The following is a 57,671-nucleotide window of genomic DNA, read 5'->3' as shown; positions in this document are numbered from 1 at the left end:
GCTGACAGCCAGCGGGTCAGATAGCCGGCGACGATCGGCAGCACCAGCAACGGTGCCGAGAGGGCGATCAGCAGCCAGCCGGCGGCGATCGCGCTCATGCCCTCGACCCCGACGAAACGGATCGGCAGCAGGATCAGCAGCACCACGAAGGAGTAGGCGGGGGCGGCTGCCAGCAGTTGGACGCCGACAAAACGTGGGTAGCGGAACAGGCTCAGGTCGAGCATGGGTTGGGCCACGCGCTTTTCGATCACCACGAAGGCGACGAAGGACAGCAGCGCCATCGTGAACAGGCCCAGCACCAGTGGGTGGGTCCAACTGCTCTCCGGCACTTCAAGAACCGCGAAGGTGAAGATCCCCAGCGCCCAGGTGAAGGTGATTGCGCCGGGCCAGTCGATACCGGCTGCGTCGGGATTACGTGATTCCGGCATGTAGCGGCCGGCCAGCACCAGGGAAATCACGGCCAGTACGGTGATCAGCAGGAAGATCAGGTGCCAGTCGAAGGCTTCGATGATCGTGCCGGCCACCACGGGGCCGAAGGATAAACCGATGCCGAAGCTGGTTCCGACGAAGCTGAAGGCACGCAGGCGGCCCGGGCCGTCGAACACCTGGGCCAGGGCCGACATGCCGCCGGAGAAGGCCAGCGCGGCAGCCACGCCCTGGGCGCCGCGCAGCATGTCGAACAGCACCAGGTTGGGGGCGAGCGGCAGGATCGCGGCGAGGAGGGCGAAGGCGCTGACCCCGCCGATGAAGACCTTTTTCCGGCCGTAGCTGTCAGCCAACGTACCGGCCAGCATCAGGCAACTGCCGAAAGTCAGCATGAAGGCATTGGTGACCCAGCTCAGAGCCATGGGCGAGCCACCGAAGGACTGGCCGATCGCTGGGAGGGCGACTGCCGGTGCGGTGAAGTTGAAAGGCAGGGTGATGGCGGTGATACACACCGCCAGCAGGATCAGGCGTTGCCGTAGCGCGTGGGTGGACATGAGGTGAGATCCTTGGTTCGGGTCGGTAAAGGCACCCGGGTTGCAGGTAACTACGTCGACCGTTCGGTGGTTTACCGAGGTCGACAGAACATGCAAGGATGATAAGGAGCGTGTAATCGAGTTAAAAACGGTAAGAATTCCGCCCATAGCGGAATAAAACGATCGAATAGGAGAGGCTGGTGGACCGACTCAGTGGCTTGATGTCTTTCATCCGCACGGCAGAGCTGGGTAGTTTCGTGGCGGCCGGCCGGGCGCTGGGGTTGTCGGCGTCCGCGGTGGGCAAGGGGGTGACCCGGCTGGAACAACGGTTGGGCGTCCGGCTGTTCCAGCGCTCGACCCGCAGTCTCAGCCTGACCGACGAGGGCCGGGTGTTCCAGGAGCGTTGCCGACGTATCCTCGATGACCTGGACGACGCCCAGTCGACGTTGTCGCAGTCCACGGAAATCCCGCGCGGGCGCCTGCGCGTGAGCATGCCGGCGGCCAGTTACCACCTGTTCCAGACAGTGCTGATCGCATTCATGGACGCCTATCCCGATATCGAACTGGACCTGGATTTCAGTGACAAGCTGGTGGACGTGATCGAGGAAGGGGTGGATGTGGTCATCCGCAGCGGCGAGTTGCCGGATTCACGCCTGATGCATCGCCCGTTGCCCGGCGTGCAGCCGGTGCTGTGCGCGGCCTCGTCTTATCTGGACCGGCATGGCGTGCCGCAAACCCCGGCTGACCTGGACGGCCACCTGGCGGTACGCTTTCGCTACTTCAAGAACGGCAAGCTGCTGGATTTCCCGCTGCTGCGCGAGGAGGGCGCGCGCGAACCACGCACCCGCACGGTGATGGTCAGCAATAACATGGAAATGGTGCGGGCAGCGCTGCTCAAGGGCTTCGGCCTGGGCACCATTCCTGACTTCCTGGCGCGCGAAGCCCTGGCCGACGGCTCGCTGCACTGCCTGTTGCATGGCTATCTGATTCCACCGGACACGTTGAGCATCGTCTGGCCGTCGAGCCGCCAGTTGTCGCGCAAGATCCGTGTGTTCGTCGATTTCATGTGCGAACGACTGGAGCAGGAGGCCACGCTGATGCGCCAGACTCTGGCGCAGGACTGTCTGTATTCGCGCAGGCATGAGAATTCATCGGCACGCTAGGGCTTCACACCCTGGCAGGCCATCGCTTTATCCATTGCAAACCAAGGAGTATCGAGCATGAGTGATTCATCGGATTACCAGCCGCCCAAGGTCTGGACCTGGGATACCGAGAATGGTGGCAAGTTCGCCAACATCAATCGGCCGATCGCCGGCGCGACCCATGACAAAGAGCTGCCGGTCGGCCGTCATCCGCTGCAGTTGTACTCCCTGGCCACGCCCAACGGGCAGAAGGTCACGATCCTGCTGGAAGAGCTGCTGGCGCTCGGGCACCAGGGGGCCGAATACGATGCCTGGCTGATCCGCATCGGCGAGGGCGAACAGTTCGGCAGCGGTTTCGTCGGCGTGAATCCGAACTCCAAGATCCCGGCACTGCTCGACCGTAGCGGGGCCAAGCCGATCCGTGTGTTCGAGTCCGGGGCGATCCTGCAGTACCTGGCGGAGAAGTTCGGTGCGTTCCTGCCCACCGAACCGGCTGCGCGTGCCGAGTGCCTGTCCTGGCTGTTCTGGCAGATGGGCAGCGCGCCGTACCTGGGCGGTGGTTTCGGGCATTTCTACGCCTATGCACCGACGAAGATCGAATACGCGATCAACCGCTTCGCCATGGAAACCAAGCGCCAGCTCGACGTGCTGGAACGGCAGTTGGCGGTCACCGAGTACATTGCCGGCAATGAGTACACCATCGCCGATATCGCCATCTGGCCCTGGTATGGTGGCCTGGTGAAGGGGCGGCTCTACGAGGCGGCAGAGTTCCTGTCGGTACACGAGTATCCGAACGTGCAGCGTTGGGCCGATGCCATCGATGCTCGTCCCGCGGTACAGCGGGGGCGGATGGTCAACCGTGTGTCCGGGGAGCTGTCCAGCCAACTGCGCGAGCGGCATGACGCCGCGGACTTCGATAGCCGTACCGAAGACAAGCTGGCCGCCACCCGGGCATAACCTGCGGCTGGGGGAGAACCCCTTGCTCGCCCATGTGGGCGAGCAAGGGGTCAAGCCGCCTGGGTTGGCCCAAGGCGAAAAGGTGGATTAACGCTGGCAAAGAGCAAGGATATGTTCGGCAGCGCTCCGTATGTACGGAAGTGCCACACCGACTGCAACGATCCCCAACTGCCATTGGATGAGTTTATTTTTCGAGTGGAGGCCCTGGATAGCGGCTTCCAACCGAGCACTTCTTTCGTCGACGAATTCGGACGCCTCAACCTCGGGAAGATCGGGACCTTTCCTGTCGGTTGCGCTGCCAGCACCGTCGACGCTTTTCTCTTTCGACCGCCGAAGTTCGTCGAACTGGTCGTTGAGGGAGGTGTTTAAAGCGGTGATCTGCTCGCCCAGCCGTTCAAGCTGGGTCTGCAACCCGCTGTTCTGTACCTGGAGTGTGGTTCGCAGGTTGCCAAGGGTGCCACGAAACTCGCTCCCGACATCCGTGATCGACTGCTTCAGGTGTTTCTCGATGCCTTTGAGGTCTGAGGTGAAAGCCGCCAGTAACTCATGCAGCGATGCTTTTACGTCCATGGTGTCTCCTTTTCATGCGCGAGCGACGGAGACACCGCCTGACGGCAGGGCTCTCCGTCAGGGGGGGATGTGGTGTATTCGGTCGGCGAGGGTATCGACGACTGTTCGCGCTGCCGAATACTGAGCGAACTTCAGGCGATCAATACGCCTAGGCGTACCGTGGCCTCAAAGATCGTGACCACGTGGGCAGGTGCTGTCGACGACAGCGAACCAGAGCAGATGATTGCGCTCGCGCGGCGGGGTGGGCTAGTCGGTGATTTCCTCGCCTCGGCTGGGAAAGGGCCACCCGGTTTGTCCGTTACCGCTGGCTTGCGCGGGACCTGCGGGATATGTCCGCCAACGCCGTTCAGCCAGCCCCGACAAGCCCGGCGGGGGCCTCTTCATTGGCCGGGCCTGGCGCGCCCGAAAGGATTTTTTCCACGTACTGCGCCGGTGTACTGCCCAGCAGACTGCGGAACATGTAGATGAAGGCGCTGGAGCTGCGGTAGCCGAGGGCCTGGGCCACTTCGTTGATCGAAACGCCCTGTACCAGGCGGCAGATGGCTTCGTCGACCCGCACCTGCAGGCGCCAGTGGTGGAAGGTCACGCCGGTTTCTTCCTTCATCCGTCGGGCCAGGGTACGCGAGCTGGCGCCGATGCGTTCGCCCCATTCCTCGAGGGTGTCGTTGTTGTCCGGGTTTTGCAGGATGGCATCGCAGACCCGCCGCAGGCGCCGGTCGAGTGGCATGGGCAGGCTGTTGTTCTGGCGCGATGCTTCGGCCAGCAGGTGCAGCAACAATCCCGAGGCCTGCTGGCGCGGTTCCTCGGCCAGGCTCGGGTTGTCGTTGAGCATCAGGATCAGCTCGCGCATCAGCGGCGTCACGGTCAGCACGCAGCATTCGTCCCAGCGCCAGGGCACTGCGTGCGGGTCGAGATAGACCGAGCGCATGGAGATTTCCCCGACCATCTGCACTTCGTGAGTGACCCCGGCCGGTATCCACAGCGCACGCATCGGTGCGAGGGTCCAGGCACCGGTTTCGGTGCTGACGCGCATCAAACCCTTGGGCGAGTACATCAGTTGGATACGGGTGTGGGAATGGGGCTGCTGCCTGGCGCCGGACGCATAGTCGTAGGCCCGCACGACCAGCGCTGGAGCGTCCTCGGGAAACTCGCGGTGCTGGTTCATGGCCGCTTTTTGTGCGGATGGCCCATGAGCGGCAGAAATGCGCCAATTCTGTCCTTTCATCGATACAAGTTGTCCTGAAGCTCAGTAAACAGACTGGCAAAATTAATGCAAACCAATCGCATTTACAATAACTTGGGCCAACAACCTTCATGAGCAGAAGTATGACTGAACGCTTTGCGCATCTTTCCCTGGCGACCGACCGGAGCCCCCGCCTGCCGGCGTTCAGGCTGTTCCTGCTGGCCCCGCTGGCCCTGGCCGTGGCGGTCGGGCAGGCCCAGGCTGCGCCCCAGACAGTCCTGCCGCAGACCAGTGTCGTCGGCGACCAGCTTACACAGGAAGCCGCCACGACTGAAGGCTCGGACAGCTACAAGCCATCTCTGGTGACGGTCGGCAAGGTGTCGGCGGCGCCCAGGGATGTACCGGCCTCGGTGACGGTGATCACTCGCCAGCGCATGGACGACCAGGCCATGACCAGCGTCGACGAGGCCCTGCGCAACACGCCCGGGATCACGGCGGTGACCTACGGCGATGGCACCAGCTACTTCCAGTCCCGCGGTTATGCCGCCGAAGTGCAATTCGACGGCCTGCCGGCGAACAACGGCCTGCAGTACCTGCCGCAGTTCGACCTGGCACTCTACGACCGGGTCGAGGTGCTGCGCGGCCCGGCCGGATTGCTGCAAGGCTTCGGCAACCCGGGCGGCACGGTCAACCTGGTGCGCAAGCGCCCGCAGGACGTGTTCAGCCTCAGCGGATCGGTCTCGGCCGGTTCATGGGACAACTACCGCACCGCCTGGGACGTCACCGGGCCGCTGACCGACAGTGGCAACATCCGTGGCCGACTCGGCTTCAGCGGCCAGGACCAGCGTGGCTTCCAGGATGACGGCAAGACCGGGCAGGGCCTGATCTATGGCTCGCTGGCCTTCGACCTTGATCCGGATACCGAACTGACTGTCGGCATGGCCCAGCAGAAGATCAACCTCAATGGCCTGGACTATGGGCTGTCGACCTTCAGCAACGGCAGCTTCGTCGATGGCAAGCGCTCGGGCTTCTACGGCACCGACTGGAGTTACGCCGACACCGACATGACCGAGATCTATGCCGACCTGGTGCATCACTTCGCTAACGGCTGGCAGAACCGCACGGCCATCAACTACCGGACCTCGGAGATCAGCTCCAAGTACGGCTATATCAATGGCCCGGTCAACCTCGATCGTACGGCCGACTACTGGCTGCAGCATCAGCAGGACCGTTACCGCTGGGTCGGTGTCGACTCTTACGTCAACGGCCCGTTCGAACTGTTCGGGCGCACCCATGAACTGATGCTCGGGGTCAACTACGCCGAGAGCCACCAGCACAGCCTGTCGGGCGGGACCAGTGGCGGGGTGGTCGACATCGACAACATCGAGGTGGCCAACCGCGATATTCCGTACCGTTCCGGTACCACTTCCGATACCAGCCAGTATGGTGTCTACGGCCAGGTGACCTTCAAGCCGCTGGACGACCTGTCGCTGATTCTGGGCGGTCGCCAGAACCACTACGAAAGCTCGCGCCAGAGCCTGCTGCCGTCGAACGGCGCAACAGTCAACGACCCCGACCAGAACAAGTTCACCCCCTATGCCGGGGTGGTCTACAGCCTCAATTCCTGGTTGTCGGCCTACGGCAGCTACTCGGACATCTTCACCCCGTCGCAGGCGTTCCAGACCACGGCCAGCGGTTCGGTGCTCAAGCCGCGGACCGGGCACCAGGCCGAGGTCGGCCTGAAGGGCGAGTTCCTTGACGGCCGGCTGGGTGCAACGCTGGCGGTGTTCCAGATCGACGACCAGAACCGGCCGGTCGCCGACGACGCCAACCCCGGGCGCTGGCTGGCCCAGGGCAAGGCACGCAGCCGTGGCTTCGAGGCGGAGGTCACCGGCAAGGTCCTGCCGAACTGGGACGTGCAGGCTGGCTACACCTACCTGCAGACCAACCTGCTGGGAGCGGCGGCGGCCGGCTCCAATGGCATCCAGGACCCGGAAGAGCCCAAGCACCTGCTCAAGCTCTGGAACACCTACCACTTCGAGGACGGCCTGCTGAACAACTGGCGTGTCGGCGGGGGTATCCGCGCCCAGAGCAAGACCACGCGTAACGAGGTCAGCTACCAGGGCGGTTACGCAGTGCTCGATGGCCTGGTCGGCTACAAGGTCAACGACAACCTCGACCTGGCGCTGAACATGAACAACCTGCTCGACCGTACCTACTACGCCCGGGTGCCGGCCAGCTACTACGGCCTGTACGGCGATCCACGCAACGCGACCCTGACCCTGCGAGTGAAATACTGACCGCCCATGACTTCGACCCGAACCTCCGATCCATCCACCCCCGTCCAGCTCCACTGGCCGGGATCCGGCGGGACGCCGTTCGCCTTGCTGCTGGGCCTGCTGCGGGGGGCGCGCCGGCTGTTGCTGGTCGCGGCGGCGGCGAGCCTGGTTGCCGGTTTTGGCAGCGCCGCGCTGGTCGCATTGATCAACCAGTCGCTGTCGGCCCGGGGTGATGAACTGGGTGAATTGGGCTTGCACTTCATGCTGGTCGGCATCGGCGTGCTGGCCTTGCGCCTGCTTTCACAGACGCTGTTCATGTACCTGGGGCAGCGGGCTAAGGCCAGTGTGCGCTTGCGCACCATCGGTCATATCGCCGACGCGTCCTACGCCCATCTGGAACGTTATGGCGGTGGGCGGCCGCTGGCGGTGCTCACCGGTGACCTGGACACGCTGGTGGTGCTGTTCATCAACCTGCCGACGATCATGATGCAGAGCACGGTCATCATCGGCTGCCTGGCTTACCTGGGCTGGCTGTCCTGGCAGATCCTGCTGTTCGCGCTGCTTGCCGTGGCGGTTGGCGCGGCGGGTTTCCTGTTGGTCAACAGCCGGGCACTGGAGCACCTGCGCGGCTCCCGCCAGCGCGAGGACGACCTGATCCAGCAGTTTCGCGCGCTGTTCGATGGGGCCAAGGAGCTCAAGCTGCATCGGGCCCGGCGCCAGGCCTTCGTCAACGACACGCTGGCGCCGCACATCGAGTCGGTGCGGGTGCAACGTACCCTGGGCTACGTGCTGTTCAGCGCCGCCTCGAGCTGGGGCAACCTGGTGTTGTTCGCCTTCATCGGCCTGACCCTGTTCGTGCTGGCGCGCAGCTACGGGGTCGACCAGCAGGTGATGTCCGGCTACGCGATGATCTTCCTGTACATGATCCTGCCGATCGAAGGGCTGTTGGCGGCGTTGCCGACAGTGGGTTCAGCGCGTATCGCGCTGGAGCGCATTGCCCGGCTGGAGGAGCAGTTGCCGCTCGAGGTCGCGGGTGAGCAGGGCGCCGCCGCCGGCTTCCAGCGCATCGAGTTGCGGGGCCTGACGCACCGGTATTTCCGTGAGAAGGAAAACAGCTACTTCATGCTCGGCCCGATCGACCTGGCGTTCGTGCCGGGACAGGTCAGTTATCTGATTGGTGGCAACGGCAGTGGCAAGACCACGCTCGCCAAGCTGCTGGTGGGGTTGTACGAGGGCGAGGGCGGCGGTGTGCTGCTCGACGGCCAGCCGGTCGGGGCGGGCAATCGTGACGCCTATCGCCAGCGTTTTTCCACGGTGTTCAGTGACTTCTTCCTGTTCGATACGCTGCTGGGGGTGATGCCGCCCCATCTGGAGCCCCAGGCTCGGCGGCTGCTCAAGGAGCTGCAACTGGAGCACAAGGTGAGCATCGAGAACGGCGCTTTCACCACGCTGAACCTGTCCCAGGGCCAGCGCAAGCGCCTGGCGTTGCTGGTGGCGCTGCTCGAAGACCGGGCGTTCTATGTGTTCGATGAGTGGGCGGCCGACCAGGACCCGGCGTTCAAGGAGGTGTTCTACCGAACCCTGTTGCCGGACCTCAAGGCCCGGGGCAAGGCGGTGCTGGTGATTACCCATGATGATCGCTACTTCGCCCTGGCCGACCGTTGCATCAAGCTCGACAGCGGCCAGGTGGTCGCCGATATCCCCGGTACCGTCAGCCCAGAGGAGCTGTCCGTTCGATGAACATGATTGAACCAGGCGTCGCCGCACCCGCTGGCAGCGACGAGCTGTACCGGTTGCAGGGTGTCAGTGTGCGGGTCGGCTCGCGCACCCTGTTGCAGCCGATGGACCTCTCGCTTCGGCAGGGGCGGATCTATGGGCTGATCGGCCACAACGGCTCGGGCAAGTCGACGCTGCTCAAGCTGCTGGCCCGCCAGCACCCGGCCAGTGCCGGGCTGCTGCAGTTGGGCGGCAAGCCGGTGCAGGGCTGGTCGTCACGGGATTTCGCCCGGCAGATCGCCTATCTGCCCCAGCAACCGCCAGAGGTCGACGGCCTGCTGGTGCGCGAACTGGTGGCCCTGGGGCGTCATCCGTGGCATGGCGTCCTGGGACGTTTCGGCGCCGAGGATCGGCAGTGGGTCGAGCAGGCCATGCACGCCACCGATGTCGCGCAGTATGCCGAGCGCGCGGTCGACAGCCTGTCCGGTGGCGAGCGCCAGCGCGCCTGGATCGCCATGCTGGTGGCGCAGAACTGCCGCTGCATGCTGCTCGACGAGCCGACCTCGGCCCTGGACATCGGCCATCAACTGGCGGTGCTCGAGCTGGTTCGCGAGCTGTGCCGGCAGCGTGGCATGGGGGCGGTGATCATCCTGCATGATGTGAACATGGCCGCCCGTTTCTGTGACGAGATCATCGCCCTGCGCGAGGGGCGCCTGCAGTTGCAGATCAGCGCCGGGCAGATGCTGCACGAAGATCATCTGCAACAGGTCTACGGGGTGCCCATGGGCGTGCTGTCGGACCCGGCCAGTGGCCGCCTGATCGGGTTCGCGCGATGAGTGCCGGGCTCAAACGACGGGCCTTCCTGCAAGGCCTGGCCGCTGTCGTTCCGGCCTGGCATGTCGCCGGCGCCTGGGCCGAGGCGCGGGCGTATTCCAGGGTCGTGCCGCTGAGCTGGGAACTGGCCGAAACCTTCCTGGCCCTGGGGCAGGTGCCGATCGCCTTGCCGTTGCCGGACTGGTACCGCCGGACCATCGTCGAGCCGCCGTTGCCGGAGGGCGTGATCGATGTCGGGCTGTTGTACCAGCCCAGCTTCACGCTGCTGCAGCAACTGCGGCCGGACCTGCTGATCCTGACGCCGGGGCATGTCGGCCTCAAGTCGATGCTCGAGCGTCTGGCGCCGACGGCCACCTTTGGCGGCTACATGAGCGCGGCACAACCTTACCCTGCCTTGCAGCAGGAGACCCGGCAGATGGCTGCGCTGCTCGCCTGCGCCGCCAGGGGCGAGGCATTGGTCAATGACACCGAACAGTTGCTGAATACGGTTCGCCAGCGCCTGGCCAGCCAGCCGGACCTGCTGGCTCGGCCGGTGCTGGTTGCCGATGCGGTGGATGAGCATCACCTGCGGGTGTATGGCGCCGGCAGCCTGTTCGACACAGTGCTGTCGCGGATCGGAGTGAGCAATGCGGCGCATCCGGGGGATGCTGCTGCCGCTCGCTGGGTGAGTAACTCGGCGGGTTATGCCCTGGTGCCGCTGCAACGTATCGCCGCGCTGCCTGAGGTCAGTTTGCTCTTGGTGGGGCCGTTGCCACCTGGCGTCGACACGGCGCTCAGGCGCAGTCCGGTGTGGCAGGCATTGCCTTGTGTGCGTGAGCGGCGGGTGGCGCTGATGCCGGTGATCGCCCCCTATGGCGGGCTGGTTTCCCTGCAACGCTTCGCCCGTGCGGTCGAGGCGGCCCTGTACCCAATGGCCCATCAGGAGCCTGCGAGTGTCTAGTTTTCGTTTGTCGTTCATTCCGCGCGGCTGCCTGCTGCTGTTCGCCGTCCTGTTCGCCCTGGCTGCGGGGCTGGCACTGTGGCAGGTGGGTGCGACCCTGGGCAGTGCTTCCTGGCTGTCGGCGTTGCTGAGGCCGGACCCTGAAAATCTGTCCCAGGTCTTGTTGCATGAAGTGCTGTTGCCACGGGTCGCCATGGCCCTGCTGTGCGGTACCGCCTTGGGCCTGGCCTGTACGCTGATTCAACAGGTGCTGCGCAATCCCCTGGCCGAGCCGATGACCCTGGGCATTTTCCCAGGGGCCTACCTGGCACTGGCGTTGTACACGCTGTACGACGGTGGTGCGGCCGGACGTGAACTGGTCGCGCTCGTCGGCGGCGCACTGGCCGTGCTGGTGGTACTGGCACTGGCCTGGCCGCAGCGGCTGTCGCCGATGGCGGTGATCCTCTGCGGCATGGTGGTCAATCTCTATTGTGGTGCGGTCAGCCTGGCGATCGCGCTGGTGCATTTCGACTTCCTGCTCGGCTTGCAGATCTGGGGTGGTGGTTCGTTGGAGCAGGCCGGCTGGCAGCCCAGCGCGCATCTGCTGGCCGGGTTGGCTGGCTCGGTCTTGACCGTGTGGTGGATACGCCGGCCACTGGCGTTGCTCGACAGTGGTGAAAGCACGGCGCGTAGCCTGGGCGCCAAGGTGGAGCGAACCCGGCTGGTCGCGCTGCTGGTAGCTGTGGTGCTCACCGCGTTGGTGGTGGCCCAGGTTGGCGTGATCGGCTTTCTCGGCCTGGCGGCCCCGGCCCTGGCCCGTTTGCTCGGGGCTCGGACCCTGTACCAGCGGTTGTTCTGCTCGGCCGGCATCGGTGCGGCGATTCTCTGGGCCACCGACCAGGTGGTCCTGCTGATCTCGACCACCCAGGTGTTCTCGGCGCACCTGATTCCCACCGGCACGGTCACTTCGCTGCTGGGTGTGCCGTTGCTGGTCGCCCTGTTGCCGCGTCTGCGCAGCGGTATTTCCAGTCAGTGGAAACCGGCTTGGCCGATGGGCTCAGGTTTTACTTTCCGGCGTTGGCTATGGCTGGCGGGGCTGCTGGCGGTCGGGCTGTTCCTGTCGCTTGCGGTGGCGCGGGGCCTGGATGGCTGGGCCATCGCCAGTTGGACCGAGGTTCAGGGGCTGCTGTTCTGGCAGGTGCCACACACGGTGCTGGCCATGGCGGCGGGCGGCCTCCTGGCGCTGGCGGGCACCTTGTTGCAGCGAGCCACCGCCAACCCGATGGCGAGTCCCGATCTGCTTGGGGTCAGCTCCGGTGGTGCGCTGGGTATCGTCGTCGTGGTCTTTGCCGTCAGCCAGCCGACGCCGGCGCTGCTGTTCACGGCCTGCCTGGCTGGCTCCCTGGCGGCGCTGGGCGGCCTGCTGTGGTTGGGACGGGGTACCTTCACCCCGCAGCGCCTGCTGCTGATCGGCGTAGCCGTCAGTGCCTGGTTCCAGGCGATGGTCAGTGCGACGCTAGCCAGCGGCGATCCACGTGCCGCCCTGATGCTGCAACTGGTGACCGGCTCGACCTATTACATCCCGGCAGTGCTGGCCTGGGCAGCGGCAGGCGTGCTGGTGCTCGGTTTGTGCCTGGTGCCGCTGTTCTCACGCTGGCTCCAGGCGTTTTCGCTGGGCGAGGGGGCGGCGGCGAGTGTCGGCGTGCCGGTGGCCCGGGCGCGCCTGCTGATCCTGCTGTTTGCCGGCGTGCTCACCACCATGGCTACGCTGCTGGTGGGGCCGCTGTCCTTCATCGGCCTGCTGGCGCCGCACATTGCTCGTCTGGCCGGTGCCCGGCGGCCGCTGCAGCAGCTATGGGTAGCGGCGCTGCTGGGCGCGGTGCTGATGATGGTATCGGAATGGCTCGGCCGGCAGATGATCTTTCCCCAGCAGATGCCGGCCGGGCTGGTGGCGACACTGCTGGGCGGGCCTTACCTGGTGCTGTTGATGCTGTACCGGCGCAGGCAGTGACCGGCTCGCTCAGAGCCTGAGCCGTTCGTCGCTACTGTCATTTCTGACAGTAGCGAGTGAGGCTGATAGGCCGTGAAATAGGAACAGCGAACGGCAAGCGATCGCGCTCCTGATTTTTCCCTATCTAGTCAGAGGAGGTTGCCATGGAGAACTATGTGATCCATTTGTTTGACGGCAAGCAGAAATCAACTCGACATATATCCTTCGATCGCTTCATCAATATCGGTGACAGCCTGAGGTTTGACGCGACTCCGGAAACTACCTTTGTGGTTATCGATAAAACTTTCGTCGTTGACTTTGACGACAAGGTTGTCCGCGTCGACCTCCAGACGCGGCCGAAATCCTAGCGGGGAGTGCTCGGATCGGGTTTGTCTGCTCTCGGGCTGGCTGGCTTTTCCGCCAGTTGAGCCAACTCGTTTTCGGCTTCCAGCAATCTGAGTTCCAGCGCTCGTTTTGAGGCTCGCTGTTCCTTGCTGCTCAGCTTGAGCGACTCGGTTTCCTGCTGCGCCACCCGCAGGCGTTCCTGGAGGAGGGTGCGTTCGCCTTCCAGCGTGGAGAGGCGGCCCTGTAGCAGTTCTTCGCGCTTGGCGCCCTTGTCCAGTTGGGCTTCCAGCTTCCTCGCCTCTTTCGCCGCATTGCGGCTTTCCATCAGCAAGCGTTCGTTGTCGCGGTGTAGCTGGGTGATTTCATCCTGGCGCACGAGGGCGCTTTGCTGGGCCTGGCGCAATTCCATCTGAATCTGCTGCAACTGCCCTTCATGGCGCCGCTGTTCCTGCTCGCGCTGCTCGCGGGCGGCGTTGCGGAAGTGTTCCAGGGCATCGCGGGCGTGCTGGTGCTTGTCCTCCAGGGAGCGTACTTGCGCTTCCTTGTCCGCCAGGCGCAGTTCGTGGTCGCTGCAGGCCTGGCTCAGGCCGGCGTTGCGGGTCTGCTCGGTCTGCAGCATCGAGCGGGTGGTGTGCAACTGCTCGCTTTCCTGGGCCAGGGCCGCGGCCTGGACGTCGTAGTTCAGTTGCAACTGCTCCAGCGTCTGGGTGAGGGCGCTCAACTGCTCCTGCCACTGGTTTTCCTGCAGCCGATGCCGGGCCTGTTCCAGCTCCAGCGGCTCGCGCGCCTGGTCCTGCAGGCGGCGGGCGAGGCGGCTGATCAGGTCGGTGAGTTCGTCATCCAGGTGTTCGCCGGCGGCGGCCTGGCGTTGATCGCTCTCGTCCAGCTCCTTCAGATAACGATGGATGGTGGTTTTCGAGCCGGTATTGCCCATTTCGATACGTACCGCATCGATGCTGGGGTATTCGCCACGGGCGAGGATCGCCATACGGGCTGTTTGCACCACCGCCTTGTTCACGCCGCCGCGAGCCATGTTCTCTCCTACGATTTCGTACTGTGTTACGTAGCATGTAAATACATAGTATAGATTGAAAAAATACAAAGCGATATTCTGATTTTTTCACATGGGATATAGTGGTATTACCCCGTGTGAGAAGCGCTTGACGCATTCCCGCGCGGTTTTTCCGTACACCTGCCGGGATTTCTGCCCATGAGCGAGCTGGATCGCTACCTGCACGCCGCCACGCGGGACAACACCCGTCGCAGCTATCAAGCGGCTATCGAACACTTTGAAGTCAGTTGGGGCGGCTTCCTGCCCGCCACCAGCGACAGCGTGGCGCGTTACCTGGCGGCCCACGCCGGAGTGCTGTCGATCAACACCCTCAAACTGCGCCTGTCGGCCCTGGCCCAGTGGCACAACAGCCAGGGTTTTGCCGACCCGACCAAGGCACCGGTGGTGCGCAAGGTGTTCAAGGGCATCCGGGCGCTGCATCCGGTGCAGGAGAAGCAGGCCCAGCCGTTGCAGTTGCAGCATCTGGAGTCGGTGGTCGGGTCACTGGAGCAGGAGTTGCGGGCGGCGCAGGCAGTGGAGGATCGACCACGGCTGCTGCGTGCGCGGCGCGACATGGCGCTGATCCTGCTGGGGTTCTGGCGCGGCTTTCGCAGCGACGAGCTCTGCCGGTTGGAGGTGGGGCATGTGGTGGCCAAGGCGGGCGCCGGCATCACGCTTTACCTGCCGCGTAGCAAAAGTGATCGTGACAACCTCGGGCGCACCTACCAGACGCCGGCGTTGCAACGGCTCTGTCCGGTGCAGGCCTATATCGAATGGGTCAACTGTGCGGCCCTGGTTCGCGGGCCGGTGTTTCGTGCCATCGATCGCTGGGGCAACCTGGGCGAGGAGGGGCTGCACGCCAACAGCATCATCCCGCTGCTGCGCCAGGCGCTGGCGCGGGCGGGGATCGATGCCGAGCATTACACCAGTCACTCGTTGCGCCGCGGCTTCGCGACCTGGGCTCATCGCAGTGGCTGGGACCTGAAGTCGCTGATGAGCTATGTCGGCTGGAAGGACCTGAAATCCGCCATGCGTTACGTCGAGGCCAGTCCGTTCGAGGGCATGAGCCTGGCCGTCGAGAAGCCGGTCCGGCAGGGTTCATAAGATTTCTTCTATTAATACAGTGGGCTTATAGCGAAAACCAATCGCGAGCATCAGCTTTGCCAATGAGCCAGATCGCAAAAGAATGGCTAGGATTCTCCCATCAACTTCACAACCCCTGACGGAGAGTCAACGATGCCTATCATCAACAGCCAAGTTAAGCCCTTCAAAGCAACCGCCTTCAAAAACGGTGAATTCGTCGAAGTGTCGGACGCTGACCTGAAAGGCAAATGGTCTGTCGTGTTCTTCTACCCAGCCGACTTCACCTTCGTTTGCCCAACCGAACTGGAAGACCTGGCTGACAACTACGCTGAATTCCAGAAGCTGGGCGTCGAGATCTACAGCGTTTCGACCGACACCCACTTCGCCCACGCTGCCTGGCACAACACTTCGCCAGCCATCGGCAAGATCAAGTACACCATGATCGGCGACCCGACCCTGGCCATCTCGCGCAACTTCGACGTGCTGATCGAAGAAGCCGGCCTGGCTGACCGCGGTACCTTCGTGATCAACCCTGAAGGCCAGATCAAGATCGTTGAAATCAACGATGGCGGCGTAGGCCGTGACGCTTCCGAGCTGCTGCGCAAGATCAAGGCTGCCCAGTACGTTGCTGCCCACCCGGGCGAAGTCTGCCCAGCCAAGTGGAAAGAAGGCGAAGCCACCCTGGCTCCGTCCCTGGACCTGGTCGGCAAGATCTAAGTCCATGAGTCAGTCAAGGGCGGTCACCCGCACTTATTAAGTCAGCCGCACCGCCCAATAACGCCCGGGTGGTATCCACCTGGGCGTTGTTATTTCTACCGTATTGAAAAAGGGAAATCGCCCGCATGTTGGACGCCAATCTTAAAGCCCAGTTGAAGTCGTACCTGGAACGGGTTACGCAACCAATCGAGATCGTCGCCTCCCTCGATGACGGCGCGAAATCTCGTGAAATGCTCGAGCTGCTCCAGGAAGTGGCCAGCCTTTCCAGCCATATCACCTTGCAAGACAACGGTACCGATGCGCGCAAGCCATCGTTCTCGTTGAACCGCCCGGGAGCCGATATCAGCCTGCGTTTCGCCGGTATCCCCATGGGCCACGAATTCACTTCGCTGGTGCTGGCCCTGCTGCAGGTCGGCGGCCACCCCTCGAAGGCCAGTGTCGAAGTGATCGAACAGATCCGCTCGCTCAAGGGCGAGTTCAACTTCGAGACCTATTTCTCGCTGTCCTGCCAGAACTGCCCGGACGTGGTCCAGGCGCTGAACCTGATGGCGGTGCTGAATCCGAATGTGCGTCACGTCGCCATCGACGGCGCGCTGTTCCAGGATGAAGTCAACGATCGCAAGATCATGGCCGTACCGAGCATCTACCTCAACGGCGAAAACTTCGGCCAGGGCCGCATGGGCCTGGAAGAGATCCTTGGCAAGCTCGATACCGGGGCTGCCGAGAAGCAGGCGGAGAAACTCAACGCCAAGGAGGCCTTCGAAGTCCTCGTGGTCGGTGGTGGCCCAGCCGGTGCTTCGGCGGCGATCTACGCAGCCCGCAAAGGCATCCGCACCGGTGTGGCGGCCGAGCGCTTCGGCGGCCAGGTGCTGGACACCATGGCGATCGAGAACTTCATCTCGGTCCAGGAAACCGAAGGGCCGAAGCTGGCCCGGGCCCTGGAAGAGCACGTACGCCAGTACGACGTCGACATCATGAACCTGCAGCGCGCCAGTGCACTGATCCCGGCCAAAAATGCCGGGGAGCTGCACGAAGTGCGCTTCGAGAGCGGTGCCAGCCTCAAGGCCAAGACCGTGATCCTTGCCACCGGCGCCCGCTGGCGCGAAATGGGTGTACCGGGCGAGCAGGAATACAAGGCCAAGGGCGTGTGCTTCTGCCCGCACTGTGACGGTCCGCTGTTCAAGGGCAAGCGTGTCGCGGTGATCGGCGGTGGTAACTCCGGTGTCGAGGCGGCCATCGACCTGGCCGGTATCGTCAGCCATGTGACGCTGCTGGAGTTCGACAGCAAGCTGCGCGCCGATGCCGTACTGCAACGCAAGCTGTACAGCCTGCCGAACGTCAAGGTCATCACCAGTGCGCTGACCAGTGAAGTGAAGGGCGATGGCCAGAAAGTCACCGGGTTGGTCTACAAGGACCGCGATTCGGGTGAGTTCCACACCGTCGATCTGGAAGGGATCTTCGTGCAGATCGGTCTGCTGCCGAACACCGACTGGCTCAAGGGCACCATCGAGCTGTCGCCACGTGGCGAGATCATTGTCGATGCGCGCGGTGAGACTTCGCTGCCGGGTATCTTCGCGGCCGGTGACGTCACCACGGTGCCGTACAAGCAGATCGTGATCGCGGTGGGTGAGGGGGCCAAGGCCTCGCTGAGTGCCTTCGACCACCTGATCCGCACCTCGGCGCCGGCCTGAGGCTCGGGAGCTGGCTCCCGGTTGATGCCGATGTAAAAAAGCCCCATGGATCATCGATTCATGGGGCTTTTGCGTTCAGGGCGTTTTACTCGACGTCGGTCAACGGTGTTGGCTGGATGATTTCAACCCAGTAGGCATCCGGGTCCTTGACGAAGGCCAGGTGCTTCATGCGACCGTCGCTCAGGCGTTTCTGGAACTCGACGCCCAGGGCCTCGAAGCGTTCGCAGGCGGCGCGGATGTCCGGTACCGAGATGCAGATGTGGCCGAAGCCGCGCGGGTCGGTGTTGCCGTTGTGATAGGCAAAGTCCGGGTCGTTTTCGGTGCCGTGGTTGTGGGTCAGTTCCAGGATGCCGGGAATCGACTTCATCCATTGCGTGCGTGCCGCGGCATCGGCCGGGATCTGCGCCTTGTCGACCAGGGCCAGGAAGTACAGGCTGAACTCGGCCTCGGGGAAGTCGCGCTTCTCGACCAGCGAGAAACCCAGTACCCGGGTGTAGAAGTCCAGCGACTGGGTGATGTCCTTGACGCGCAGCATGGTGTGGTTGAACACGAAGCCCTGGGTGGCGCTGTCGGGTTGGGCGGTAACGCCAGGAAAGGTGTTCAGGTCGTGCAGGCTCATAGGCTCTCCGCGAAGATAATGGAACGGCGGTCGCTGATGGAAGCCCTGTCTAGACAGGCTGGCTTCGGACCTTGTGGGAAAGGGATGATACGGAAACCGGACTCAAGCTCCAAATCCCTTCGACCCGCATTCTAGAAGGTTGCTCAAATCGAAAGGTAATAGCGGGCTACTTCAGTAGCTTGAGAAGTTATATGAAGAACTGCCGGATAAATATCGCAGGCATAAAGAAGCCCGCCGAAGCGGGCATTGGGGCGCTAGTCCTTTAGCAGCCTTCATCCTGTAAGAGTCGATGTGAAAAAAATGTGAAAGGCCGCTGGTGCTGATTTTTATCCGACCGGCGCCAAGAGGTGTGACCGTTCAGTCAAGCCTGTGTGAGATTTTTTACAAGCAAATGGCCGGGGGGATGGATTAATCGATATGTCTGCCGCCCTCGTTAGTTACTGGCAAACTGTCATTAATTGATGGGATATGAAAGTTTTGACAGGGTTGAACTCTTTTGAACTGTATCTGTCGTGTGGGTGATGCTTGTCCGTTGCCGGTGTTTCGATGGGCTGGCGTGTAGGACAATCAGTGGAATAGGGTTATATCCATAAAAAAACCCTGCATAAGCAGGGTTTGTTTTGTCACCTGGGTAATTAGCTGCGCACCCAGGAGTCAACAGTGGCGGCACCGTACTGTTCTTTCCAGGCCTTGAGGCCACGATGGTTGCCGCCCTTGGTCTCGATCAGTTCGCCCGAGTGTGGGTTCTGATAGACCTTGACCACGCGGGCGCGGCGCTGCTTGGGCGCCTGGGCAGCCTTGCCGGTGCTGGCCTGGGGGTCGAGAATGGCGATGATGTCCCGCAGGCTTTTGCCGTAGTTCGTCATCAGGTCGTTAAGCTTCTTCTCGAATTCGATTTCCTTCTTGAGCCCGGCATCGTTCTTCAGGGCTTCGAGTTGGGCGAGTTGTTCTTGAAGGGCTTTTTCTGCGGCACGGAACTCAGCGAGTTTGGACAAGGTTCTTACTCCAATGGTCTATTTGGTTGCGGGCAACCGGTAACGAAAGAGACAAGCCGGCGCTGCAGTCGATCCGCTCGGGCGTTGTCGGTAACGCCCGGAATGCCGCGGACCATTATTCATAAGCCAGAGGCCTTCCCGTCGATTTACTGCAGGCAGGAAAAGTGTAGTAGTTATTTGTCCAAGAGTAAATCATATGCGCGGGGCAACAGATGTTACCGGGATTGAATCGTTATCTTTGTGCCGAGGTTCTAATCGACGTTATCGCCGGCCTGACGTTTCAGGCTATTGAAAAACTCCGAAGCCGGCAGCGGCTTGCCAAATAGATAGCCTTGCAGGAAATCGACGCCGCGATTGGCCAGGTAGTCGCGTTGCTCGGCTGTTTCCACGCCTTCGGCGACAATACCCAATTCCAGCTTGAGACTGAGGTCGATAATGCTGTCGAGGATATGTCGTGACAGCACATCGGCACCGATCATGGCGACGAAACTCTGGTCGACCTTCAAATAGTCGACGTTGAGTTCGCGCAAGTAACTGAGGCTGGAATGGCCGGTGCCGAAATCATCGATGGCGACCATGACGCCCAGGTCGTGCAATTGTTCGAACAGCTGGTGGGTGACGTCGCCCGGTTCGATCAGTTCGCGTTCGGTCAGTTCCAGCACGAGCCTGATCTGCCCTGGAGCGAAGGCGGCCAGGAACTCCCGGCAATCCTGCACCAGTTGCAGGTCATGGCAATGCTGGGCGGTGATGTTCACGCCGACATGAAAACCGGGCTCCAGCAACGCCGAATGCGGGGCGAGCAGGGCAGCGGTCTGTTGCAGCAGCGAGCGGGTCATCGGCACGATCAGGCCGCAGTGTTCGGCGAACGGAATGAACAGGTCCGGACGCACCAGACCCTCGCGAGGATGATTCCAGCGCATCAGCACTTCGAGGCCGGACCACCTCAGTGTGTCGCTGCGCACCACCGGCTGGAAATACGGAATGAATTCCCTGGCTTCGAGCGCCCGTTGCAACTCGTGGCTGGGCGCGCTCGAGCGCTGTTGCAGCCAGCGGGTGGTGATGCCGGCCAGCAGGCCGAGTACCAGCAACAGGGCGAGCAGCTCCCGATACTCGCGGCCGATGTAGCGCCAGGTCTCTCCCTTGGAGAAGCCGGCACTGACACTGAATGGGAAGCGGCTGGAGCGCAGGGTGGTCGGCGCCACCGGGAAGGCCGGGGCCTTGCCATCCAGGATCTGGCCCTGGCTGGAGGTCCAGGCACTGCCCACTTGCAGGATCAGCCCGGTTTCGCGACCCATCAGGTGCAGCAGGTTGCTCAGGTGATAGCCGTCGATGCTGATGATCGCCGCGCCATTGCCTTGGGCCAGTCGATAGGCCAGCAAGGCTGAATGGGGCGTCACCGGGTTGCCTTTCATCAGCCAGAGACTGCCGGCGACATAGTTGGCCGGGTCGACGGCTTCCTGGTAGGGGCCGAACAGTGATGTGCAGTACAGGTTGTTGTTCCAGGCCAGGTTGGCGGCGCGGACGAAGGGACGGCGCGTGACCTGTTCACGCAGGGCCAGTTCCACCTGGGCGCAGGGCCGGCCGGCCAGCGGCACGATGGCATGGGCGGCCAGTTCGGCGTTGTCGAGCATCAGCTCGAACTGCTTCAGGGCATCCCCGGCGGTTTCCCGGGTATTGGCGTTCAGCGCCCGATCGGCCTGCCAGTGCAGGAGGGTGATACCCGAAACGATCGGCAGCAGGCCGATCAGCAGATTCAGCCCATAGCGGGCAGGCCAGGGGCGGCCTTTGACGGTGAGTGGCATGGAGGGACCTGTTTGGGCAGGAAAAAACGGTGGGTGGCACTGCTTCTCGCAGGATAGCCGGGGCTGTGGCATTCGCACGTTCAGGGGTTGTTGCCGCGGTTTGCCAGCGGCTTGGTCCCGATGGGGGAGCAACCGCGCAGAGTCCTGCGGCGGGGTAGCCTGTCGATCCTGGCTGACGTCGACCGATGCGAACCTATGGTTTTCAGCGTTGCCAGAACAGGAAGTGAAAAGTGATACGGACAAAACGGTTTACGCCATGTAGAATCTACTTACGCATATAAGAATAATGTCTTCTGGCGACAGAAGCTTCGCCCTGAGAGACTGGGTTGCAATGAAGATACTCGGGTTCAAATTGATCTATGGCGACTTCCTTGCCCGCAGCGTGCGGGGGATTTCCTGCGCGCCACCCTCCAGCGTCCGCATCGACAGCAACTAACCGACCGTTACTTGATTGATAGGATGAGGCGCCACCATGGCAGATATCTTTGAAAACCCGATGGGCCTGATGGGCTTTGAATTCATCGAATTCGCATCGCCGACCCCGAACACGCTGGAGCCGATCTTCGAGATCATGGGCTTCACCAAGGTTGCGACCCACCGCTCCAAGAACGTGCACCTGTATCGCCAGGGCGCGATCAACCTGATCCTCAACAACGAACCGCACAGCGAAGCCTCGTACTTCGCCGCCGAGCATGGCCCGTCGGTGTGCGGCATGGCCTTCCGGGTGAAAAACGCGCAGAAAGCCTATTCCCGTGCCCTGGAACTGGGGGCCCAGCCGATCCACATCGCCACCGGCCCGATGGAGCTGAACCTGCCGGCGATCAAGGGCATCGGCGGCGCGCCGCTGTACCTGATCGACCGTTTCGGCGAGGGCAGCTCGATCTATGACATCGACTTCGTCTACCTCGACGGTGTCGACCGCAATCCGAAAGGGGCGGGCCTGAAGATCATCGATCACCTGACCCACAACGTCTATCGCGGGCGCATGGCCTACTGGGCGAACTTCTACGAGAAGCTGTTCAACTTCCGCGAGATCCGCTATTTCGACATCAAGGGCGAGTACACCGGCCTGACCTCCAAGGCGATGACCGCGCCGGATGGCATGATCCGGATTCCGCTCAACGAGGAATCGTCGAAGGGCTCGGGGCAGATCGAAGAGTTCCTGATGCAGTTCAACGGCGAGGGCATCCAGCACGTGGCCTTCCTCACCGACGACCTGGTCAAGACCTGGGACCAGTTGAAGAAGATCGGCATGCGCTTCATGACCGCACCGCCGGACACCTACTACGAGATGCTCGAAGGCCGCCTGCCGAACCATGGCGAGCCGGTGCAGGAACTGCAGTCGCGCGGCATTCTGCTCGACGGTGCCTCGCAGGAGGGCGACAAGCGCCTGCTGCTGCAGATCTTCTCGGAAACCCTGATGGGGCCGGTGTTCTTCGAGTTCATCCAGCGCAAGGGCGACGATGGTTTCGGCGAGGGCAACTTCAAGGCGTTGTTCGAGTCGATCGAGCGTGACCAGATTCGTCGTGGCGTGCTGACCACCGAGTAATCCTGGCAGCCACGGGCAATAGGCCTGTGGGGGCTGGTATGTACCTGTGGGAACCGGATTCATCCGCGAAGCTTCTGGCGGCCTCAAGGGCTTCTTCGCGGATGAACCGGGGCGCCGGACCGCCGGCTCCCACAAGTTGGGCGTTACAAGTTGGACTTCTCAGCCAAACAACCCCGCCGCAATATTGATCGAAAACCCCAGTATCGCCGTATTGAACAGAAACCCGATCAGCGACTGCGCCAACACCACCCGGCGCATCCCCCGAGTCGCCACCCCGACATCCGACGTCTGTACCGCCACACTGATGGTGAAAGAGAAGTACAGGAAGTCCCAGTAGTCCGGATGTTTCTCGCCATCGGCAAAACGCAGTGGCGGGTCCGTTTCATCCGACAGATAAAACTGTCGCGCGTAGTGCACGCTGAAGATCACCCCGATCAGCAGCCATGAGCCCAGTACCGTCAGGCCGGTGAACGCGTAGTGCCAGGCACGGGCATGCACATCCAGGTTCTTGCCACCGGCCAGTTCAACCGTAATCGCCGCCAGGCTGGCAATCGCCGCGATCGACACGATCAGCAGCACCGTCCCGGCATTCTCATCCTCGCGTTCGACGAACCGCTGCACGTCTTGCGCGCTGGAGCGTGTCGTCAGCCACAGCATCATGACCAGGTAGGTCCAGACGGCTGTATTCCAGCCAATGAGCACCTTGGTCAGTACCGGGCTGATCGGCACCAGAGCACCGGCAGCCAGGCCGAGGAGGGTGGCGATGGTCAGGCGTGGGTGGGTTCGGGCGAGATGGGGCATTGAAGAAGGCCTGAAGTTTCTAGATTTATTGCACCTTAGCAGGTGATGTCACTTTAGAACTCGGGTTCCTTGTTCTGTCATATCCGCAAAGTTGCTTCCCATTTCCTGTCGCCTGTAGCGTAGGGCTCTTTGCCACTCCCGAAAAATACCGCGAACTTGCAGTAAAAACAGCGAAAACACCCGATAAATAATTTGAAAATCAATCGCATTCACCCGAGGTTTTTTCCTTTATCTGTCACTGGAAGTTGAGAACTTCTGCGTCATGGCCTCAGCCCACAAGTCGTCTGGAACTAAGGCGACGCCTCGAGCGCCATGGCGTCACGAACGAGCAACCTCAACGTACGAACACGACGAAAGGAGATTCTTCATGTTTAAGCGCAACGCTCTGGCAGTTTCCCTGACTCTCGCCGCCCTGTGCACCGCACAAGCCGCGATGGCTGACCTCAACGGCGGCGGTGCTACTCTGCCACAAGCCCTGTACCAGACTTCCGGCGTGCTGACTGCCGGTTTCGCTCCTTACATCGGCGTAGGCAGCGGCGCAGGCAAGGCAGCCTTCCTGAACAACGACTACACCAAGTTCGTGGCTGGCACCACCGGCAAGAACGTACACTGGGCTGGTAGCGACTCGAAACTGACCCAGGCTGAGCTGGATGGCTACGTTACCGCTCACGGCGCTGCCTGGGGCCCGCTGATCCAGGTTCCATCGGTTGCCACTTCGGTTGCCATTCCGTTCAACCAGGCAGGTACCACCAACCTGAACCTGAGCGTCGATCAACTGTGCGGCGTGTTCTCCGGCCGTCTGAAAACCTGGGATGCCGTCACCGGTTCCGGTCGTACCGGCGCGATCAAGCTGGTCTATCGCAGCGAAAGCAGTGGTACCACCGAGCTGTTCACCCGCTTCCTGAATGCCAAGTGCTCGAGCGCCACTGAAGGCGGTACCTTCGCTATCACTACCACCTTTGGCACCAGCTTCTCGGGTGGCCTGCCAGCCGGCGCCGTCTCGGCCACTGGTAGCCAGGGCGTGATGACTGCACTGAACTCCACCGCTGGTGGTATCACCTACATGAGCCCGGACTTCGCCGCGACCACCCTCGCTGGCCTGGATGACGCCACCAAGGTTGCCCAGATCAACGGCCTGTCTCCAGCGCCTGCCAACGTATCGGCCGCTATCGCTGCCGTACCGGTCCCTGCCGCCGCCAACCGCTCCAACCCCAACGCCTGGGTACCTGTCTTCGCTGCTGCCGCCAGCTCGACCGACCCAAGCGTCGTGGCCTACCCATCCTCGGGTTACCCCATCCTGGGCTTCACCAACCTGGTGTTCAGCCAGTGCTACGCCGACGCTACGCAGACCAGCCAAGTCCGTGACTTCTTCACCCGTCACTACGGCTCCACTGCTGCCACCAACAACGACGCCGCCATCACTGCCAACCGTTTCGTGCCGCTGCCAGCTGCATGGAAAGTGGCCATTCGCGGCAGCTTCCTGACCGCCACCAGCGCTCAGGCCATCGGCAACACCAGCGTCTGCAACACCATCGGTCGTCCGCTGTAACCCTCGCTTGAACGACTGGCAACACCCGATCAGCAACGGCCCTGCCGTTGCTGATTTTTTGCGTGCGGGAGCGCTACTCCCATCAGATGAATTTTCCATGACAGGAGTTCGGTCGCGACCTCCTGTAACCGCCTATCCGGTAATGAGCAACGCCCCGTCACCGATCGGGTCATGCGTTGCAGCCCTTTGCACGATTTGAAAAGGATTTAGTGATGCTGCGCTGCAAACCCTCGGCAAGACTCAACGCCCGGCGTCACGACGACGCCTCCTCGATCCTGCGGCTCAAGCCCCTGGCCCATGCCATCGCCCTGTTGATGGTGGCTGGCAGTGCCCAGGCGGAGACGGCGTTCAGCTCGGCCTGGTTCACCAACAAGGGGGCCAACCTGTCCGCCACCGCAGCGCGCAACAACAGTGGGCAGATCCCGGGTATCCCGACCCTGGCGGAGCAGGGTCGTGCCAACCAGCAGCTGCAGCGCTCGATCAGCAACCTCAACAGCACCGTGGCCGCCATCGCCGCCCAGCAGGCGGCCCAGGCTGCCGGTCGCCAGGCAGCGCTCGGTCAGTTGAGCAATATCCCCGATGGGCTGGGCAAGGGCGGCCTGCAGGTCGACAACAGCCTGACCCAGGGCTGGCTCAACGCCAAGGCGCCGACCCAGACGCAAGCCGGTGGCAAGACCACCGTGACCATCGAGCAGACCGCCGACAAGGCGATTCTCAACTGGGAAACCTTCAACGTCGGGCGCAACACCACGGTGGATTTCCAGCAGCAGTCGAATTGGGCGGTGCTCAACCGTGTCAACGACCCATTGGCACGCCCAAGCGAGATCCAGGGCCAGGTCAAGGGCAATGGCACCGTGATGATCATGAATCGCAACGGTGTGGTCTTCAGCGGTTCCAGCCAGGTCAACGTGCGCAACCTGGTGGCCGCTGCCGCAACCATCACCGACGATCAGTTCACCCAGCGGGGCATCTACGTCGACACCAATGGCACCCAGCCGACCTTCACCGATGCGGCAGGCAAGGTCGAGGTGCAGCGCGGGGCGATCATCCAGACCCTGGCGCCCACCTCTTCGACCGAGTCCGGCGGTTATGCGCTATTGCTCGGCTCCGAGGTGGAGAACGCCGGGACCATCGTCACCGCCAAGGGCCAGACCACCCTGGCCGCGGGTGACAGCTTCTACATCCGGCGCGGTGTCGGTACCAGCAGCAACCAGCGCTCGACCACCCGTGGCAATGAGGTGGCGACTTCGCTCAAAGCCGGCAGTACCGCCGGCAAGGTGACCAACAGCGGCCTGATCATGGCCTCCACCGGCGACATCACCCTGACCGGGCACCAGGTGCAACAGAACGGTGTGGCGCTGGCCAGCACCTCGGTCGACACCCGGGGCACCATCCACCTGCTCAACTCCGCCACCGATACCACTGGCAGCGTGACCCTGGGGCAGGGCAGCACCACCGCGATCCTGCTGGAAAACACCGATACCACGGCCCTCGACAGCCAGCGCAACAACGGCCTGAGCGGCCTCGACGGTTTGCCGAACACCCTGATCACAGGGTTCTTCAACAACCTGAGCACGGTCAGTGATCGCACCGATCAGTCGCGGATCGAGATTGTCAGTGGTGGCAACGTCGACTTCCAGAACGGCTCCATCACGCTTGCCACCGGTGGCCAGGTGGCGGTCAGCGCTGCCCAGCGCAGCCTGGTGCGTGATGGCGCGGTGGTCGACGTTTCCGGCGCGGTCGGCGTGAAGGTCTCGATGGAGTCCAACAACATCAAGATCAACGTGCAGGGTAACGAGCAACGCGATGCGCCGGTCAACCGTGACGGCGGCAAGCTGATCAACAACGATGTCTGGGTCGATCTGCGTGAGCTGGTATTCGTCCCGGCCGGCACCAACGGCTATGCCACCGACCGCTGGTACACGGCAGGCGGCCTGCTGGAAGTGGGCGGGTATCTGGGTACCCAGGGTCACAGCATTGGCGAGTGGATGGCCCAGGGCGGTACCTTGACCTTCACCGGCAAGGATGTGGTGACCCAGCAGGGCGCGCAGCTCAACCTGTCCGGCGGTACCGTCGACGTGCAGGCCGGCTACATCCAGCAGACCTGGCTCAAGGGGCCCGATGGTCGCCTGTATGAACTGTCCCGGGCTCCCGGAGACATTCTCTATTCGGGGATCTACAAGGGCTTCGAGTCCAGCAGTGCCCGCTGGGGGCAGACCGAGTATTTCTACAACCCGATGATCGCCCAGCAACAGCGCTATGAATCGGGCTACACCGTGGGCCGCGATGCCGGCAAGCTGGTGATCGGTACCAGCAATGCGGTGCTGGAAGGCCAGATTGTCAGTGAGGTGTTCAAGGGCGACCGCCAGAACCTGGCGCCCAATCTCAACCTCGATGGTTACCAGCAATCGCGCAACGCCGTTCCCCAGCGGGCGCAGCTGATATTCGGCAAGTACACGCCGATCTATGACAAGACGACGGGGACCTTGCGCTACAGCCTGGATGCCATGGCGGACCAGGTACAGATCGGCGAGGGCGTCGAGCAGATCGCCGCCGGACTGGACCTGGACACTGCCTTGCCCGCCAATCGCCAGGGCACGATGTACCTCGACAGCGACCAGCTCAACGGCTTCCAGCTCGGCGCCATCAAGGTGGCGGCCAAGCAGCAGATCCAGGTCAACGGTGACCTGACAGTAGGCAATGGCGGGGATATCACCCTGTACGGGCCGCAGGTGCGGGTCAATGCCAACCTGACAGCCCATTCCGGCAGCTTGCGCCTGGGCAACGTGCTCAATCAGGTGAGCTCGGCAAACCCGACTCAGGGCCTGATCGATCAGATCATTCAGCCTCCGACCGGCCAGAAGGCCGTGGTTGATATCGCAACAGGCATGAAACTCGATACCAGTGGACTGTGGAGCAACCTGGCACTGGATGGCGACAACAGTCGGTTGCCCTATATCAATGGCGGTTCGGTTTCACTGCGTAGCTCTGGTGACGTGATGTTTCGGGCTGGCAGCCTGGTCGATGTATCCTCGGGGGCCGCTATCCTCAACAATCGCAAGCTCAGCGGTGGCAAGGGAGGCGATGTCACCCTCGCTGCCAACCTGGGCAACTCCACCGCCGTGGGCAACCTGACGCTCGACGGCGAACTGCGCGGCTACGGCGTCAATGGTGGCGGCACCCTGAAACTGCAGGCCGGCAAGGTACAGATCGGCAACAGCCCGACACCGACAGCTGCCGGTACCCTGCAATTGGCTGGCGACTTCTTCAACAAGGGGTTCTCGGCCTATGACATCACCGGCAATCAGGGGCTGACGGTCACCGACAATACCCAGGTCGCTGTGACCATGCCGGTCTATCGGCTTGGAGAGCAGGCCGGCGATACACCGTCCGGAGCCTCTCCAGCGACACTGTTGGAGCGTTGGACACCGGAGCTTTACCAGAACGACGCTGCCAAGGGGGTGTTGACACAGCGCAAGGGTGCCAGCCTGAGCCTGAATGCCGGCACCGTCCAAAGCGCCGCTGCGGATATGGCCAATACGGCCTTGACCGTGGGACGCGGTGCGGTCATTTCGGTTGATCCGGGCCAGTCCATTGCACTCAACAGTATCGGTCAGTTGACCCTGGACGGGACGCTCAATGCCTGGGGCGGCAAGGTCAGCCTGGGTGGAATCAAACCGGCCGATCAGGATGTCGACAAGGTCAATGCCATCGGCCACGGTCGCTCCATATGGCTGGGCGAGCATGCCTTGATCGATGTCGCCGCGCGCGCGGCGACGGGTACCGATGCGGCTGGCAGAACCTATGGCGTGGTACGTAATGGTGGGCAGATCAGCATCGGTGGTGATCTGGATCCGGTGACCGGTATCGCCAAGGCTGCGGATCTGTTCGTGGTGGTGCGTGAGGGGGCCCGACTGGAAGCATCGGGCACCCAGGCCCTGCTCGATATTCCCGGGCAGGGGAGCACCCTGGTCGCCAGCAACGGTGGCAGCATTGCCTTTGCCTCCAATAACGGCCTGTACCTGGATGGCAGCTTCAATGCCCGTGCCGGCGGTGTCGGTGCGGCGGGTGGCACCTTGTCGGTTGCCCTGGAAACCCCCGGTTATCTCAAGAGTTCGGTCACTGACCGGGTTCTGCAGGTTCGCGACTTGGTGATCGGCCAGACTCGGCAGTCCGTGGCCCTGGCAGATACGCCAGAGGGCGCCGCCGGCTCGTTGTCCTATGGCCACGGTGCACTGGGTGTGGACCAGGTCGGTGCCGGTGGTTTCGACAATCTGGCGCTGCTCAGTAACGGCCTGATCAGTTTCGACGGTGACGTCTCGTTGAACATGGGGCAGAGCCTGCGGCTGTATAGCGGGGCCCTGGCGATGACCGAAGGGGCCGCCGATCGCTCGCATGTGAACCTGTCGGCTCCCTATCTCTTGCTCGGTGGCCTGCTGGCCAAGCCCGACTCGCGGGACCTGTATACCAGCCCCATACTGCCTGCCAAGGGTAACCCCTCCCAGCGCGCGACCCAGGCGATCTTCACCACGAACTCGTCGATACTCGATGTGCGTGGCAGTGTGGTTTTCGGCACCAAGACCAGTATTCGCCAGGCAAATGGGGCACTGGCCGACTTCGAGCGTCGAGGTTTTGACCGGGTTGACCTGAACAGTCAAGGTGATCTGCGCTTCCTGGCCGGTACCGTGGAGGATGCGATCGTCAAACGTATCAATACACAGTTGCTGACGCAGGGCGACATGACGCTTCGCGCAGCGCAGATCTATCCCGGTACTGGCGTTGGTGCACGAGTCGTGGCCGGCTATGGCTGGGGTCAGGACAGCAATGGGATGCTGTTCGACCCCGCTCGCACCCTGACCATTGCCAGGACTTCCGACGCAGCGCCGGCCATTCCCTATTCGGCCTTCGGTTATCTGCAACTGACGGCAGCGAACATCGTGCAGGGCGGGGTGGTCCGCGCGCCTTTGGGGTTGCTCGAGATTGGCACTTCGGCTCCAGACAGCCTCATCGGCCGTACCACCAGCGTCAAGCTGATGCCGGGCAGCCTGACTTCGGTCAGCGGCAAGGGTCTGGTTCTACCCTACGGTGGTACCTTCGATGGTCAGACCTACCGTTACGCCGGCAAGGAAGTGGTGTTCCTGGGACAGGGCGGAACACCGACGAACAACGCCGGGTTGCAGGTCGGTGTCTCCCTGGGCGGCCAGTCCGTTGCGGTACTGCCTGACGCAACGCTGGACCTTTCCGGTGGAGGCGACCTGCTGGGTGCCGGTTTCATCTCCGGCCGCGGTGGCTCTACCGATGCGCGCTTCAACCCCCTGGTGCAAATCGGCGCGGATGGTTCGTTCACCCTGCCGGGGCTGGCGACCAACCCGATCTATGCCATCGTGCCTGGCGTGCAGCCGGGGTATGCTCCCATCGCTCCCGAGGGTGGTGCCGTCGATCCGATGCTGGGGCAGCAGATCACCATCGGCGCAGGCGTGCCTGGCCTGGCGGCGGGCACCTATACCCTGATGCCTTCGACTTATGCCCTGTTGCCAGGCGCATTCCGTGTCGAACTCAATGGTTTGGCCAGCGGCGGGTCGACAGGCATCACCCAGTTGCTGAACAACGGCTCATGGGCGACTTCGGGTCGACTGTCGATCGCAAACACCGGCATCAACAATGCGGTCGCCAGCCAGATCATCCTGACCTCTGGCGACGTTCTGCGCCGATATTCACAGTACAACGAGACCAGCTACGCCCAATTCGCACTGGCGGATGCCGTACGGCTGGGTGTACCCCGGGCCATGCTGGCGGCCGATGCCAAGACACTCAAACTGGATCTGCTCAAGGGGGGCGGTGAGAATGCCTTCTCCTTCGAGGGTATCGGCAAGTTCGAGGCGGCACCCGGAGGGTATGGCGGAACGGTTGCGGTGCTGGGCAACGGAGGCGCACAGATTGAAATCGTCGGCGCTGGGCAACAGGCCACGCCACAATTCGATGGTGTAACACTGGATGCGCAAAGCCTCAACTCCTTGGCCGCCGCACGACTGACCATCGGCGGCCTGGCGACGGTCTTGTACGGTCAGGGTGGCAACATCATCCAGATGTCGAATACGTCGAAAAGTATTGTCTTGCGTGACGGTGCCACCTTGTCCGCGCCTGAAGTATTCCTGGTGAGCAGCACCGGGGACATCGTTCTGGAGCAAGGTGCCTCGATCAATGCCCTGGGGCACGGTAATGCAGCTTATGATGCGCGGGACGGCTTCATCTACAGCGTTGCCAACATGCTGGCGGTGTCCAACGGGTTGCTGAATGTTCAGTTACTCGAAGATACCCAAGGTGGCGGTATCCTGATTGGCAAATGTACCAGCGCACCCTGCGCGGGGCATACTGAACTCTATTCGCAAGGTAGTATCGTTGCGGCAACCAGTGGCGACTTCCAGTTGGATGACCAGGTTCGCTATGGGACTCGTCACCTGACACTCGCCTTGAACAATATCAACGTGGGCAGCCCCGAGGCCCTGCTGGGGGCGGCAACCGGCGGCCGGCTGCCTTCCGGCCTGACACTCAACCAGGCTGTGCTCGATCGTTTGCTCAAGGGCGATAGCCAGTATGGCGCTCCAGCCCTGGAAACCTTGCAGTTGTCGGCCCGTGATGCGTTCAACTTCTACGGCACCACGACGCTCGATACCTATGACGCACAGACTGGCAAGTCGCGCCTGAGCAATCTGATGCTGTCCACTCCGGCCATCTATGGTGCGGGTGGCGCCGCAGACGTGGCGACCATTCATACCGCCAACCTGATTTGGCAGGGTTCGGACAAACCGGCCGGTTCGGTGATCGCCGGTGGGGCGGGAACCGGCAGCGGACGCCTGGATATCAAGGCCGAACGCATCGAGTTCGGTTACGGCGACTTCGCCCAGCCCAATACCGTGAAAAGCTTCGACCGCCTGGTACTGGGTTTCACCAACGTCAATCTCAATGCCAGCGAGCGCATCACCGCCAACCACAAGGGCAGTCTTTCGGTCTACCAGAGCCAGGGCGCCTACGAGGCGGGCAAGGGCTTCCAGTACAGCGGCGGCAACCTGAACATCCTGACACCACTGATGACCGGGGAGGCAGGTTCAGTGAACCGCATCACTGCCGGTGGTGCGATCGATGTCTCGTCGTCGGGGGCCGTCGTTGGCGAGGTGAAGGGGCAGGGCGCCGAGTTGGCCCTGCAGGGCAGCAGCATCCGCCTGGCCAGCGCCGTGGTCCTGCCCAGTGGCAAGGTCAGCCTGGGGGCGACCGGCGATGTGGTGTTGACGGATGACGCACTGATCGACGTGGCCGGGCGGGCCATCGTCTTCAACGATGTGACCAAGTACGGCTGGGGTGGCAGCGTCAAGCTGGAGAGTCGCAACGGCAATATCCATCAGGCCTCGGGCTCGCGTATCGATCTGTCGGCCAAGTACAACCAGGCCGGAACCCTGAGTGCGGTGGCCCTGGATGCGTTGGCCGGCATCGTTGACCTGCAGGGGCGAATCCTGGGTTCCAGCAGCGGCTATTACGACGCGGGCGGCACCCTGATGCCTTACACGGCTGGGGGTGTCGAGATCCAGGCCCAACGACTGGGTACGACAGGGACGCTCACTGAACAGTTCGCCGCCCTCAACCAGCGTCTGAACGACGGGCAGGTCACGGGCTCGCGCAGCTTCCAGCTCAAGCAGGGTGACCTGACCATTGGCGACGGACTCAAGGCGGGGGACGTGACCGTCTCCATCGACAACGGCAGCCTGCGTGTGAACGGCACCGTCGATGCGAGCGGTGAGCGGGTCGGCAGTATTCGGCTGTCGGCGAAGAATGGCCTGACCCTTGATGGCAGTGCGGTACTCGATGCCCACGGCACCCGCCTGCGGGTCGACAGCTACGGCAAGATCATCGATTCGCCGAACCGGGCGATCGTCGAACTCAATTCGGGTAATGGGCAGTTGACCCTGGGCAGTGGTGCGCGTATCGACCTGCGCCACGGCACCGATGTGGCCCTGGGCAACCTGCCGGGACAGAACGATGGCCGCGCTCGTGGCACCCTGGAACTGAACGCTCCGCGCCTGGGCGGCGTCACCGGCGGCGATATTGCCATCGATGCCAGCGGCCCGTTGACCATCCAGGGGGCACGCTCGATTGCCGTCAACGGTACCTGGCGCTATGACGATGCGGCCTACGGTACCGACCCGGCGGCCAGCGGCCGTCCCTACCAGATCATCGACCAGGCCTACCTGGACGCCAAGCACCTGCAGAGCACCGCGTTCATCAATGCGGCCCTGGCCAATAGCAGCCTGATGCAGGGCAAGCTGGCGGGCCTGAACAACGCCACCTACGCCGACGCCTTCCATCTGCGTCCCGGGGTGGAGATCGTCAGCGCGACGCCGGACGGCGACCTGGTGGTGCAAGGTGATATCGACCTGTCGGGCTATCGCTATGCCAGTGTGAATCCGAACACCCGGAAGACCGGGGTCTACGGTTCGGGTGAAGTCGGCAGCCTGACCTTCCGGGCAGGTGGCGACCTGAATATCTACGGCAGTATCAACGATGGGTTCGCTCCGCCACCAGCGACTCAGGACGACAAGGGCTGGACCTTGCTGCCAGGCATCGACATCAATGGCGGCGATACTGTCGTTCCGGGTGCCGGAGTGACGCTGGCCGATGGCACGACTTTCCCGGGTGGCGTCACTCTGAACTACGACTTGCCGATAAAGGGCTTGCAACTGGCATCTGGAACCCGTCTGCCGGTGTCGGCGGTACTCGATCAGGCTCTGTCGTTGCCGGCTGGAACTGTTTTGGCGGCAGACGTACGCGATGCCTCGGGCAATGTCCTGTTCGCCGCCGGCACGTTGTTGAGCCAGTCGCAGACTTTGGCGGCGGGTACACAACTGGATGCCGGCAGCATTCTTCCGATGGCGGCCAACTTCAAGGCGCTGACCTGGCCCAGGGGTGTGCCTCTACCGGGCGTCGCAGGTACGAAGCAGACCGTTGTCCTGAACGGGAATCAGGTTCTATCCCGTGGCGCCCTGATTCCTTCGGGTACCGACGTAAAACTGTTGGCGGGCGTGGAGTCGATACAACTGCGTCCCGAGGTTTCCGGTCGCCAGGGCCAGATCTGGGCCATTGCGCCGATGCTGGCCGAAGGTTCGCAGTCCTGGTCGCTGCGCCTGGTGGCAGGCGCCGACACCGAGGCAGCCGACAGCCGTATCGTGCGGCCACACCCGGTCAACGGTGACCTGCACCTTGCGGATACGCACTATGGAATGTTTGGCAAGGCCAAGCCGGGCGGCTATGTCTGGACCGAGGAGGGTTCGCTGAACTGGGCTGGCGATACGAGCCTGGTTGGCCAACCCATCGATTTTGATGCCATCGGTTACCCAGGGCTATGCACGGACAACCCGACGTTCTGCAAGGCCGCCACCAGCTATGTCTGGACCGAGGAGGGTTCACTGAACTGGGCGGGTGATACCAGCCTGGCCGGGCAACCCATCGATTTTGACGCCATTGGTTATCCTGAGCTTTGCACGGAAAACCCCACGTTCTGCAAGGCGATCGGTCAATCTCAGTTGGTCGCCGGTAGCCAGCGCTTCAGCGTGATCCGCACCGGTACGGGAGATCTTGAGCTGCTGGCAGGTGGCGATCTGAAAATGGAATCGCTTTATGGTGTCTATACCGCTGGTCATTCATCGACAGCCACCTCCATCAACGATCCCTACAACCAGGCCAGGGCGCGAGGTACGAGCGGAACAGTCCTGGGTGATGCCTTTGGCGGTTACGAGGACCTGGTCAATGGCAGTGCCACCAGCGTTTACCGTGCCTGGTATCCGGACTCCGGCGGCAACCTGATCCTCAAGGTGGGCGGTAATCTCACCGGTAACACCATGGACCGTGTCTTGACTGGCGTGGGCCGGCCCAACTCGGCTGACCTGGGCTATGACACCGCCAATGTTGGCAACTGGCTCTGGCGTCAGGGCAGCGGCAGTGTCAATACGGGGGGGCAGGCACAGCCAACCGCCTGGTGGATCAACTTCGGTACCTACACCAACACCGCGGCGTTGGGCGGTAGCAATGCTGACCAGATGGTGGGTTTCACTGGGTTCGGAACGTTGGGAGGCGGCGATGTCGATGTCCAGGTCGCCGGTGACGCAGGCATCTTGAATCCGCTGTCCGGATCGGTCCTGGCTTCGTCGGTCAACCCGCGTAGCCAGGGGCTGGTGGTGGCTGTCGGCAGTACGGGGCGGGTTGCCGCAGACGGTAGCGTACAGATGACTGGCGGTGGCGATCTGAGCCTGCGTGTGGGTGGCGCTCTGAACCCCGGCAGCGACGTCGTCCTGGGACAACAGAACGGCATGCTGGTCGATCTGCGCGGAAATGCCCAACTGGCTGGCGCGGCGCTGGGCAGTGTTGCGCTGACATATGGCATTGGCGTTGGCTTTCTGGCGCCAGGTGAGGTGCGAGCCCTTGACCCGACACGTTCCACCCGTGCCATCTCGGCTGGCGGCATGACCCTGGTTCCAGGTGACGCCACATTCAGTGTGTCGACCCTTGGCGATCTGGTTGTACAGAACGTACAGGACCCAGGTCGGGCTTCATCGATGAACGCTACACCTTTCAGTCGTGGTGGCGTCAATGGCATGGGGCAAAGCTGGTTCAGCCTGTGGACCGAACATACGGCGATTGATCTGTTCTCGGCCGGCGGCAACCTGACGCCTTACACTGACGGGACAGGAACCGATGCTGCCGTGGTTTATCCGTCTATCCTGCGGGCTATTGCGGCGAATGGCAGTCTCTATTACGGCAAGGCCGCGAGCAGTCAACTGAAAGATCTGGATTACAGGGCTCCATTACTGCTGGCGCCTTCGGTGACCGGCGAACTCCAATTTCTGGCCGGCGATTCCATCTATGCCAGTGGCTTCAGTGTCAGCCGTTCCGGCGCTGCTTCTGAAACGATGGCAACGCCCTGGCGCCCCGCATTTGCCGGCCTGATCAATGGCAGCGTTGTTGTCAATGGCAATAACCTGTCGACAGATGGCAATTTGGCCCAGGCACCTGCGGTATTGCCTCTGTTCGCCTTTGGTCCGGAAACCGCCTCCAACGAAATGCCCATACATGGCCTCCCTTCACGCTTCTATGCGCTCAACGGGGACCTGCTGGGCGTCACCAGCGGTCGAATCATCAGCTTCCAGACCGGTACCCCGCGTCTCGGCCAGACCTGGTACGAAGGCGCCGGCCCTGTCTGGATGATGGCCGGTCGCGATATCGTCAGCAGCGGTACCGCGTTGGGCAGCAGTGATTCGGGCATGACCGATATCAACAAGTACACCAGCACTGGCAACCTGTTCGTGCACAACAACCCGAACGACGTCTCCATCGTTTCCGCCGGCCGCGACATTCTCTACAGCAACTTCACGGTGGCCGGGCCGGGTACCCTGGAGCTGACGGCCGGTCGAAACATCCTGATGGAAGACAAGGCCAGCATCACCAGCATCGGTGCGGTGGTCCCCGGCGATAGCCGCCCGGGCTCCAGTATCGTGATGCAGGCTGGCTTCGGGGCCAATGGGGTGGACTACCTACGTTTCGTCCAGACCTACCTGAACCCGGACAACCTGGCGCAGGCCGGCCAGTCGCTGAGCGGCGGCAAGGTGGCCAAGACCTACGAGGTCGAGCTGGTCGCCTGGCTGGCCGAGCGTTACGGCTTTAGCGGCACTGCCGAACAGGCGCGGCTCTACTACGCGACCCTGTCGCCGGAACAGCAACGGATATTCGCCCGCGAGGTCTACTTCGCCGAGCTGAAAGCGGCGGGTCGCGAGTACAACCAGGTCGGTGGGCCGCGTCAGGGCAGCTATGTTCGTGGTCGCGAGGCGATTGCCTTGCTGTTCCCGCAGACCGACGTGGCGGGCAACCCGATCACCTACCAGGGCGATATCACCCTGTTCGGCGGGGCCGGGGTACACACCGACTTCGGCGGCAATATCCAGATGCTCACGCCGGGCGGTGGCCAGGTGTTCGGTATCGAGGGGGCGGCGCCACCGTCCACGGCGGGGGTCATCACCCAGGGCTCCGGCAATATCCAGCTCTATTCCCTGGACAGCATCCTGCTGGGCCAGAGCCGGATCATGACCACCTTCGGTGGTTCGATCGCGGCCTGGTCGGCGGCCGGCGATATCAACGCCGGCCGCGGTTCGAAGACCACCGTGGTCTACACGCCGCCCAAGCGGATCTACGACAATTGGGGCAACGTCACCCTGTCGCCATCGGTACCGAGTACCGGGGCAGGGATCGCGACACTCAATCCGATTCCCGAGATCGCACCGGGCGACATCGACCTGATTGCGCCACAGGGAACGATCGATGCCGGCGAGGCGGGGATACGCGTGTCGGGCAACGTCAACATTGCGGCCCTGCAGGTGGTCAATGCGGCGAACATCCAGACCCAGGGCAAATCCTCGGGTGTGCCGATGACCGCCTCGATCAACACCGGAGCCATGACGGCCGCCAGTTCCGCCGGTGCCGCCGCCTCCCAGGCGGCCGAAGACGCGGCGCGGGCGCAGCAGCAGGCCTCGAAGCAGGATCGGCCGTCGGTCTTCACTGTCGAGGTGCTGGGTTTCGGCAGCGAGCCGGTTACACCGAGCCGCGACAGCGCCAGCCATACGCCAGCCTACAACCCCGACAGTCCGGTCCAGGTCCTGGGCGCAGGCCCCTTGAGCGAGCAGGCCAGGTTGCGCCTGACCGATGAAGAACGGGGCAACCTGACCTTGTGACCACTGGATGTTCCTCCTCTCGGGCGGCCTTGTGGCCGCCCTTTTTTTGCCGCTCCGTTTCTTCGAGCGCTGCGCGAAGCTTTTGTCGAACTCAAGGCCGTCTTCGCGGGCAAGCCCGCTCCCACAAGGGTCGTGCTTGCCTCTGAGCGTGTTCATCACCGTTTTTGCGCCCCATGCCTCCTGCGGAGTGAAGCTTTTGTGACAAAAGTTCGGTAGCACAAGGCCAGCCCTGTCTTGGATATGTAGAACGGGCAAGGGGGCGTCAGGCCCCGTTTTCCAACGGTTGCAGGGAATGCTGGAGGGGAGGACATGGGGACTATGGAACGCTACTCGAAGGTGGGCATGCAGGAGCTGGACCAGCGCCTGTCGAAGATCGTCGAAGCGGCGCGCAAGAAGCCGGTGTCGGTCTATCGCTACGGTGCGCCGTGGGTCTGGATCGTGTCCCAGGAAGACTGGCAGGGCGCCTTGAAGGAGGTCTCCAGCTACATCCCTCCCGGTCATTCGCTGGTGCTGTTGCGGCCGCAGATCGATGACCTGCTCGACGAGCACCGCGAGGTTCTGCTGGCAGCCGCTGCCGACGCGAAGATGCTGATCGCCCCGCAAACGGTCATGCACATTCTCCTGCTGCAACTGCTGTATTCCGTGCCCGGTGAGCAGCAACTCTACGAGCAGCTCAACTACAACCTGCTGTTCCGCTGGTTCGTCGGCCTGGACCTGAACCAGAAGGTCTGGAACTTCAACGTCCTGAGCAAGGACATCGCCACGCTGCTGGACAACCCGCGGGCCGTGCTGCTGATCCAGAAAATCGTCGGTGAACTGTTCTGCGGCGCCTTGCTGCAGATGCCGGAGTTCTCCCTGAACTTCGCCCTGCTGCACACCTGGCTGGCACGGCATCCGGCGGTCGCGATCACCAACAACTGAACAAACGCCAGGGGCGCCAGCCCCGGCCATGAAGCCCCGGCAGCGCGGGGCCATTTCTTGAATCAAGGGGGCGGTGTGGAGCATCTGTTCTTCAAAGAGACGGCGCGACCGGCAGGGGCACGACGTGCCTGGCCGGTCGGTGCGGGCCTGGTCCTGGCCCTGCTGGCCGGACCACTGGCTGCCGAGGAGGCACCGGTGGCCCGTCTGGTGGACGTCAACGAATATGTCGTGCGCGGCAACACCGTACTGCAGGCCCGGGACATCGAGGAAGCGGTCTATCCGTTCCTCGGTCCGCAGAAGGCCCTGACCGATATCGAAGGCGCCCGTGATGCCCTGCAGAAGGTCTACCAGGCCAAGGGGTACCAGTCGGTGTTCGTCGAACTGCCCGAGCAAAAGGTCGAGGGCGGCATCGTCTTCCTGCAGGTCAGCGAAACCAAGGTTGGCCGGGTGCGCGTGGTGGGCGCCAAACACTATTCGCCGGTGGAAATTCGTGAGGACGTGCCGGCGCTGAAAGAGGGTGAGGTACCGGATTTCGCCAAGGTGCAGAGCGAGCTGGCGGCGCTCAACAAGGGCGCCGGTCGCCAGGTCATGCCGCTGGTGCGCGAAGGCCAACGGCCCGGGACCATGGACGTTGACCTGCAGGTCGAGGACCAGAACCCCTGGCACGCCAGTCTTGGGCTGAACAACGACTACAGTGCCGACACCAAGGAGCTGCGTGCAGTCGCCTCCCTGGGTTACGACAACCTCTGGCAACTGGGGCACAGCGTCTCGCTGACCTACTTCACCGCCCCCGAGGACCAGAGCAACGCCAAGGTCTGGTCCGGCTCCTACAGCGCACCGCTGACCGAACGCTGGACCCTGCAGTTCTCCGGCTACCAGTCCGACAGCAACGTCGCCACCATCGGCGGCAGCAACATGCTCGGCAAGGGCCACTCCTATGGCGTCTCGGGCATCTACACCTTGCCTTCCAGTGGTGCCTGGGCCAACTCGTTCTCCATCGGCGTGGACTTCAAGGATTTCGAGGAAGAGCTGAAGTTCGGCAACAGCAGTGACCAGATCCCGCTCAAGTACGCGCCGCTGACCTTTGGCTACAACGGCTACCGCTATACCGAAAGCTCGCAGCTCGGCCTGGGGCTGAACCTGGTGGCAGCGACCCGCAGCTTCTTTGGCTATGGCAGCGACGCCGACGAGTTCGACTACAAGCGCTATCGCGCCAGCCCCAGCTTCACCGTGCTCAAGGGCGACCTGAATTACACCTACACCTTCAGCAGCGACTGGCAGTCGGCGTCCAAGGCGTCTTTCCAACTGGCGTCCGGCCCCCTGGTTTCCAACGAACAATTCTCCGCCGGTGGCGCGACCTCGGTCCGCGGCTATCTGGCGGCCGAGCGCTCGGGCGACAGCGGCATGCTGTTTTCCCAGGAACTGCGCACGCCCTCGCTGGCCAGGTTTGTCGGCAGCTACGTCAAGGAGTGGCGTTTCTATGCCTTCGCCGAAGGCGCGCGCCTGACCCTGGAAAAAGCCCTGCCCGAGCAGGAGGACGAATACAGCCTGGCCAGTGTCGGCCTGGGGACACGCGCCAGCCTGAGCAAATGGCTGTCCGGCAGCCTGGATTGGGGCTACCCGCTGCTCGACGGCCCGAACACCCAGAAATACGACTCACGCCTGCACTTCAGTGTGCAGGCGACTTTCTGACCCTTTACTGACGGAGAACCACCGCATGTCACGCTTAATCGTGTCCCTGTTGATCTGCCTGGGCTTCGTGCTCCCGGCCACTGCCCAGGCCTGGTGGCAGGACGACTGGCATTACCGCAAGCAGATCACCGTCGACACCACGCCCCAGGGCGCGGCCATCAACGAGGCCCTGGGCCGCACCAGCCTGCTGGTGCGCCTGCACACCGGCAACTTCACGTTCGACGGGGTCAAGGAAGACGGCTCGGACCTGCGCTTCATCGCGGCCGACGACAAGACCGTGCTCAACTACCAGATCGAAAGCTTCGACCCGCTGATGGGCATGGCGCTGATCTGGGTCGATGTGCCCAAGGTCGAAGGCGGCCAGCGCCAGGACATCTGGATGTACTACGGCAACCAGAAGGCACCCGCCACCAGCAATGGGCAACTGGCCTTCGAGCCGAACTACACGGCGGTCTATCACTTCGATGGGGCTCCGGGGACACCGGCCAAGGATGCCACGGCCTTCTCCAACAACGCGCAGAACGCCACCGGCAGCCGCATCGACGGTGTGATCGGCGGGGCCCTGCAGTTCAACGGACAGCCGCTGATGTTGCCGGCCAGCCCGTCGCTGCAATACACCGCCGGGGGTGCCTTCACCCTGAGCGCCTGGGTGCGTCTGGACCAGGCTTCGGGTGATCAACTGCTGATGGCTCGTCGTGAAGGGGGTCATGCCTTTCTGCTCGGTGTCAGCCAGGGCACGCCGTTCGTCGAGGTCAACGGTCAGCGCGCCGTCTCGACCCAGCCGCTCAATCCCGGCCAGTGGCAGCACCTGGCGCTGACCGCCCAGGGCAGCAAGGTCTCGGTGTTCGTCAACGGTCGTGAAACCGCCAGCCTGGCCCAGGAAGTGGCGGCCTTCAATTCGCCGATCGCCATGGGCGGTGATGTACCGGCCGCCGACCCGTCTGCGGCGCCGAGCACCTTCGCGGCCTTCAATGGCGCCATCGATGAGCTGCGCCTGTCCAAGGTCGTGCGGCCGGCCGCTGCATTGCTGGCCGATGCCACGGCGCAAGGCGCCGAGTCGAAGCTGGTCGCCTATGGCGCCGATGAGGAACAATCCGGGTTCGGCTTCGGCAGCCTGGGCTTCCTGCTCAAGTCGGTGCCGGCGGACGCCTGGGTGATCATCGCCATCCTGGTGCTGATGATGCTGCAGTCGTGGGTCATCATGATCCGCAAGAACCGCGCCCTGAGCCGCGTCAGCCGTGCCAACGAGGCCTTCCGCGAGCAGTTCGCCCAGGTCGGCACACGCCTGGAAATGTTCGCCGACGACCAGGACCTGGCCCGTCGCCTGGAGCATTCCTCGCTGTGGCGCCTGTACCTGGTCGCGGTCAAGGAGATCCGTACCCGTCGCGCCCAGGGCGCCGACACCTCATCGGTATCGGCCGCCACCATCGAGGCCATCCGCTGCTCCATGGACGGCGTGCGTACCCGGGAGAACCAGCAACTGGGCGCGAAGCTCTCGACCCTCTCCAACGCCATCGCCGGCGGCCCGTACATCGGCCTGCTCGGTACGGTGCTGGGGATCATGGTGGTGTTCCTCGGCACGGCCATGGCCGGCGACGTCAACATCAACGCCATTGCCCCGGGCATGGCCGCGGCTTTGCTGGCGACCGCCATGGGCCTGTTCGTCGCGATTCCGGCGCTGTTCGGCTACAACCGCCTGATTACCCGCAACAAGGAAGTCAGCGCCGACATGCGGGTGTTCGTCGACGAGTTCATCACCCGTCTGGCGGAGATGCACGGCGAGGGACAGAGCCATGACGCCAATCGTGCCCGACACGCCCAGGCCGGCCAGCATGCCGTCGACCTGCTTTCGGTCTAAGGGGAGGGAACTGCCATGGCTTCCGTAAACGCCTCCCACGACGACGATGAAGACGCCGCCGTCGACAGCATCAACATCACGCCCCTGGTGGACGTGCTGATGGTGGTGCTGGTGATGTTCATCCTCACCGCCACGGCCCAGGTCTCGGGGATCCAGATCCATTTGCCCAAGGCCAGTGCCTCGGTGTCGCTGTCCGAGGCCAAGACCAAGGCCATCTCGGTCAACGACGGTGGCCAGGTATTCCTCGACGCCTATCCGGTGACCCTGCCGGAGCTGGAGGAACGCCTGCGCATCGAGAAGGCGCAGAACCCGGACTTTCCGATCATCGTGCGCGGTGACGCCACCGTGCAGTACCAGAAAGTGATCGAAGTGCTCGACCTGCTGCGGCGCCTGGAGCTGTCGCAGGTCGGGCTGGTCACCGGCAAACCGAGCCAGGGCTGACCATGACCGCCAAATTACCGATCAGCCCCGAGCCCGTGAAAACGTCGCCGTTGCGCCTGCTGAAGTGGGGCGCCGGGTTGCTGCTGGGGGCCGCCGCCGCCTGGTTCCTGTGGCAGTGGGCACATGACATGAGTGGGGTCCGACGCGAGGCGCCGAAGGTGCCGATGATCGTCCCGTTGCCGCCTCCGCCACCCCCGCCGCCTCCTGAGCCGGAAAAGCCCAAGGAACCGGATCCACCGGTGGAAGAGAAGGTGCCTGAGCCGACGCCCGAGCCGGAAGAGGTCAAGCCCCAGGAAGAGGCGCCGCCGTCGCCGGCGGACGACCTGGCCAACCCGATGCAGATCGACGGCGACGCCCAGGCCGGCAACGACGGGTTCAACGTCGGTGCGGGCAAGGGCAGTGGCATGGCGGGCTCCGGCGGGGCGGGTTGGGGACGGGGACCTACAAGCAGTACCTGGCCGTGACCCTGCAACGCCTACTGCGCGACGACCCGGATTTGCGCCGGCTGGCGTTCTCGGTACAGGTCGATTTCTGGCTCTCGGCGGACGGCGATGTACTCAAGGTGGCCATGGTCAAGGGGACCGGCGAGCCGAAGGTTGACGAGCGGATTATCGCGTCCCTGCAGAACGCACCGCGTTTCAAGGAGCGCACACCGGCTTCATTGACGTTGCCCATTCGCGTATCGCTCAAGGGCCGACGCCCGGACTGATCGAACACTTTCACGCTTTTCAACAGGAGTTGTGTGCAAATGATTTCCAACGTGAATCGATTGACCCTGGCGGTCGGCATGGTCATCGCGACCCTGGTCGGCCAGGCGGTGGCGGCACAGCCCGCCGCGCCTTCGGAGAACGCCACGATCAATCTGATCCGCCTGCTGGTGCAGCAGGGCGTGCTCAAGCAGGAACAGGCCGATGGCTTGATCGCCCAGGCCGAAAAGGAAGCGGTACAGGCACGCCAGGCCAATGCCGTGGCGGCCGCCGCACCTGCGGCAGCACCGGGAGAGGTGCGGGTACAGTACGTGCCGGCGATCGTTCGCGATCAGATTCGTGACCAGGTCAAGGCCGAGGTCATGGCGACCGCCAAGCAGGAAAACTGGGCACAGCCCAACACGTTCCCGGACTGGGTATCGCGTATCACCTTTGACGGTGACCTGCGCGTGAGGGACGAGTCGCGTTACTTTTCCGGCGGCAACAGCAACAACCTGGTCGACTATGCGAAGATCAACAGCGGTTCGCCTTATGATGTGAACCGGTTCTCCAACACCCAGTTTCCGCCGCTGCTCAACAGCCGTGAGGATCGCGAGAACCTGTTCCGCCTGCGCGCCCGTCTGGGCATGAAAGCGGTACTGGCGCCGGAGTGGATGGCCGGCGTGCGCATCGGCACCGGCTCCGACAACAACCCGGTCTCGACCACCCAGACCCTGGGGGGCGGCTTCGCCAAGAAGAGCATCTGGCTCGACCAGGGCTACATCAGCTGGAAACCCTCCGATCGCCTGACCGTGACTGGCGGGCGTTTTGCCAACCCGTTCTACTCCACCGACATGATGTATTCGCCGGACCTGAACTTCGACGGGGTGGCGGCGGTGTTCAACCAGAAGCTCAACAGCGAATGGGGGCTGTTCGGCACCCTCGGCGCATTCCCGGTCGAGTACACCTCGGACTCGGAAACCAGCAACGGTGTCGACAAGGCCGACAGCCAGAACAAATGGCTGATCGGTGGGCAGATCGGCGCCAACTGGAAGATCAACGCCGACAACAGCCTCAAGGGCTCGGCGGCCTACTACAGCTTCAACGATATCGAAGGCAAGCGTTCCAGCCCCTGCAAACCTTGGGAAGGGCAGCCCGGCTGCGACACCGACGGTACGCGCCTGGCGTTCATGCAGCATGGCAACAGCGTATTCCTGTTGCGCAATATCACGCCGAACCCGACCAACCCGAACCTGACGCCGCAGCCCCAATACCTGGGCCTGGCCTCGGAGTTCAACGTACTGGACCTGAACCTGGCCTGGGACACGCAACTGCCTGAAGACTTCAAGCTGCGCAGCCAGGCCAACTTCATTCATAACCTGGCTTACGACAAGGGCGAGATGCTCAAACGCTCCGAAGGCCAGATCGTCAACAACATCAACAGCAATGGCGAGTTCGAAAGTGGTGGCAGTGCGCTGATGATGCAATTCACCCTCGGCAATGCCCTGGAACTGAAGAAGAAGGGCGACTGGAACCTCTACGCCGGCTACAAGTACATCCAGCCGGATGCCTTGCCGGACGGTTTCAACGACTCCTCCTTCCACCTGGGCGGCACCAACGCCAAGGGTTACTTCATCGGCGGCAACTACAGCCTGGACAAGAACATCGTCGCCTCGGCCCGCTGGTTGAGTGCCGAGGAAGTCTATGGCGATCCGTTCCAGGTCGATGTCTTCCAACTTGAGCTGAACACGCGCTTCTAAGCACGAAGGAGAACTCCCATGAACAGGCGAATCCCGGCAGCGTTGTGCCTGCTGACCGTTGGTCTCTTCACTGCCCACGGCGCCAGCGCCGAAGGCATGGAGGAGCGCCTGCGGACCCAGTTGCGCAGCACCACCCAGCAGTTGCAGGCGTTGCAGAGCGAGCAGGCCCAGGCCAGCGCGGCACGGATTGCCGCCGAGAACCAGGCCAAGGCCGCCCAGGCGCAGATCAAGCAACTGACCGCCGAGCTGGCCAAGGCCAAGGGCCTCAGCGAGCAACTGGCCGGTCAGCAGCAGGCCCTGCAGAGCCAGGCGCAGGCTTTCTCGGTGGCGGCCAACGAGCAGTTGGGCAAGTACAAGAAAGCCTATGACGAGTTGCTGGTGATGGCCAAGACCAAGGAGGCCGAACGCGCCAAGTTGCAGGGACAGTTGGCCGAGCGTGACACACAAGTGCAGCAATGTTCAGCCAAGAATCAACAGATGTACGGGGTCGCCAAGGAGATCCTCGCCGCCTACGAGAAGATCGACGTGGCCGAGGTGATGAAGATCCGCCAGCCGTTCGCCGGCAGCGCCCGGGTCAAGTTCGAGGAAATGGCCCAGGCCTTTGGTGATGACCTCTACAAGAACCAGTTCGATGCGACCCACGCATCCCTGAATCCATGACACAAGGAAGAATATCCATGAGCGAACAACTGATCGAGCAAGTCACTCCCGACAGCCTGACCGAACTGCTGCAAGGCGCCGGCTACCGGGTCAACCACACCGACCAGAACGGTATCGTGCAACTGCTCAGCGCCAGCCAGGGCATTGGCTACGCCGTGCGCTTCGGCAATCCCTCGGTGCAGGAGGGCGGTTATGTCGACTTCACCTACAGCTGCGCCCTGCGCGTGCAGGGTGAGCTGCCGGTTGGCCTGGCCGAGTTGTGGAACGCTTCGCGGCGTTTCGCTCGGTTGTCGGTGCAGGGCGAGTTCCTGGTGATGGAAATGGACGTCGTGGTCGCCGCCGGTGTCAGCGTCAACTACCTGCGCGCCAACCTGGAACTGTGGGATCGCCTGCTGCAGGAGTTCATCGTCTACCTGCGTGAATACAGCCAGCAGGGCGCGCAGTTGCAGGCCCAGGCCACCGCCGCGCCGGTGGTGCAAGAGGAGGAGGCGACCCTGTGAAGAAAGGCAGCCTGCTGGCCGGCGCGGGTGCGCTGGCCGTGCTGGTCGGGGCCGTCGCCCTGGCCATGCGTCCGGGTAACGATCCGGTGGCGGCGGTGCAGCCGGCCCCGGCCGTCGTGCCACCCGCAGCGAGTGCTCCGGCGGTGGCCCGGCTGGGCAACCAGCAAGTGGCGCCGGAGGAACTGAAAGCACTGTTCGCAGCCATGCCAGCGGAGTCGCGCGAGCAATTGCGCACCAACCGCGGCGCCCTGGAGAGCTGGATCCGCACTCGCCTGGCGGAGAAGGCGGTGCTCGAACAGGCCGATGCCCAGGGCTGGCGCCAGCGTCCGGAAATCGAGCAGCAGACCCGGGCGGCCACTGAGCAGATCGTCTTCCGCAACTACCTGGCGTCGGTCAGCCAGGTACCGGCGGACTACCCGAATGCCGAGGAGCTGCAGCAGGCCTATGAAAGCGGCAAGTCGCAGTGGCAAACGCCGGCGCTGTATCGGGTCAGCCAGATCTTCCTGGCGGTGTCCGATCCGCAGTCCCTGGAAAGTGTGCGCAAACAGGCGGTGGAACTGAGCCGCAAGGCCCAGGTCGCGCCGGGTGAGTTCGCCGCGTTGGCGACCCAGTACTCCCAGGACCGCGAAACCGCCAAGCGAGGCGGGGATACCGGGTTGCAGCCGCTGCAGCAACTGGTGCCGGAAGTGCGTGGGGCGTTGTCGCGGCTGAAGGTCGGTCAGGTGGCGGATCCGGTGCAGAGCCCGGCGGGCTTCCACATCGTCAAGCTCACCGAGCTGCAGCCCTCGCGTACGGCCACTCTCGACGAGCTGCGCGACCGCTTGCGCGAAGCCTTGCGGGCCCAGCGTCAGCAGCAGATTGCCAAGGCCTATCTGGAGGGCATGCTGAACACCGCGACCTTGAGTATCGATGGCGCGGTCCTCAATCAGGTGCTGGAAGACAAGCACTGACGGGAAACTTGCCATTGGATGGTTGGGCGCCATGAGGCGCTGACAGGGAGTCTGAATGATGTCGTTGAATGAATCCGCCCAGCGCATGGGCGACGCGCAGTACCACGGCCCGGTCGAGACCCACGGGACCTGGTTGGCGCTGGCCGAACGGATCGAGCCGGAGATTGCCCAGTTCTTTCTCGCCAGTGCCCGCTGCGGCTGCTTCATGCAGGCGGCGCGCAGCCTGAATATCAAATCGACCCAGTTGCGCAAGCAACTGGCGTTGCTCGAAGACCAGCTCAATCGGCCATTGTTCGTCTACCAGGGCAGCGCCCTGACCCTGAGCCGCGAGGGGCAACACCTGCAGGCACAACTGCTGGCCCTGGCCAACGAGCGACGGCTGCCGGTCATGGAGCAGCCTTTGGTGAGGTTGGCGATTGCCGAGTCGATCCTGCACGACATCCTCGGCCGCGACCTGATCGCGCTGCTGCGTCGTAATGCCAGCGTGCGACTGGAGATCATCCCGGTGGACAGTGTGTTGTCATTGCAGGCGCTGAGCGCCGAAGTGGTGGTCTGGTTGTCGGACGGCGACTCGCCGTTGCCGGGGCCGAGCTTCGACATCACCACGCCACAACCCCTGGCGCGACTGGATTACCTGCCGCACATCGCCAAGCGCTACTCGCGGGTGGCGGTGCGCCCGGATTCGCTGGAGGACCTGGAAGACTACATGCTGGTGCAATGGCAGCAGGATCGCCAGATCGACGGCTTCCAGCCATGGAACCAGTTGCTGGAGCAGCGCCTGGCCGGTGTGGTGCAGGTGCATTCCTACGAGCTGATGCTGGAAATGATCCGCTGCGGCGCCTGCATCGGCCTGCTGCCACGCTACATCACTCGTTACGATCGCGGCCTGGCGGCATTGCCTGGGCTATTCGATGCTGGCATGCAGCGGCGTGCCTGGCTGGCCAGCCATCGTGCAGCCGAGGGGCGGGAAGAGGTGCAGATGCTTGTCGAGTTGATCCTGAACACCTTCCGGGAGCGGCGGGAGTGGTTTGAATAGGTATACACTGGGCGGCCTTGTCATTTTTCATGGATTAAAAAGACGATGCCCACCGACTCTCCCGCCATTGTCATCGAACGCTTTCGCGAAGCCCACATCGACGGCATCACTGCGCTCTACAACGAGCCGGCGGTCTGTCGCCAGGTCCTGCAGATGCCCTTCCAGTCCACCGAGGTGTGGCGTCAACGGCTGCTGCAGAACCAGGGCAACGAGCACCAGCTGTCGCTGGTGGCGCTGCATCAGGGAGTAGTGATCGGCAGTTGCTCGCTGGAGCAGTATGCGCGGGTGCGCCGCAGTCATGCCGGCAGTATCGGCATGGGCGTGGCGACGGCCTGGCAGGGCCAGGGTATCGGTTCGCAATTGCTGGCGGCGGTGCTGGAGGTGGCGGATAACTGGATGAACCTGCAGCGGGTCGAGTTGAGCGTCTATGTCGACAACAAGGCGGCCCAGGCCTTGTACCGCAAGTTCGGTTTCGAGGAGGAGGGGGTGATGCGCGCCTATGCGATTCGCGATGGGGTGCTGACCGATACGCTGAACATGGCGCGGCTTCGCCAGTAGCGCTCGGACTTGTGCTTTTTGTGGGAGCGGGCTTGCCCGCGAAAAGGGCACGGCGTTCGTTCAGGGAACGCGCGGTGTATTCTTCGCGGGCAAGCCCGCTCCCACAGGGTTGGCGCAAACTCCCTCCAGCTACCCAGCTACCTGTTTGAGGCTCAGAGGTCCTTGGCCGGCTGCGGCCAGCCACCGCCCAGCGCCTTGTAGAGCTGCACCAGATTGGTCGACACGCTGGTCGAGCTGTCGGCCAGTTCGCTCTGGTTGGCTATCAGCGCACGCTGTACGCCCAGCACGTTGATGAAGTCCACGGCACCTTCCCTGTAGCGCTGCCGGGCATTGGCCAGGGCGATCTGGTTCTGCTTCACCGCTTCTTCCAGGGCCGCATGATGGCGCTGTTCGGCGCTGTAGTCGGTCAAGGCATTGTCCACTTCATGCCAGGCACCGAGCACGGTGCGCTGGTAGTTCAACGCCGCTTCCTGCTGCTGGTGCTCGCGCAGTTCGAGGGTTCCGGTCAGGCGACCACCCTGGAAGATCGGCAGGTACAGGCTGGGGCCGAAGCTCCATTGCCGCGCGTCCCAACCCCCGATGTCCGAACCCTTCAGGGTCTGGAAGCCAAAGCCGCCACCGAGGCTGACCCGCGGGTAGAAATCGGCCTTGGCCACGCCGATGGCGGCGGTCGCACGGTGCAGCGCGGCTTCGGCCTGCTGGATGTCCGGGCGTCGTTGCGCCAGTTGCGAAGGCAGGCCGACCGGCACCCGGGGCGGCGGCAGGGGGATCGGCGCCGCTGGCAACAGCCGTGCGCCGAGACTGCCCGGCTGTTCGCCGAGCAGATAGCTCAGGGCGTTGACCAGGTGGGCCTGTTGCGCTTCGAGCAACGGCAGGCGGGCTTCGATATCGGCGACCTGGGCCGCCGCATTGGCGGTGTCCAGCTGGGTGGTGACGCCGTTGTCGTAGCGGGTCTGGGTCAGGTCGCGGCTTTGCCGGGCGATCTCGAGGTTCTGTCGGGCCACTTGCAGACGTGCCTGGGTGCCGCGCAGGCGCAGGTAGTCATTGGCGGTCTCCGCGGCGACGCTGAGCAGTACGCCGTCCCGTTGGGCGCGGCTCAGGTCGACCGCCGCATCGGCGCCTTCCAGGTCGCGCCGGACATGGCCCCACAGGTCGATCTCCCAGCTGGCATCGAGCCCCAGTCCCCACAGCTCGAAGGGCGACTTGCCGCTGTTGCCCGAAGAGTCCATCAGGCCGACGGCGCTGTTGCGCTTGCGCTGGTAACTGCCGTTGGCGGCAACGCTCGGCAACTCGTCGCCGCCAGCGACCTGGCGGGCAGCGCGGCTTTGCAGCAGGCGTTGATTGGCGGTGCGTACGTCGAAGTTGGCCTGGGCGGCACGCTCGACCAGTTCGCTGAGCAGTGGGTCGTTGAACTGCCGCCACCACTGGGCATCGATGGCCTGGGCCGCAGCGTGGCTGCGCACGTCCTGTGGTGCGTCGGTCCAGGCGTCGGGCAGGTGCGCGGCAGGCTTGGTGAAGTCCGGGCCGACGCTGCAGGCGCCGAGCCCGGCGAAGGCCAGCAGGCAAAGGTAACCGCGCATCTCAACGGCTCTCCTGGGTGATGACCCGGGCGATCACCGACATGCCGACGCGCAGTTCGTCCAGGCCCGGTTGGTCATGGTCGAAGACGATTTTCACCGGGATGCGCTGCACCACCTTGGTGAAATTGCCGGTGGCGTTGTCCGGTGCGATCGCGGAAAAGCTCAGGCCGGTGGCCGGCGCGAGGCTGTCGATATGGCCGGTGTAGGTGTGGTCGGGGAAGCTGTCGATCGTGATGTCGACGGCCTGGTTGGCATGCATGCGGGCCAGTTGGGTTTCACGGAAGTTGGCCACGACGTAGGCATCCCTGACCGGAACCACGGCCAGCACCGCCTTGCCCGGGGCGACATAGGCGCCGACGCGCACGCTGCGTTGACCCACCACGCCATCGTGGGGGGCGACGATTCGCGTGTAGGAGACGTTCAGGTCGGCCTTGATCAGCGTGGCGCGAGCCTGTTCGACCGCCGCGTGGGCCATCTCCAGGCGTGCCTTGAGCACTTCCTGATTCTTTTGCTGTTCCAGCTTGGCTGCTGCGTCATGGTCATGCACGGCTTGCCAGCGGGCCAGTTCGGCCTCGGACTTCTGCTGCTCTTCACGGGTGCCCGCGCCGGAACTCGAGAGGTTGCGATAACGCTGGGCGTTGGCCTGCGCGAATTTCAGCGAGGCCGCCGTGGAGCGCAGGGTGGCGTCGGCCTGGGTGATCAGCGTGGCCTGGCGTTCGAGTTCCGCGGCGAGGTTCTTCACCTGGGCCTGGGCGGCGTTGACTGCGGCGATGGCGGCAGCCTGTGCGGCCTGGTAATCGCGGGCATCGATTTCCAGCAGCAGTTGGCCGGCCTTGACCGGCTCGTTGTCGGTCACCGCGACCTTGCTCACCACGCCGGCGATCTGCGGTGCGATCAGCACCGAGTCGGCGGTGATGCGGGCGTCGTCGGTGCTCTGCGTACCGTCGTTGTGCAGCAGGTGATAGCCGCTGTAGGCCACGATCAGGAGCACGGCACCCCCGACCAGGCTGAGAGAGAGTTTGGGTTTCATGGCATTTTCGGCGCTTGGGGAGGGAAAGGACGGGTCGGCAGGGTCAACAGGAGAACCGCCAGGAGGGCGATCAACCCGATCATTGCCAGGAAGGCATCGCTGAAACTCAGGACAAAGGCCTGCTCGCGCAGGCGCGCGGCCATGCTGGCCAGCGGTTGCTCGTCGAACAGCGGAGCCAGCGCCTGCTGGCTGGAGGCCCACTGGTCGACCAGGGTGTTGGAGTGCAGGTGCTGGCGCGCGGTGATGAAGTTCTCCAGCAGGACCGCGCCGATCACCGACGACAGGCCACGCAGCGAGTTGACCATGGCCGAGGCAAAGGGGCCTTCGATGGGCTGGATCACGCCGGTGGCGATCATCAGCAGCGGTACCACGATCATTGGCTGGCCAAGGGTCTGCAGCAGTTGCAGCGGGTAGAAATCCTCACGGACCCAGGCGCTGGTCAGTTGCGTGCCACCGAGACAGGCCAGGGTCATCAGCAGCAGGCCGCAGGCGATCACGTAGCGCGAGTCGACCCAGTTGCGGTTGATCACGGTGGCGACCAGCGGTGCCAACAGCAGTTGCGGCAGGGCGATCAGCAGCGCCAGCGGCATGGTCTGCTCGGCGCGATAGCCCTGGATGTGCGCCAGGTAGTTGGCCGGCAGGGCGACGCCGGTCATCGAGACCATGACGAACAGCGCCAGGGTGGCGATGCCATAGGCGAAGTTGCGGCGCTCGAGCAGTTGCACCTTGAACAGTGGCAGCGGGTGGAACCACTCGTTGAGCAGAAACAGCGGCAGGCAGATGGCCGCACCGCCCAGCAGCAGGCAGATCAGCGGCGAGGCGAACCAGTCCAGGCGCTCGCCCTGCAGCAGACCGATCACCAGCATGGCCAGACCGCCGCAGCCGAGCAGGGCACCACGCCAGTCGGCCTGCTTGAAGCGCTCCAGGCGCAGCGGGTCCTGCGGGATACCGTAGGCGATGAAGGCGGTGGCCAGCAGGCAGCAAGGGGCGATCTGCCAGAACACCAGGCGCCAGTCGAGGTTTTCGGTCCAGGTGGCGGCCAGTGGCAGGGAGATGTTCGGGCCGAAGGTGGCGGTCAGTGCATAGGCCGACAGTCCGTAGAGCTTGTAGTGCCAGGGCAGGAAGCGCAGGGCCACGGTCATCAGCAGCGGTGGCAGGGCGCCGCCGGCCAGTCCCTGCAGCACGCGTAGCAGCAACAGGGCCTCGAGGTTCGGCGCCAGGGGGCAGAGCACGCCGAAAAAGCCGAAGGCCAGGGTCATGGCCATGGCGAAGCGCCGTAGCGAGAAGGTCACCGCCAGCCAGGGCGCGATCAGCATCGCCGAGACTTCCGCCGCTGCATACAATGCGCTGATCCAGGTGCCTTCGTCATGGCCGATGCCGAAGGCCCCCAGCACATCCGCCAGCGCCAGTTCGGTGACCCGGTCGTTGATGCCCGAGGTCAGCGCGGCGATCAGTACGCCGATCAGCCCGATGATCAGGCGACGGTCGAAGGGCACGGCCACGGGCGGCCCGGGTGGTGGGGACAGCATGCACGCAAATCCTGTAGGGGCGGTTGCGCGAAAACGTCACCGCAAGCAATATTTCGGTACACTGTATCAGTGAGCGGTACATAGGAGCAATGTCGATGTCAGTCCCTGAAACCGAACGCGGGGGGATCCAGGTGATCAGCCGGGCCGCCGCCATCCTGCGCTGCCTGGAAGATGAGCCGGGTGGCTTGAGCCTGGGTGCGATCGCCAAGCGCATTGATCTGCCGCGCTCGACGGTCCAGCGCCTGGTGGATGCCCTGGCCCAGGAGCAGTTGCTGGAAGTCCAGGGGCCGGCGGGTGTGCGCCTGGGGCCGGCGCTGATGCGCTTGGCGTCGCACAGTCACATCGATGTGACACAAAAGGCCAAGCCGTACCTGGAGCAGCTGTCGCGCGAGACCGGCGAGACTGTCGTGCTGCTGCATGCCAGCGGCGCCGAGTTGCTGATTCTGCAGATGGCAGTGTCGAACCAGCCGCTGCGAGTGGTGCCGGACGCCACGTCATTCCTGACCATGCACGCCACCTCCGGGGGCAAGGTGTTGTTGGCGCGGATGAGTGACGAGGCCGTGGTGCAGCTGTTGGGCAAGCAGCTCAAGAGCCTGACGCCTCAGACCAAGACCCATTGGCCGGATCTGTTGGCCGAGCTGGCGCAAGTGCGGCGTACGGGCGTGGCATTCGACGCCGATGGGCATATGCCGGGCGTGAGTGCCATGGGTGTTGAACTGGTGACGGGGCAGAGTGCCTACGCGTTGTGCGTGGTGGCGCCGTCAGCGCGCCTCGAGGGGACCCGTGAACAGGTGCAGGAGCGGTTGCTGGCGACGCAGAAGGCGATGCTCAAGGCTTTCGATAATCGCTGAGCCCCTGCGTTATTCGTAGGAGCCGGCTTGCTGGCGATAGCCGTGTGTCAGGTGCTGAAAGGCTCTCTGGCAGACCGCTATCGCCAGCAAGCCGGCTCCCGCAGTCAAGGGGGATCAATTGTTGAAATTGCAGGCGTCCGACAGCTTGCGATAGCTGACATCCTCGGTCTTGCCGGCCTTGTCGATGAACTTCATGTCGGCCGTGACCACCTTGCACTCCGAGGTAGGCTGCTCGGTCAGGGAGACGACCCTGTCGATGTTCAGGGGCATGCCGTAGTGGTAGGGCACGGCTTGGGCAGTCGCTGTCGTGTCGGCCTGGGCTGCGCCGGCGACGGCGGTCAGGGCCAGGGTGCCCGTGATCAGCAGGGTGCGAAGTTTCATGATCTTTCTCCGAATCAGCTTGGGTTTCGTCCAACCACCGTGTGTTGAACATGCCGCGCAGGGCGGCAGAAGGGATCTGCGCTGACGCGGTCGATTTCACTTTCCATGGGTGCGATTAACGTTTGGTTAAGTGTAGAACTTTTTATTAGGGAGCTAACGGAGTGCTGGTTGCGATGGGGCGGATCGCAAGGAAAGCCCATGCAAAAAATAATGTCAAAAACACATCGCCTGCTGATAAACTGCGCCACCGACTGCCGGCAGGGTCAAAAAAACGACAGCGGTTTCCAGGTTCAATTTTGGGGGGATCAGCATGGCGAAGGGGTTTGCGCTGTACATGGCCGGTATGGCCGCGGTTTTACTGACGTTCGCCGTAGTCCTGGTGATGGTGCTTCAGTAGCCTGAAGCACACACGGGATGGCGCCAGGCTGTCCTGGCTCAGCGCTGGGCGCTGAGCGGGCGTACGCCGATCGGGAACAACTGATTGGTCAGTTCCTTGAGCTTGTTTTCGGCATTGATGAACTTGTCCATGCGAAACGAGCCACTTCTTGAGTTGTAGGTCGCCGAGCCGACTTCCCGGCCGAACTGATAGACCTTGATGTCCACCTCCGACAGATACAGCGCCATGTCCCAGCTCCAGCGCCCCAGAAGCGTGCTGCTCAGGGGGCAGTTCTGCGGGTTGCTGACACTGGGCAGCACCTCCACCGTGAAACCCTTGGCTTTCAGGGCATTGGCATAGGCATCGGTAAACGACTCGCGCACGCCATCGGCCGGAATCACGCAGATCCGCGCGGCGGGGTTGGCGGCGAAGTCCACCGGAGTGACTTGCTGCCTGATGCTGCAGCCGGTGATCAGTGTTACGAAACAGAACAGAAGCAGCGAACGCATCACGACATCCATGTAGGCCCGCAAGGGCGGTGGGAAGAGGGCGGTATCCTAGCGGTTTGCCTCGGCGGGGCAAAGCGGAAGCCGGTGGGCTTATCCGGGTTTTGCATCGAACCTGCTTGCCTCTTCGCGGATAAATCCGGCTCCCACGGTTTTCAGTGTTCACACGACTTCTGGGCACGACAATACCGCGTGGGAGCCGGACTTACCGAGGCGTCGGACCGGAGCGAAGGAACCCCTCGCATCACAGGGGGCGCGCGCGCACCGCTTTGGGGCCCAGGCACCCACTCCCGCGTGGCCTTCCGTAGCACCTGCCCCGGCGCCCCCTCCGTCACTGCTTTTCCTTGAAGAATCTATCTGTCTGATTTTCCTGAATTTTACCCGATCGATTAACGACTGCGATTTCCTGTGGCACACTTTCTGCTGTCTATTCCGTTGTTACATACCAAGTTCCGCTATAGCGGAATACACATCATCGGAGTGCAACGTCATGCAACGCGTACCTTCCTTGTTCAAAGCCTGTGCTTTCATTCTGGCCGCCACGGCGGTTGCGGTCGGGACGGCCCAGGCCGCTGACAGCAAGCTCGACAGTGTGCTCAAGCGCGGTCACCTGATTGTCGGCACCGGCAGCACCAACGCGCCTTGGCACTTCCAGGGCGCAGACGGCAAGTTGCAGGGCTTCGATATCGACATCGGCGCAATGATTGCCAAGGGCCTGTTCAATGACGCCAGCAAGGTCGAGTACGTGGTGCAGTCGTCCGACGCGCGGATTCCCAACCTGCTGACCGACAAGGTCGACATCAGTTGCCAGTTCATCACCGTCACCGCCAGCCGTGCCCAACAGGTGGCGTTCACCCTGCCTTACTACCGCGAAGGGGTTGGCCTGCTGTTGCCGAACAACAGCAAGTACAAGGAGATCGACGACCTCAAGGCCGCTGGCGACAAGGTCACCGTGGCCGTGCTGCAGAACGTCTACGCCGAGGAACTGGTGCACCAGGCACTGCCGCAGGCCAAGGTCGACCAGTACGACAGCGTCGACCTGATGTACCAGGCCGTGAACTCGGGACGGGCCGATGCCGCCGCCACCGACCAGTCCTCGGTCAAGTACCTGATGGTGCAGAACCCCGGTCGCTACCGCAGCCCGGCCTACGCCTGGAGCCCGCAAACCTACGCCTGTGCGGTCAAGCGCGGCGACCAGGACTGGCTGAACTTCGTCAACACCGCCCTGCATGAGTCGATGACCGGTGTCGAGTTCCCGACCTATGCCGCTTCCTTCAAGAAGTGGTTCGGGGTCGACCTGCCCACCCCGGAAATCGGTTTCCCCGTCGAATTCAAGTGACCCCTCAAGGACAGGGCACCGTCGGCGGTGCCCTGTCGAAGGTACTGTGAACCATGAACTATCAGTTGAATTTTGCTGCCGTCTGGCGTGACTTCCCCAGCTTGCTCGCAGGGCTCGGGTTGGGCCTGGAGCTGGCGCTGGTGTCGATCGCCATCGGCTGCGTGATCGGCCTGATGATGGCGTTCGCCTTGCTCAGCAAGCATCGCACTCTGCGCACGCTGGCCTCGGTGTACGTCACGGTGATCCGCAATACGCCGATCCTGGTGCTGATCCTGTTGATCTATTTCGCCATGCCGAGCCTGGGCATCCGGTTGGACAAGATCCCCTCGTTCATCATCACCCTGTCGCTGTATGCCGGCGCCTATCTGACCGAAGTGTTCCGTGCCGGCCTGCTGAGCATTCCCAAGGGCCAGCGCGAGGCCGGGCTGGCGATCGGCCTGGGCGAGTGGCAGGTGCGTGCCTACATCACGGTGCCGGTGATGCTGCGCAATGTGCTGCCGGCGCTGTCCAACAACTTCATCTCGCTGTTCAAGGACACCTCCCTGGCGGCCGCCATCGCCGTGCCGGAGCTGACCTATTACGCCCGCAAGATCAACGTGGAGAGCTACCGGGTGATCGAAACCTGGCTGGTGACCACCGCGCTCTACGTGGCTGCCTGTTACCTCATTGCCCTGATGCTGCGTCAGCTCGAACAGCGTCTGGCGATTCGCCGCTAGGAGCCTGCCATGTACGAATCCCCAAGTTGGCTGCATGAGCTGTGGGTCGCTCGCGAGCCGCTGTGGCAGGGCTTCCTGACCAGCGTGCAGTGCTCGGCCCTGGCGATCGTCTGCGGTACCTTGATCGGCATCGTCGCCGGATTGGTGCTGACCTACGGCAATGTCTGGATGCGCCTGCCATTTCGGCTCTATGTCGACCTGATCCGCGGGACACCGGTGTTCGTGTTGGTGCTGGCCTGTTTCTACATGGCACCGGCCCTGGGCTGGCAGATCAGCGCGTTCCAGGCCGGAGCCCTGGGCCTGACGCTGTTCTGCGGCTCGCACGTCGCGGAAATCGTCCGCGGTTCGCTGCAGGCCATTCCCCGTGGACAGATGGAGGCCAGCCAGGCGATCGGCCTGACCTTCTTCCAGGCCCTGGGCTACGTGCTGCTGCCCCAGGCGCTGCGGCAGATCCTGCCGACCTGGGTCAACTCGTCGACCGAGATCGTCAAGGCCTCGACCCTGTTGTCGGTCATCGGTGTGGCCGAGCTGCTGCTCAGCACCCAGCAGGTGATCGCACGGACCTTCATGACCCTGGAGTTCTACCTGTTCGCCGGGTTCCTGTTCTTCATCATCAACTACGCCATCGAACTGCTCGGTCGGCACATTGAAAAGCGGGTGGCGTTGCCATGATTGCGACAAACGACAAGCAAGCACTGCTCAGCATTCGCGGGCTGCACAAGCAATACGGCCAGCTCGAAGTGCTCAAGGGCGTCGACCTGGACATGCAGCGTGGCAACGTGG

General features: G+C 63.2%; 42 protein-coding genes and 1 pseudogene (2 of these 43 only partly in view). 30 read left to right on the top strand and 13 right to left on the bottom strand.

Going from position 1 to position 57,671, the window contains the following annotated elements:
- A protein-coding gene (locus HU752_RS17990; protein WP_186684810.1) for an MFS transporter crosses the window boundary here: on the bottom strand, positions 1-980 show its 5' portion. The gene continues 550 nt to the left of window position 1, outside the view; only the first 980 of its 1,530 coding nucleotides appear in the window; the start codon lies at positions 978-980; its stop codon lies off the left edge, out of view.
- Positions 981-1,159: 179 nt separating this feature from the next.
- Between HU752_RS17990 and HU752_RS17985 the strand changes: the two genes are divergently transcribed.
- Both HU752_RS17985 and yghU read left to right on the top strand, forming a co-directional pair.
- Entirely contained in the window at positions 1,160-2,122 is a 963-nt protein-coding gene (locus HU752_RS17985) for a LysR family transcriptional regulator (protein ID WP_186684812.1), read from the top strand.
- Positions 2,123-2,179: 57 nt separating this feature from the next.
- Positions 2,180-3,058 carry a glutathione-dependent disulfide-bond oxidoreductase gene (gene yghU, locus HU752_RS17980; protein ID WP_186684814.1) on the top strand — a complete coding sequence of 293 codons (879 nt, stop codon included), beginning with the start codon at positions 2,180-2,182 and terminating at the stop codon, positions 3,056-3,058.
- 87 nt (positions 3,059-3,145) lie between these two features.
- Here yghU and HU752_RS17975 read toward each other — a convergent pair whose 3' ends face one another.
- Positions 3,146-3,628: a hypothetical protein gene (locus tag HU752_RS17975; RefSeq protein WP_186684816.1), complete on the bottom strand. Its 483-nt coding sequence runs from the start codon at positions 3,626-3,628 to the stop codon at positions 3,146-3,148.
- 346 nt (positions 3,629-3,974) lie between these two features.
- Positions 3,975-4,793, bottom strand: coding sequence for an AraC family transcriptional regulator (locus tag HU752_RS17970; RefSeq protein WP_186684818.1), 819 nt, complete (start codon positions 4,791-4,793; stop codon positions 3,975-3,977).
- 161 nt (positions 4,794-4,954) lie between these two features.
- Between HU752_RS17970 and HU752_RS17965 the strand changes: the two genes are divergently transcribed.
- From HU752_RS17965 to HU752_RS17940, 6 genes are all read left to right on the top strand, one after another.
- Positions 4,955-7,111 carry a TonB-dependent siderophore receptor gene (locus HU752_RS17965; RefSeq protein WP_186684820.1) on the top strand — a complete coding sequence of 719 codons (2,157 nt, stop codon included), beginning with the start codon at positions 4,955-4,957 and terminating at the stop codon, positions 7,109-7,111.
- Positions 7,112-7,117: 6 nt separating this feature from the next.
- Positions 7,118-8,830, top strand: a complete 1,713-nt coding sequence (locus HU752_RS17960; RefSeq protein WP_225920017.1) for a cyclic peptide export ABC transporter — start codon at positions 7,118-7,120, stop codon at positions 8,828-8,830.
- A complete protein-coding gene (locus HU752_RS17955) occupies positions 8,827-9,642 on the top strand; it encodes an ATP-binding cassette domain-containing protein (RefSeq protein WP_186684827.1) in 816 nt (271 codons plus the stop codon). Before HU752_RS17960 ends, HU752_RS17955 begins: the two co-directional genes overlap by 4 nt.
- Entirely contained in the window at positions 9,639-10,580 is a 942-nt protein-coding gene (locus HU752_RS17950) for an ABC transporter substrate-binding protein (protein WP_186684829.1), read from the top strand. Before HU752_RS17955 ends, HU752_RS17950 begins: the two co-directional genes overlap by 4 nt.
- Positions 10,573-12,570, top strand: a complete 1,998-nt coding sequence (gene fhuB, locus HU752_RS17945; protein WP_225920016.1) for a Fe(3+)-hydroxamate ABC transporter permease FhuB — start codon at positions 10,573-10,575, stop codon at positions 12,568-12,570. Before HU752_RS17950 ends, fhuB begins: the two co-directional genes overlap by 8 nt.
- Before the next feature lie 143 nt (positions 12,571-12,713).
- Positions 12,714-12,917, top strand: coding sequence for a hypothetical protein (locus HU752_RS17940; RefSeq protein WP_186684831.1), 204 nt, complete (start codon positions 12,714-12,716; stop codon positions 12,915-12,917).
- Here the strand turns inward: HU752_RS17940 and HU752_RS17935 are convergent.
- Entirely contained in the window at positions 12,914-13,927 is a 1,014-nt protein-coding gene (locus HU752_RS17935) for a DNA-binding protein (RefSeq protein ID WP_186684833.1), read from the bottom strand. The genes HU752_RS17940 and HU752_RS17935 overlap by 4 nt on opposite strands.
- Before the next feature lie 177 nt (positions 13,928-14,104).
- On the opposite strand from HU752_RS17935, the gene HU752_RS17930 reads away from it, so the two are divergent.
- The 3 genes from HU752_RS17930 (at position 14,105) to ahpF (ending at position 17,436) form a co-directional block, all read left to right on the top strand.
- Positions 14,105-15,049 (top strand): site-specific integrase, encoded by a 945-nt coding sequence (locus tag HU752_RS17930; RefSeq protein ID WP_186684835.1) that lies wholly within the window; start codon positions 14,105-14,107, stop codon positions 15,047-15,049.
- A gap of 132 nt (positions 15,050-15,181) precedes the next feature.
- Entirely contained in the window at positions 15,182-15,745 is a 564-nt protein-coding gene (gene ahpC / locus HU752_RS17925) for an alkyl hydroperoxide reductase subunit C (protein WP_017907017.1), read from the top strand.
- A 125-nt stretch (positions 15,746-15,870) separates the two neighbouring features.
- On the top strand, positions 15,871-17,436 hold the full coding sequence (gene ahpF / locus HU752_RS17920; RefSeq protein WP_186684837.1) for an alkyl hydroperoxide reductase subunit F: 1,566 nt from the start codon (positions 15,871-15,873) through the stop codon (positions 17,434-17,436).
- An 85-nt stretch (positions 17,437-17,521) separates the two neighbouring features.
- Here ahpF and gloA read toward each other — a convergent pair whose 3' ends face one another.
- The 3 genes from gloA to HU752_RS17905 form a co-directional block, all read right to left on the bottom strand.
- Complete coding sequence (gene gloA / locus HU752_RS17915) at positions 17,522-18,055, bottom strand: lactoylglutathione lyase (protein ID WP_186684839.1); 534 nt, start codon at positions 18,053-18,055, stop codon at positions 17,522-17,524.
- 635 nt (positions 18,056-18,690) lie between these two features.
- Positions 18,691-19,050 (bottom strand): histone-like nucleoid-structuring protein, MvaT/MvaU family, encoded by a 360-nt coding sequence (locus HU752_RS17910; RefSeq protein ID WP_186684841.1) that lies wholly within the window; start codon positions 19,048-19,050, stop codon positions 18,691-18,693.
- A 251-nt stretch (positions 19,051-19,301) separates the two neighbouring features.
- Complete coding sequence (locus tag HU752_RS17905; protein ID WP_186684843.1) at positions 19,302-20,852, bottom strand: EAL domain-containing protein; 1,551 nt, start codon at positions 20,850-20,852, stop codon at positions 19,302-19,304.
- A 472-nt stretch (positions 20,853-21,324) separates the two neighbouring features.
- On the opposite strand from HU752_RS17905, the gene hppD reads away from it, so the two are divergent.
- A complete protein-coding gene (gene hppD / locus HU752_RS17900) occupies positions 21,325-22,401 on the top strand; it encodes a 4-hydroxyphenylpyruvate dioxygenase (protein ID WP_186684845.1) in 1,077 nt (358 codons plus the stop codon).
- 159 nt (positions 22,402-22,560) lie between these two features.
- On the opposite strand, the gene HU752_RS17895 is transcribed toward hppD, so the two are convergent.
- On the bottom strand, positions 22,561-23,202 hold the full coding sequence (locus tag HU752_RS17895) for a DUF1345 domain-containing protein (RefSeq protein ID WP_186684847.1): 642 nt from the start codon (positions 23,200-23,202) through the stop codon (positions 22,561-22,563).
- A 367-nt stretch (positions 23,203-23,569) separates the two neighbouring features.
- On the opposite strand from HU752_RS17895, the gene HU752_RS17890 reads away from it, so the two are divergent.
- From HU752_RS17890 to HU752_RS17830, 13 genes and pseudogenes are all read left to right on the top strand, one after another.
- Entirely contained in the window at positions 23,570-24,751 is a 1,182-nt protein-coding gene (locus HU752_RS17890; RefSeq protein WP_186684849.1) for a substrate-binding domain-containing protein, read from the top strand.
- Positions 24,752-24,963: 212 nt separating this feature from the next.
- Positions 24,964-37,518, top strand: a complete 12,555-nt coding sequence (locus HU752_RS17885; RefSeq protein ID WP_186684851.1) for a filamentous hemagglutinin family protein — start codon at positions 24,964-24,966, stop codon at positions 37,516-37,518.
- Positions 37,519-37,836: 318 nt separating this feature from the next.
- On the top strand, positions 37,837-38,439 hold the full coding sequence (locus HU752_RS17880; RefSeq protein WP_186684853.1) for a transposase: 603 nt from the start codon (positions 37,837-37,839) through the stop codon (positions 38,437-38,439).
- 75 nt (positions 38,440-38,514) lie between these two features.
- A complete protein-coding gene (locus HU752_RS17875; protein WP_186684855.1) occupies positions 38,515-40,131 on the top strand; it encodes a ShlB/FhaC/HecB family hemolysin secretion/activation protein in 1,617 nt (538 codons plus the stop codon).
- Between the two features lie 25 nt (positions 40,132-40,156).
- Positions 40,157-41,989 (top strand): DUF2341 domain-containing protein, encoded by a 1,833-nt coding sequence (locus HU752_RS17870; RefSeq protein ID WP_186684856.1) that lies wholly within the window; start codon positions 40,157-40,159, stop codon positions 41,987-41,989.
- A gap of 15 nt (positions 41,990-42,004) precedes the next feature.
- Positions 42,005-42,430: an ExbD/TolR family protein gene (locus tag HU752_RS17865; RefSeq protein ID WP_017907004.1), complete on the top strand. Its 426-nt coding sequence runs from the start codon at positions 42,005-42,007 to the stop codon at positions 42,428-42,430.
- Positions 42,431-42,432: 2 nt separating this feature from the next.
- Positions 42,433-43,139 (top strand): annotated as a pseudogene (locus HU752_RS17860) (energy transducer TonB).
- Between the two features lie 39 nt (positions 43,140-43,178).
- Entirely contained in the window at positions 43,179-44,876 is a 1,698-nt protein-coding gene (locus HU752_RS17855; protein WP_186685917.1) for a putative porin, read from the top strand.
- An 18-nt stretch (positions 44,877-44,894) separates the two neighbouring features.
- Complete coding sequence (locus HU752_RS17850; RefSeq protein WP_186685920.1) at positions 44,895-45,536, top strand: DNA repair protein; 642 nt, start codon at positions 44,895-44,897, stop codon at positions 45,534-45,536.
- Positions 45,537-45,553: 17 nt separating this feature from the next.
- Positions 45,554-46,036, top strand: coding sequence for a YbjN domain-containing protein (locus tag HU752_RS17845; RefSeq protein ID WP_186685923.1), 483 nt, complete (start codon positions 45,554-45,556; stop codon positions 46,034-46,036).
- Entirely contained in the window at positions 46,033-46,986 is a 954-nt protein-coding gene (locus HU752_RS17840) for a peptidylprolyl isomerase (RefSeq protein WP_186685926.1), read from the top strand. The genes HU752_RS17845 and HU752_RS17840 overlap by 4 nt, the downstream gene beginning before the upstream one ends.
- A gap of 58 nt (positions 46,987-47,044) precedes the next feature.
- Entirely contained in the window at positions 47,045-48,022 is a 978-nt protein-coding gene (locus HU752_RS17835; protein ID WP_186686151.1) for a LysR substrate-binding domain-containing protein, read from the top strand.
- A gap of 45 nt (positions 48,023-48,067) precedes the next feature.
- Positions 48,068-48,580, top strand: a complete 513-nt coding sequence (locus tag HU752_RS17830; RefSeq protein WP_186685929.1) for a GNAT family N-acetyltransferase — start codon at positions 48,068-48,070, stop codon at positions 48,578-48,580.
- Between the two features lie 152 nt (positions 48,581-48,732).
- Here the strand turns inward: HU752_RS17830 and HU752_RS17825 are convergent, their stop codons facing one another.
- The 3 genes from HU752_RS17825 to HU752_RS17815 are packed head-to-tail and all read right to left on the bottom strand — an operon-like array spanning position 48,733 to position 52,719.
- Positions 48,733-50,160: an efflux transporter outer membrane subunit gene (locus HU752_RS17825; RefSeq protein ID WP_186685932.1), complete on the bottom strand. Its 1,428-nt coding sequence runs from the start codon at positions 50,158-50,160 to the stop codon at positions 48,733-48,735.
- Position 50,161: 1 nt separating this feature from the next.
- Positions 50,162-51,190 (bottom strand): HlyD family secretion protein, encoded by a 1,029-nt coding sequence (locus HU752_RS17820; protein ID WP_186685935.1) that lies wholly within the window; start codon positions 51,188-51,190, stop codon positions 50,162-50,164.
- Entirely contained in the window at positions 51,187-52,719 is a 1,533-nt protein-coding gene (locus tag HU752_RS17815; protein ID WP_186685938.1) for an MFS transporter, read from the bottom strand. The genes HU752_RS17820 and HU752_RS17815 overlap by 4 nt, the downstream gene beginning before the upstream one ends.
- 95 nt (positions 52,720-52,814) lie before the next feature.
- On the opposite strand from HU752_RS17815, the gene HU752_RS17810 reads away from it, so the two are divergent.
- Entirely contained in the window at positions 52,815-53,570 is a 756-nt protein-coding gene (locus tag HU752_RS17810) for an IclR family transcriptional regulator (RefSeq protein ID WP_186685941.1), read from the top strand.
- A gap of 114 nt (positions 53,571-53,684) precedes the next feature.
- Here HU752_RS17810 and HU752_RS17805 read toward each other — a convergent pair whose 3' ends face one another.
- The gene (locus tag HU752_RS17805; RefSeq protein WP_186685944.1) at positions 53,685-53,951 is read right to left on the bottom strand and encodes a DUF2790 domain-containing protein; all 267 of its coding nucleotides are present in this window, start codon (positions 53,949-53,951) and stop codon (positions 53,685-53,687) included.
- Positions 53,952-54,386: 435 nt separating this feature from the next.
- The gene (locus HU752_RS17800) at positions 54,387-54,836 is read right to left on the bottom strand and encodes an Sbal_3080 family lipoprotein (RefSeq protein WP_186685947.1); all 450 of its coding nucleotides are present in this window, start codon (positions 54,834-54,836) and stop codon (positions 54,387-54,389) included.
- Between the two features lie 487 nt (positions 54,837-55,323).
- Between HU752_RS17800 and HU752_RS17795 the strand changes: the two genes are divergently transcribed.
- The 4 genes in view from HU752_RS17795 to HU752_RS17780 are tightly spaced (at most 53 nt apart) and all read left to right on the top strand, a layout consistent with a single transcriptional unit that may run on beyond the window.
- A complete protein-coding gene (locus HU752_RS17795; RefSeq protein ID WP_186685950.1) occupies positions 55,324-56,172 on the top strand; it encodes a transporter substrate-binding protein in 849 nt (282 codons plus the stop codon).
- A gap of 53 nt (positions 56,173-56,225) precedes the next feature.
- Positions 56,226-56,888 (top strand): amino acid ABC transporter permease, encoded by a 663-nt coding sequence (locus tag HU752_RS17790; protein WP_017906992.1) that lies wholly within the window; start codon positions 56,226-56,228, stop codon positions 56,886-56,888.
- Positions 56,889-56,897: 9 nt separating this feature from the next.
- On the top strand, positions 56,898-57,560 hold the full coding sequence (locus HU752_RS17785; RefSeq protein ID WP_186685953.1) for an amino acid ABC transporter permease: 663 nt from the start codon (positions 56,898-56,900) through the stop codon (positions 57,558-57,560).
- A protein-coding gene (locus HU752_RS17780) for an amino acid ABC transporter ATP-binding protein (RefSeq protein ID WP_186685955.1) crosses the window boundary here: on the top strand, positions 57,557-57,671 show its 5' portion. It continues 668 nt past the right edge of the window; only the first 115 of its 783 coding nucleotides appear in the window; it begins with the start codon at positions 57,557-57,559; its stop codon lies beyond the right edge, outside the window. Before HU752_RS17785 ends, HU752_RS17780 begins: the two co-directional genes overlap by 4 nt.

It is taken from the genome of Pseudomonas vanderleydeniana, from assembly GCF_014268755.2.
GTDB lineage: Bacteria > Pseudomonadota > Gammaproteobacteria > Pseudomonadales > Pseudomonadaceae > Aquipseudomonas > Aquipseudomonas vanderleydeniana.
Note: the sequence above shows the minus strand (reverse complement) of the source record. Positions and strands in the feature narration are given on the sequence as shown.

Coding starts and splice junctions, on each gene's coding strand:
- yghU (WP_186684814.1), top strand. CDS start 2,180: ATGAGTGATTCATCGGATTACCAGCCGCCCAAGGTCTGGACCTGGGAT.
- HU752_RS17975 (WP_186684816.1), bottom strand. CDS start 3,628: ATGGACGTAAAAGCATCGCTGCATGAGTTACTGGCGGCTTTCACCTCA.
- HU752_RS17970 (WP_186684818.1), bottom strand. CDS start 4,793: ATGAACCAGCACCGCGAGTTTCCCGAGGACGCTCCAGCGCTGGTCGTG.
- HU752_RS17965 (WP_186684820.1), top strand. CDS start 4,955: ATGACTGAACGCTTTGCGCATCTTTCCCTGGCGACCGACCGGAGCCCC.
- HU752_RS17960 (WP_225920017.1), top strand. CDS start 7,118: ATGACTTCGACCCGAACCTCCGATCCATCCACCCCCGTCCAGCTCCAC.
- HU752_RS17955 (WP_186684827.1), top strand. CDS start 8,827: ATGAACATGATTGAACCAGGCGTCGCCGCACCCGCTGGCAGCGACGAG.
- HU752_RS17950 (WP_186684829.1), top strand. CDS start 9,639: ATGAGTGCCGGGCTCAAACGACGGGCCTTCCTGCAAGGCCTGGCCGCT.
- HU752_RS17940 (WP_186684831.1), top strand. CDS start 12,714: ATGGAGAACTATGTGATCCATTTGTTTGACGGCAAGCAGAAATCAACT.
- HU752_RS17935 (WP_186684833.1), bottom strand. CDS start 13,927: ATGGCTCGCGGCGGCGTGAACAAGGCGGTGGTGCAAACAGCCCGTATG.
- HU752_RS17930 (WP_186684835.1), top strand. CDS start 14,105: ATGAGCGAGCTGGATCGCTACCTGCACGCCGCCACGCGGGACAACACC.
- ahpC (WP_017907017.1), top strand. CDS start 15,182: ATGCCTATCATCAACAGCCAAGTTAAGCCCTTCAAAGCAACCGCCTTC.
- ahpF (WP_186684837.1), top strand. CDS start 15,871: ATGTTGGACGCCAATCTTAAAGCCCAGTTGAAGTCGTACCTGGAACGG.
- gloA (WP_186684839.1), bottom strand. CDS start 18,055: ATGAGCCTGCACGACCTGAACACCTTTCCTGGCGTTACCGCCCAACCC.
- HU752_RS17905 (WP_186684843.1), bottom strand. CDS start 20,852: ATGCCACTCACCGTCAAAGGCCGCCCCTGGCCTGCCCGCTATGGGCTG.
- hppD (WP_186684845.1), top strand. CDS start 21,325: ATGGCAGATATCTTTGAAAACCCGATGGGCCTGATGGGCTTTGAATTC.
- HU752_RS17895 (WP_186684847.1), bottom strand. CDS start 23,202: ATGCCCCATCTCGCCCGAACCCACCCACGCCTGACCATCGCCACCCTC.
- HU752_RS17890 (WP_186684849.1), top strand. CDS start 23,570: ATGTTTAAGCGCAACGCTCTGGCAGTTTCCCTGACTCTCGCCGCCCTG.
- HU752_RS17885 (WP_186684851.1), top strand. CDS start 24,964: ATGCTGCGCTGCAAACCCTCGGCAAGACTCAACGCCCGGCGTCACGAC.
- HU752_RS17880 (WP_186684853.1), top strand. CDS start 37,837: ATGGAACGCTACTCGAAGGTGGGCATGCAGGAGCTGGACCAGCGCCTG.
- HU752_RS17870 (WP_186684856.1), top strand. CDS start 40,157: ATGTCACGCTTAATCGTGTCCCTGTTGATCTGCCTGGGCTTCGTGCTC.
- HU752_RS17865 (WP_017907004.1), top strand. CDS start 42,005: ATGGCTTCCGTAAACGCCTCCCACGACGACGATGAAGACGCCGCCGTC.
- HU752_RS17855 (WP_186685917.1), top strand. CDS start 43,179: ATGATTTCCAACGTGAATCGATTGACCCTGGCGGTCGGCATGGTCATC.
- HU752_RS17850 (WP_186685920.1), top strand. CDS start 44,895: ATGAACAGGCGAATCCCGGCAGCGTTGTGCCTGCTGACCGTTGGTCTC.
- HU752_RS17845 (WP_186685923.1), top strand. CDS start 45,554: ATGAGCGAACAACTGATCGAGCAAGTCACTCCCGACAGCCTGACCGAA.
- HU752_RS17835 (WP_186686151.1), top strand. CDS start 47,045: ATGTCGTTGAATGAATCCGCCCAGCGCATGGGCGACGCGCAGTACCAC.
- HU752_RS17830 (WP_186685929.1), top strand. CDS start 48,068: ATGCCCACCGACTCTCCCGCCATTGTCATCGAACGCTTTCGCGAAGCC.
- HU752_RS17825 (WP_186685932.1), bottom strand. CDS start 50,160: ATGCGCGGTTACCTTTGCCTGCTGGCCTTCGCCGGGCTCGGCGCCTGC.
- HU752_RS17820 (WP_186685935.1), bottom strand. CDS start 51,190: ATGAAACCCAAACTCTCTCTCAGCCTGGTCGGGGGTGCCGTGCTCCTG.
- HU752_RS17815 (WP_186685938.1), bottom strand. CDS start 52,719: ATGCTGTCCCCACCACCCGGGCCGCCCGTGGCCGTGCCCTTCGACCGT.
- HU752_RS17810 (WP_186685941.1), top strand. CDS start 52,815: ATGTCAGTCCCTGAAACCGAACGCGGGGGGATCCAGGTGATCAGCCGG.
- HU752_RS17805 (WP_186685944.1), bottom strand. CDS start 53,951: ATGAAACTTCGCACCCTGCTGATCACGGGCACCCTGGCCCTGACCGCC.
- HU752_RS17800 (WP_186685947.1), bottom strand. CDS start 54,836: ATGCGTTCGCTGCTTCTGTTCTGTTTCGTAACACTGATCACCGGCTGC.
- HU752_RS17795 (WP_186685950.1), top strand. CDS start 55,324: ATGCAACGCGTACCTTCCTTGTTCAAAGCCTGTGCTTTCATTCTGGCC.
- HU752_RS17790 (WP_017906992.1), top strand. CDS start 56,226: ATGAACTATCAGTTGAATTTTGCTGCCGTCTGGCGTGACTTCCCCAGC.
- HU752_RS17785 (WP_186685953.1), top strand. CDS start 56,898: ATGTACGAATCCCCAAGTTGGCTGCATGAGCTGTGGGTCGCTCGCGAG.